At 59.3% G+C, this 57,671-nt stretch carries 50 protein-coding genes and 1 tRNA gene (1 of these 51 running past the window's edge); 29 read left to right on the top strand and 22 right to left on the bottom strand.

Translation table 11 applies throughout. The features are described 5' to 3' along the window. The 4 genes from QKE19_RS02785 to QKE19_RS02770 form a co-directional block, all read right to left on the bottom strand. Positions 1 to 833: the 5' portion of an MFS transporter gene (locus QKE19_RS02785; RefSeq protein ID WP_224783735.1), read on the bottom strand. Its footprint begins 340 nt before the window's first position; the window shows 833 of its 1,173 coding nt (coding positions 1-833); the start codon lies at positions 831 to 833; its stop codon lies off the left edge, out of view. 120 nt (positions 834 to 953) lie between these two features. Continuing rightward, positions 954 to 1,478: a CBS domain-containing protein gene (locus QKE19_RS02780; protein WP_049189374.1), complete on the bottom strand. Its 525-nt coding sequence runs from the start codon at positions 1,476 to 1,478 to the stop codon at positions 954 to 956. 295 nt (positions 1,479 to 1,773) lie between these two features. Continuing rightward, positions 1,774 to 2,646: a patatin family protein gene (locus QKE19_RS02775; RefSeq protein WP_049192857.1), complete on the bottom strand. Its 873-nt coding sequence runs from the start codon at positions 2,644 to 2,646 to the stop codon at positions 1,774 to 1,776. A 98-nt stretch (positions 2,647 to 2,744) separates the two neighbouring features. Further along, entirely contained in the window at positions 2,745 to 3,995 is a 1,251-nt protein-coding gene (locus QKE19_RS02770; RefSeq protein ID WP_070602919.1) for a glutaminase, read from the bottom strand. Between the two features lie 152 nt (positions 3,996 to 4,147). On the opposite strand from QKE19_RS02770, the gene QKE19_RS02765 reads away from it, so the two are divergent. Then, positions 4,148 to 5,581, top strand: a complete 1,434-nt coding sequence (locus QKE19_RS02765) for a GuaB1 family IMP dehydrogenase-related protein (RefSeq protein ID WP_070859050.1) — start codon at positions 4,148 to 4,150, stop codon at positions 5,579 to 5,581. A gap of 167 nt (positions 5,582 to 5,748) precedes the next feature. Further along, on the top strand, positions 5,749 to 6,198 hold the full coding sequence (locus tag QKE19_RS02760) for a YchJ family metal-binding protein (RefSeq protein WP_088611608.1): 450 nt from the start codon (positions 5,749 to 5,751) through the stop codon (positions 6,196 to 6,198). Here the strand turns inward: QKE19_RS02760 and QKE19_RS02755 are convergent. Further along, positions 6,195 to 7,148 carry a DUF808 domain-containing protein gene (locus tag QKE19_RS02755; protein ID WP_069359251.1) on the bottom strand — a complete coding sequence of 318 codons (954 nt, stop codon included), beginning with the start codon at positions 7,146 to 7,148 and terminating at the stop codon, positions 6,195 to 6,197. The two genes, QKE19_RS02760 and QKE19_RS02755, sit on opposite strands and share 4 nt — an antisense overlap. A 171-nt stretch (positions 7,149 to 7,319) precedes the next feature. Here QKE19_RS02755 and QKE19_RS02750 point away from each other — a divergent pair, with 171 nt between their 5' ends. Next, the gene (locus QKE19_RS02750; protein ID WP_016423140.1) at positions 7,320 to 8,027 is read left to right on the top strand and encodes an isochorismatase family protein; all 708 of its coding nucleotides are present in this window, start codon (positions 7,320 to 7,322) and stop codon (positions 8,025 to 8,027) included. A 62-nt stretch (positions 8,028 to 8,089) separates the two neighbouring features. Here the strand turns inward: QKE19_RS02750 and QKE19_RS02745 are convergent, their stop codons facing one another. Beyond that, positions 8,090 to 8,644, bottom strand: coding sequence for a gamma carbonic anhydrase family protein (locus tag QKE19_RS02745; protein ID WP_069359250.1), 555 nt, complete (start codon positions 8,642 to 8,644; stop codon positions 8,090 to 8,092). Positions 8,645 to 8,750: 106 nt separating this feature from the next. On the opposite strand from QKE19_RS02745, the gene QKE19_RS02740 reads away from it, so the two are divergent. The 4 genes from QKE19_RS02740 (at position 8,751) to QKE19_RS02725 (ending at position 12,382) form a co-directional block, all read left to right on the top strand. Beyond that, entirely contained in the window at positions 8,751 to 9,074 is a 324-nt protein-coding gene (locus tag QKE19_RS02740) for a putative quinol monooxygenase (RefSeq protein WP_038629105.1), read from the top strand. Next, positions 9,074 to 9,691, top strand: coding sequence for a hypothetical protein (locus QKE19_RS02735; RefSeq protein ID WP_016423139.1), 618 nt, complete (start codon positions 9,074 to 9,076; stop codon positions 9,689 to 9,691). Before QKE19_RS02740 ends, QKE19_RS02735 begins: the two co-directional genes overlap by 1 nt. 185 nt (positions 9,692 to 9,876) lie before the next feature. Further along, entirely contained in the window at positions 9,877 to 10,743 is an 867-nt protein-coding gene (locus tag QKE19_RS02730) for a 3-hydroxybutyryl-CoA dehydrogenase (protein WP_016423138.1), read from the top strand. 280 nt (positions 10,744 to 11,023) lie between these two features. Then, a complete protein-coding gene (locus QKE19_RS02725) occupies positions 11,024 to 12,382 on the top strand; it encodes a phosphatase PAP2 family protein (RefSeq protein WP_048732746.1) in 1,359 nt (452 codons plus the stop codon). 8 nt (positions 12,383 to 12,390) lie between these two features. Here QKE19_RS02725 and QKE19_RS02720 read toward each other — a convergent pair whose 3' ends face one another. The 3 genes from QKE19_RS02720 to QKE19_RS02710 form a co-directional block, all read right to left on the bottom strand. After that, positions 12,391 to 13,542 carry an aminotransferase class I/II-fold pyridoxal phosphate-dependent enzyme gene (locus QKE19_RS02720; protein ID WP_049192860.1) on the bottom strand — a complete coding sequence of 384 codons (1,152 nt, stop codon included), beginning with the start codon at positions 13,540 to 13,542 and terminating at the stop codon, positions 12,391 to 12,393. A gap of 97 nt (positions 13,543 to 13,639) precedes the next feature. Continuing rightward, positions 13,640 to 15,223, bottom strand: coding sequence for a glycerol-3-phosphate dehydrogenase/oxidase (locus tag QKE19_RS02715; RefSeq protein ID WP_201844422.1), 1,584 nt, complete (start codon positions 15,221 to 15,223; stop codon positions 13,640 to 13,642). A 622-nt stretch (positions 15,224 to 15,845) separates the two neighbouring features. After that, positions 15,846 to 17,540 (bottom strand): FAD-binding oxidoreductase, encoded by a 1,695-nt coding sequence (locus QKE19_RS02710; protein WP_083229226.1) that lies wholly within the window; start codon positions 17,538 to 17,540, stop codon positions 15,846 to 15,848. A 224-nt stretch (positions 17,541 to 17,764) separates the two neighbouring features. Between QKE19_RS02710 and QKE19_RS02705 the strand changes: the two genes are divergently transcribed. Continuing rightward, on the top strand, positions 17,765 to 18,724 hold the full coding sequence (locus tag QKE19_RS02705; protein WP_049170694.1) for a diacylglycerol kinase: 960 nt from the start codon (positions 17,765 to 17,767) through the stop codon (positions 18,722 to 18,724). Positions 18,725 to 18,779: 55 nt separating this feature from the next. Here QKE19_RS02705 and QKE19_RS02700 read toward each other — a convergent pair whose 3' ends face one another. The 6 genes from QKE19_RS02700 to QKE19_RS02675 form a co-directional block, all read right to left on the bottom strand. Continuing rightward, a complete protein-coding gene (locus QKE19_RS02700) occupies positions 18,780 to 20,696 on the bottom strand; it encodes an ABC transporter ATP-binding protein (protein ID WP_069359247.1) in 1,917 nt (638 codons plus the stop codon). 59 nt (positions 20,697 to 20,755) lie between these two features. After that, complete coding sequence (locus QKE19_RS02695) at positions 20,756 to 22,108, bottom strand: phosphotransferase (RefSeq protein ID WP_049192865.1); 1,353 nt, start codon at positions 22,106 to 22,108, stop codon at positions 20,756 to 20,758. A gap of 32 nt (positions 22,109 to 22,140) precedes the next feature. Further along, a complete protein-coding gene (gene treS, locus QKE19_RS02690; protein WP_049170701.1) occupies positions 22,141 to 23,952 on the bottom strand; it encodes a maltose alpha-D-glucosyltransferase in 1,812 nt (603 codons plus the stop codon). A 108-nt stretch (positions 23,953 to 24,060) separates the two neighbouring features. Then, the gene (locus QKE19_RS02685) at positions 24,061 to 25,380 is read right to left on the bottom strand and encodes a PH domain-containing protein (RefSeq protein ID WP_347890321.1); all 1,320 of its coding nucleotides are present in this window, start codon (positions 25,378 to 25,380) and stop codon (positions 24,061 to 24,063) included. Positions 25,381 to 25,440: 60 nt separating this feature from the next. Beyond that, positions 25,441 to 25,929 carry a PH domain-containing protein gene (locus QKE19_RS02680; protein ID WP_049192868.1) on the bottom strand — a complete coding sequence of 163 codons (489 nt, stop codon included), beginning with the start codon at positions 25,927 to 25,929 and terminating at the stop codon, positions 25,441 to 25,443. Between the two features lie 231 nt (positions 25,930 to 26,160). Next, positions 26,161 to 27,435, bottom strand: coding sequence for a carboxylesterase family protein (locus QKE19_RS02675; RefSeq protein ID WP_049192869.1), 1,275 nt, complete (start codon positions 27,433 to 27,435; stop codon positions 26,161 to 26,163). Between the two features lie 108 nt (positions 27,436 to 27,543). On the opposite strand from QKE19_RS02675, the gene QKE19_RS02670 reads away from it, so the two are divergent. Continuing rightward, positions 27,544 to 29,598, top strand: coding sequence for a M3 family metallopeptidase (locus QKE19_RS02670; protein ID WP_070600903.1), 2,055 nt, complete (start codon positions 27,544 to 27,546; stop codon positions 29,596 to 29,598). A gap of 75 nt (positions 29,599 to 29,673) precedes the next feature. Then, positions 29,674 to 29,889: a hypothetical protein gene (locus QKE19_RS02665; RefSeq protein ID WP_042388817.1), complete on the top strand. Its 216-nt coding sequence runs from the start codon at positions 29,674 to 29,676 to the stop codon at positions 29,887 to 29,889. A 359-nt stretch (positions 29,890 to 30,248) separates the two neighbouring features. On the opposite strand, the gene malQ is transcribed toward QKE19_RS02665, so the two are convergent. Beyond that, complete coding sequence (gene malQ / locus QKE19_RS02660) at positions 30,249 to 32,468, bottom strand: 4-alpha-glucanotransferase (RefSeq protein WP_049189616.1); 2,220 nt, start codon at positions 32,466 to 32,468, stop codon at positions 30,249 to 30,251. A 154-nt stretch (positions 32,469 to 32,622) separates the two neighbouring features. Here malQ and QKE19_RS02655 point away from each other — a divergent pair, with 154 nt between their 5' ends. The 12 genes from QKE19_RS02655 (at position 32,623) to QKE19_RS02600 (ending at position 44,878) form a co-directional block, all read left to right on the top strand. After that, positions 32,623 to 34,455: a long-chain fatty acid--CoA ligase gene (locus tag QKE19_RS02655; RefSeq protein ID WP_016423122.1), complete on the top strand. Its 1,833-nt coding sequence runs from the start codon at positions 32,623 to 32,625 to the stop codon at positions 34,453 to 34,455. 205 nt (positions 34,456 to 34,660) lie between these two features. Continuing rightward, a complete protein-coding gene (locus QKE19_RS02650) occupies positions 34,661 to 35,347 on the top strand; it encodes a hypothetical protein (protein ID WP_016423121.1) in 687 nt (228 codons plus the stop codon). Continuing rightward, positions 35,344 to 36,507 (top strand): radical SAM family heme chaperone HemW, encoded by a 1,164-nt coding sequence (hemW, locus tag QKE19_RS02645; RefSeq protein WP_070595540.1) that lies wholly within the window; start codon positions 35,344 to 35,346, stop codon positions 36,505 to 36,507. Before QKE19_RS02650 ends, hemW begins: the two co-directional genes overlap by 4 nt. Positions 36,508 to 36,516: 9 nt before the next feature. Then, positions 36,517 to 37,554: a heat-inducible transcriptional repressor HrcA gene (gene hrcA / locus QKE19_RS02640; protein ID WP_070549898.1), complete on the top strand. Its 1,038-nt coding sequence runs from the start codon at positions 36,517 to 36,519 to the stop codon at positions 37,552 to 37,554. Positions 37,555 to 37,556: 2 nt separating this feature from the next. Continuing rightward, positions 37,557 to 38,687, top strand: coding sequence for a molecular chaperone DnaJ (dnaJ, locus tag QKE19_RS02635; RefSeq protein WP_049170716.1), 1,131 nt, complete (start codon positions 37,557 to 37,559; stop codon positions 38,685 to 38,687). Positions 38,688 to 38,731: 44 nt separating this feature from the next. Then, positions 38,732 to 39,511 carry a 16S rRNA (uracil(1498)-N(3))-methyltransferase gene (locus tag QKE19_RS02630; protein ID WP_070549897.1) on the top strand — a complete coding sequence of 260 codons (780 nt, stop codon included), beginning with the start codon at positions 38,732 to 38,734 and terminating at the stop codon, positions 39,509 to 39,511. A 12-nt stretch (positions 39,512 to 39,523) separates the two neighbouring features. Next, positions 39,524 to 40,552, top strand: coding sequence for a PhoH family protein (locus QKE19_RS02625; protein WP_070549896.1), 1,029 nt, complete (start codon positions 39,524 to 39,526; stop codon positions 40,550 to 40,552). A gap of 16 nt (positions 40,553 to 40,568) precedes the next feature. Further along, positions 40,569 to 41,102: an rRNA maturation RNase YbeY gene (ybeY, locus tag QKE19_RS02620; protein ID WP_005511056.1), complete on the top strand. Its 534-nt coding sequence runs from the start codon at positions 40,569 to 40,571 to the stop codon at positions 41,100 to 41,102. Continuing rightward, positions 41,099 to 42,427 (top strand): hemolysin family protein, encoded by a 1,329-nt coding sequence (locus tag QKE19_RS02615; RefSeq protein WP_016423115.1) that lies wholly within the window; start codon positions 41,099 to 41,101, stop codon positions 42,425 to 42,427. Before ybeY ends, QKE19_RS02615 begins: the two co-directional genes overlap by 4 nt. A gap of 4 nt (positions 42,428 to 42,431) precedes the next feature. Further along, a complete protein-coding gene (gene era / locus QKE19_RS02610) occupies positions 42,432 to 43,373 on the top strand; it encodes a GTPase Era (protein WP_042389423.1) in 942 nt (313 codons plus the stop codon). A 4-nt stretch (positions 43,374 to 43,377) separates the two neighbouring features. Further along, positions 43,378 to 44,127: a DNA repair protein RecO gene (gene recO / locus QKE19_RS02605; protein WP_070549895.1), complete on the top strand. Its 750-nt coding sequence runs from the start codon at positions 43,378 to 43,380 to the stop codon at positions 44,125 to 44,127. A 31-nt stretch (positions 44,128 to 44,158) separates the two neighbouring features. After that, positions 44,159 to 44,878, top strand: a complete 720-nt coding sequence (locus QKE19_RS02600; protein ID WP_076772257.1) for an isoprenyl transferase — start codon at positions 44,159 to 44,161, stop codon at positions 44,876 to 44,878. A gap of 36 nt (positions 44,879 to 44,914) precedes the next feature. On the opposite strand, the gene QKE19_RS02595 is transcribed toward QKE19_RS02600, so the two are convergent. Next, positions 44,915 to 45,409 carry a Fur family transcriptional regulator gene (locus QKE19_RS02595; RefSeq protein WP_016423111.1) on the bottom strand — a complete coding sequence of 165 codons (495 nt, stop codon included), beginning with the start codon at positions 45,407 to 45,409 and terminating at the stop codon, positions 44,915 to 44,917. A gap of 190 nt (positions 45,410 to 45,599) precedes the next feature. Here QKE19_RS02595 and QKE19_RS02590 point away from each other — a divergent pair, with 190 nt between their 5' ends. The 3 genes from QKE19_RS02590 to QKE19_RS02580 are packed head-to-tail and all read left to right on the top strand — an operon-like array spanning position 45,600 to position 47,958. Continuing rightward, the gene (locus QKE19_RS02590; RefSeq protein WP_049170727.1) at positions 45,600 to 46,985 is read left to right on the top strand and encodes a glycine--tRNA ligase; all 1,386 of its coding nucleotides are present in this window, start codon (positions 45,600 to 45,602) and stop codon (positions 46,983 to 46,985) included. Then, complete coding sequence (locus QKE19_RS02585; protein ID WP_049170730.1) at positions 46,985 to 47,554, top strand: hypothetical protein; 570 nt, start codon at positions 46,985 to 46,987, stop codon at positions 47,552 to 47,554. The genes QKE19_RS02590 and QKE19_RS02585 overlap by 1 nt, the downstream gene beginning before the upstream one ends. Further along, positions 47,542 to 47,958: a hypothetical protein gene (locus QKE19_RS02580; protein ID WP_049170733.1), complete on the top strand. Its 417-nt coding sequence runs from the start codon at positions 47,542 to 47,544 to the stop codon at positions 47,956 to 47,958. The genes QKE19_RS02585 and QKE19_RS02580 overlap by 13 nt, the downstream gene beginning before the upstream one ends. 8 nt (positions 47,959 to 47,966) lie before the next feature. Here QKE19_RS02580 and QKE19_RS02575 read toward each other — a convergent pair whose 3' ends face one another. Next, positions 47,967 to 50,000 (bottom strand): TPM domain-containing protein, encoded by a 2,034-nt coding sequence (locus tag QKE19_RS02575; protein ID WP_222867517.1) that lies wholly within the window; start codon positions 49,998 to 50,000, stop codon positions 47,967 to 47,969. A gap of 28 nt (positions 50,001 to 50,028) precedes the next feature. Here QKE19_RS02575 and QKE19_RS02570 point away from each other — a divergent pair, with 28 nt between their 5' ends. Then, a complete protein-coding gene (locus tag QKE19_RS02570) occupies positions 50,029 to 51,321 on the top strand; it encodes a deoxyguanosinetriphosphate triphosphohydrolase (RefSeq protein WP_049170738.1) in 1,293 nt (430 codons plus the stop codon). A gap of 15 nt (positions 51,322 to 51,336) precedes the next feature. On the opposite strand, the gene QKE19_RS02565 is transcribed toward QKE19_RS02570, so the two are convergent. Further along, on the bottom strand, positions 51,337 to 51,912 hold the full coding sequence (locus tag QKE19_RS02565) for a TetR/AcrR family transcriptional regulator (protein ID WP_048732681.1): 576 nt from the start codon (positions 51,910 to 51,912) through the stop codon (positions 51,337 to 51,339). 69 nt (positions 51,913 to 51,981) lie between these two features. Here QKE19_RS02565 and QKE19_RS02560 point away from each other — a divergent pair, with 69 nt between their 5' ends. Next, positions 51,982 to 52,692, top strand: coding sequence for a GAP family protein (locus QKE19_RS02560; RefSeq protein WP_347890313.1), 711 nt, complete (start codon positions 51,982 to 51,984; stop codon positions 52,690 to 52,692). 26 nt (positions 52,693 to 52,718) lie between these two features. Here the strand turns inward: QKE19_RS02560 and QKE19_RS02555 are convergent, their stop codons facing one another. Then, complete coding sequence (locus QKE19_RS02555) at positions 52,719 to 53,222, bottom strand: ribonuclease domain-containing protein (protein WP_049192877.1); 504 nt, start codon at positions 53,220 to 53,222, stop codon at positions 52,719 to 52,721. Positions 53,223 to 53,342: 120 nt separating this feature from the next. Between QKE19_RS02555 and dnaG the strand changes: the two genes are divergently transcribed. Next, the gene (dnaG, locus tag QKE19_RS02550; RefSeq protein WP_080971472.1) at positions 53,343 to 55,274 is read left to right on the top strand and encodes a DNA primase; all 1,932 of its coding nucleotides are present in this window, start codon (positions 53,343 to 53,345) and stop codon (positions 55,272 to 55,274) included. Between the two features lie 14 nt (positions 55,275 to 55,288). Here the strand turns inward: dnaG and QKE19_RS02545 are convergent, their stop codons facing one another. Together QKE19_RS02545 and QKE19_RS02540 are read right to left on the bottom strand one after the other, a co-directional pair. Then, positions 55,289 to 55,921, bottom strand: a complete 633-nt coding sequence (locus QKE19_RS02545) for an MBL fold metallo-hydrolase (RefSeq protein WP_049170745.1) — start codon at positions 55,919 to 55,921, stop codon at positions 55,289 to 55,291. Next, complete coding sequence (locus tag QKE19_RS02540) at positions 55,918 to 57,075, bottom strand: S-(hydroxymethyl)mycothiol dehydrogenase (protein ID WP_049170748.1); 1,158 nt, start codon at positions 57,073 to 57,075, stop codon at positions 55,918 to 55,920. Before QKE19_RS02540 ends, QKE19_RS02545 begins: the two co-directional genes overlap by 4 nt. 276 nt (positions 57,076 to 57,351) lie before the next feature. Between QKE19_RS02540 and QKE19_RS02535 the strand changes: the two genes are divergently transcribed. Next, positions 57,352 to 57,423, top strand: a tRNA-Asn gene (locus tag QKE19_RS02535). Positions 57,424 to 57,671: the final 248 nt, after the last annotated feature.

The raw sequence follows: 57,671 nt of genomic DNA, 5'->3' as shown, positions 1-57,671 counted from the left end.
GTTAAGCCAAGACCGAAAATAGCTGGCGGGATAAAGCTGCTGGAACTGATGCGAGTGACCAGTGGTTGCACCAGAACACCGGTGCCCATCGTAAGGCAGGCGATGAGTCCTGCGAAGGCGATGGGGTAGCGGGATTCGGCGATTGTCGGCAGGACGACGAAGGATGTGCATGCAGCACCGAAGACCCACGGTGCCCAAGCGGCGACTGCCCACAGGAACCTCGGGCTTAGAGTGGCGGAGGAGAAGAACCGTTGCGGAGAGTCGCTGTGCCCTGCCGCCGGTAATCCGCCGGAGGCGTTCCATGTCGGTGGTGCGATAAAAAGCAGCAGTGCGAGATGAACAAGATAGGGGATGACGTCGGGGCGGGGAGCAAACTCCGCGACCAGCCCTGAAGCCAGTGGGCCGAGGGAGAATCCAGCGGAGAGTGCAACGGTTGCGCGCCGGGCAGAAATTTGAGGTGCGACGGGCGCAATTTCTTTGATCCACGAGGCACCGGCGGCCATTACCATGCCCATCGAAATGCCGATGATAAGACGTCCTACCAGAAGTGATGGGAAGTGGAACCAGATGCCGGTGAGTAGGACGGCTGAGCCAACGACAGAGGTTATGAGTGCAGGCCGGATGATGGCGCGACGGCCGAGCCGGTCGGAAAGTGGGCCGCAGATGAGTAGCGCGGGGATGAGTCCTGCGACGTAGATGGCGAAGAGAAAGGTGACCTGGGACTGGTTGAGAGCATCGGTTATTCGATACGCGGGCAAGAGTGGTGCGAAGAGGTTGGCTCCAAACGCAACCGCGAACATGCCCAGGGCTACCCGAATCCAGTCTCGTATCACGGTTGCCTCCTGAGGGCTCTCATCTGTGGGGATAGAACAGTGTGGTAACAACAATAGGCCAGCTAACAAACGCTAGCTGGCCTATTGAGTCACTCGGGTCGTCTACCCAAGTTAGTCGCCCTAGTTATTGGCGGCGCCGAAGAACGCGGTAATCGGCGAGAAGAATCCCTTGGACTTCTTTGACTTCTTAGCTGCCTTTGTCCTGCCAAGAATGCGCTCAGAGATGCGGTCGGTGAGGACACCTACCAGCTTGCCGCTGCGGACGACGGGCAGCTCGCTGAGGGGCCCGTCAATAAGCTGGCGAGCCCTGATTGCAGCTGGATCCTCGGGCTTGACAAAGACCTTCACCGGGGCGCCGACGGTGTTCATGTAGGCATCGCGGTCGGCGTACTCACGGAGTTCCTTCAGCGTAATATCGCTGGTCAGGTAGCCTTCATCGTCGACGAGGAAGACACAGGTATCGTCATCGAGACCAGCAAATTCGGCTGCGTAGGTGCTCAGTGCCTCACCGACAGTGATGTCCTCCGGCAGCGCAATGTAAGAATCCGTCATGTGCATGCTTACGGTGTCAGGCAGGAGGCTGTACGGGCTGATTGAAGATTTCGGCTTGAAGAAGTTGGCGATGGTGTTCTGTGTCTGTGTCATTGTGGATCCTTTTCCAGGTATCCCAGCTCCTTTGCTAGGAGGGAATTTCTGTTGATTGAAAAATTATGGCTCCCCGCCTAAGAGTGTTGGCAATGTAATGCCGTAACTAAAGGTGGCCACTTGAGATGGAACCTTGCTTCGAGAGGCTTTCGAAACTCTCGATGAAGTGCAGGGTAGCGGCCTATGTGGATATAGGAGCCTTACCTAACGAGGTTGTTCGCTACGCAAAGGTTAACACAAGGTTACGTACACAGTAAAGAGGAATGAACGAAAAGCTTCCTAAAGGTGGCGGAAGTTATAAGCCCATGAACTCTCGAATTGCTGGCCACTCGGCATCGGCTTGCGCCCGGCCGAGCTCGTAGTTGTGCAGCAGCTTCGACCGCCTCCGCTCCGCCTTTGTGATGCTCATGTTATTGGCGTAGAAAACATATGCTTGGCCTTTTCGTTCAAGCTCAGCAGCCCAATCGAGAGAAGCGTTGTAGCGCTCGTGTCTAGTGATAAGCAGCTCAGCCACCACCGGGTTACTGCGGAAAATCTGGCGCAGTAGCTGTGGGCGCTTAGGGGCGGTGCGGCGGAATCCCTTCGGGCGAGTCAGAACGATGAGGAACTTCTTGAAACCATCTGCTTCGGCGGCATTAATGGGAATGCCACCTGATGATCCCAGTGCACCGTCGACGAACGGAACGCCATCAATATAGGGCATACGCATGACACCCGGAATCGTCGAACTGGCGCGAGTGTACTTCATCAGCGTAGGTAGATCTGGGATATCGTCTGGCCCCCAGTTGATGGTCTCGCCCGTATCCGCTCGGACAGCAGAAATCCGGTAGGGAGTTGGATTGTTCTTAAAAGTCTCGTAATCCAGGGGCATGGCGCCGTCGGGAAGTCCCGCGTCTTCGTAGATGTACTCGGCATCGAAGTAGCCGCGTCCGCGCAACATTGGGCGCCAGCCACTGCTGTCCGGCTGCGCGATGAAGTCAGTGAAGCTATTTATAGAGCGCTGGATATCCCGGGAAAGGTAATTGACCACGTGAGAGGCGCCGGCGCTTACGCCACCGACCCAGCCGACATCGATGCCCTCGCGAAGTAACCGTTCGACGAAAGGTGCCGTGTAACTATTGCGAGTCCCTCCACCCTCGAAGACTAATGCTACATCGCTGACCTGCATTTACATCCCTCCGGTTGTTCTCGCGCTGCTGCTTTTCGGGCGTTACGATCGTTCAAGACTACCCGAACGTCACCATATTGGATTTCGGTTAGCGTAGTTTACGGCGCATCCTGGAGGATGACCGGCAGCAGCCCCTCGCCCATATCTGGGTTAGGCAGTACGCCCTCCGGGTCGTAGAACAAGATCTCCTTGCCCTCGTGGCTCAGACGTCGCATCGCTTCCAGAATCAACGTGCGTCCCACCGGGTTGACAACGCCAACGCGGCTGACGTCGAAGACAACTTCGCTTTCCGACGGTGTGGAAGTCGCCAACCTGTTGAGAATGATCTCGGCCGCAGTGAAGTTGACTGGGCCCTGAATCTCGATGATCGAGCGGCCATTGCTGACGCGTGTACCGCGCAGCGCACGCGAACCAATCGCATCGGCATCCATGAGATGAAGACCCAAATCTTCGGAGAGCTTCCGGAAGATGGCAATGCTGCGGACGCTGTTGCCGTGGTCGTTCAATCGCGGCGAAAAGGCTGCGAGACCCGCCTGTCCAGGCAGCGCTCCCAGCAAGCCGCCGGCGACACCGCTCTTGGCGGGAATCCCGACCTCGGTAAACCATTCACCGGCCTCGTCATACATGCCGGCAATAGCCATCACGGACAAGACTCTGCGAACAACCGAGCGGCCGAGCACAGTCTGATTGGTGACCGGGTTAACGCCACCGTTGGCCAACACTGCGGTCATCATGGCGACATCGCGAGTGTTGACCAGCACGGAGCACTGTGCGGTGTAGCCGCGGACAGCATCGTGGGGCGTGGTTTCGATGAAACCGTAAGCTGCCAGCATATGTGCGATGGACATGTTTCGATGGGCAGTGTCCATTTCGCTTTCATAGGCATCGTAGTCAACGCGGAGCTTACGGCCAGCCAAAGTCGAGAGAAGCTCCACCATGTGCTTGGTGCGAGTCTTCCAGTTGGCACCTGGCTGGCATATGAACTGGTTGATGGCCAGTGCGCCGACATTAATCATCGGATTCTTTGGTCGGTGCGTGCCCTGCTCCAGCGACAGCTCGTTGAATGCCTCACCGGAAGGTTCGGTGCCCACAATGCTGTCGATTTTGTCTGTGCCGTGCTCGGTGATGGCTGCGGCATAAGCGAAGGGCTTGGACATCGATTGAATGGTGAATTCAGCATCGGTGTCGCCAGCGGTATAGGTGCGCCCTGACACGGTGGTCATAGCAAGGGCCAGGCGGTCGGGATTAGCTTGGGCAAGGGTGGGAATATAGTCCGCTACCTCGCCAGACTCATCGGGGCGGACGGATTCGACGATTTCGGACAGATAATCTTTGATCGGCGTTTTCATCAGATTTTGCTAAGCATCTTTCCTGGGCTGAAAAATCCCGGTTGAGTCAATGGAGTCCCGTTCGAACCTACACCAGGCGAGGTCAGCCACTGATGCTCACCTCTGCGCACTCTCACCGTGCGTGCGGGAAGAATCGGCATATCCTTGGGTGTGTGAAATTCCTCAACAATCAGTCCGCGCCCTACGAGTTGACCTACAGCGATGTCTTCATGGTGCCGTCAAAGTCATCCGTCGGCTCTCGCATGGGTGTCGATTTGGCCACCAATGATGGCACCGGCACAACCATTCCGATTGTCGTCTCCAATATGACGGCCATCTCCGGTCGCCGGATGGCCGAAACCACCGCTCGCCGAGGCGGAATTGCCATCCTGCCGCAGGACGTCCCAGCTGACATTGCTGCTGAGACCATCCGCAAGGTCAAGTCCGCTGGGCTGGTTTTCGACACTCCAATCGTCGTCAAGCCTCACCACACCGCGGGGTATGCGCGCCATCTTCTGCCGAAGCGCGCGCACGGTGCGGCAGTGGTGGTGGAAGACAACAAACCGGTTGGTCTGATTACCGGCCGTGACCTGGCGGGCGTTGACAACTTTGCGCAGGTGGGGACGCTCATGTCCACTTCGCTATTTACGCTTCCGGCCGATATTGAGCCCCGTGACGCTTTCGACCAGCTCACTGCTTCCGGGCGCAAACTCGCTCCGGTGGTGGACGCCGATGGCGCGCTGGTGGGTATTCTCACGCGTAAGGGCGCGCTGCGTGCGACGCTTTACAAGCCGGCTGTCGACGCGGAGGGTAAGCTGCGCGTCGGTGCGGCGCTCGGCATCAACGGTGATGTTGAAGGGCGCGCGAAGACACTGCTCGACGCAGGTGCCGACGTGCTCGTTGTCGATACCGCCCACGGTCATCAGGAATCGATGCTCCATGCTTTACGACGAGTCCGCGCGCTCAACCCACCTGTGCCAATTGCCGCTGGCAATGTCGTGACCGCCGATGGTGTTCGCGACCTAGCGGAGGCGGGAGCCGACATTATTAAGGTCGGCGTCGGTCCGGGTGCGATGTGCACAACCCGAATGCAGACCGGAGTTGGGCGTCCACAGTTCTCCGCCGTGCTCGAATGCGCTGCAGCCGCCCGTGGATGCGGCGTGCATGTCTGGGCTGACGGTGGGGTGAAGGATCCTCGCGATGTTGCGCTTGCGTTGGCTGCGGGTGCGTCCAACGTGATGATTGGCTCGTGGTTTGCCGGTACTTTCGAGTCCCCAGGTGATGTCCAAAAGGACGTCGACGGGCGCATGTTCAAGGAGTCGTTTGGCATGGCTTCACACCGTGCAGTGGAGAGCCGAAATGCACAGGTAGAGGCCTTTGAGAAGGCCCGGCGTGAAATGTTCGAAGAGGGTATCTCGACTGCGAAAATCTACCTGGAGCCCGGCCGCGAAGGTGTGGAGGACCAGATCGATCGCATTATCTCGGGTGTACGTTCTTCGTTCACATACGCGGGTTCGGCCACCATCGAGCAGTTCGCTGAGCGGGCAGTGGTGGGAATTCAATCCGCTGCGGGCTTTGCGGAAGGAATGCCGAGGGCGACGCGGTAGCCGTCGTCAAGCCTCTCGGGGCTAAGCCGACTAGCGGTGCTGCGGGCCAATTGGTAGGTATGTAAAGACGTTGTTAGGACGTGTTTAGTACCACGTGCGAGATTGGGGAGGGGCTGGCGATTATGGGTCGGCAGGTAAGAGAAAATAGTGCTGTAACGGAGTCTGGATTGGTAGCAGGAAACGGTGCTAGAGCAGGAAGCGGGAACGCATTTTTCGCTCGCGCCCGCGTTACTGATTCCGATTTGTGCCCGTGTGGTGGGGGACTCTACGGGCAGTGCTGTGGCCCGCTGCACCGCGGTGAGCGGGAGGCGGTGACCGCAGCTGAGCTGATGGCAGCGAGGTACAGCGCTTACGCTGCCCACGAGGCGGATTACATCTGGCGGACGTGGCATCCGCGCTACCGCCCGGAAGTTATCAATGTCGATGACGGTGTGGAATGGGAAGGACTCACCATCATCAACGCTGTCGATGGCGGCGAGGATGACCGCGAAGGCATCGTGGAATTTGAAGCGGCTTTTCATGACCATGACGGTGTCGGTACGATGCACGAGCGTTCCCGTTTTGTTCGGCGTGCGCGACGTTGGGTCTACGTCGACGGCGAGGTCACGTACTCCTAAGCATCAGACTTGTTGTGCTTGCCGTGGCCGAATGGCAGCACGGCGACAATCGCCACAATGATTGCACCCCAGATGGTGCCGAAAATCAGTGAGCCGGTGGTATTGGCCAACCAGCCGAGGAAGCCGCCGGTAAACAGCTGCTCAAGGTTGTGGACCAGCTGGTAGGGGAGATGCCAGCCCAGCTCGTCGAGGCCGACCACCATGATGTGGCCACCGACCCACAACATGGCAAACGTGCCGATAATGCCGATCGTGTTCAGAACGATTGGCATGGCTTTGACCAGTGCCGTACCAAACTTGCTGATACCGGCTGACTTCTTGGACTGCAGGTGCAGGCCAATGTCATCAATCTTGACCAAGAGGCCCACCACGCCGTAGACCGCAAGCGTGATGATGAGTGCGACCACAATAAGAATCAGCGCGCGATTGAGCAGCGGCTGATCAGCGACCTCATTGAGAGAAATCACCATGATTTCCGCAGAGAGAATCAAGTCTGTGAAAATTGCAGACTTCACCAGCGAATCTTCATTCTGTGGTGTGCGGTTGGTCGCCGCCTCTATCCGCTCCTGCTCAGTCTGATCGGGAGAGATTCGGTGCTTAATCTTCTCCCAGACCTTTTCCATGCCCTCAAAGCACAGGTAGGAGCCACCGAGCATCAAAATCGGCGTCAGCGCCCAGGGCAGAAACTGACTTAGCAGCAATGCAATCGGCAGAATAATGACAATTTTATTGACCAAGGAGCCCTTGGCGATACGCCAAATAATCGGCAGCTCGCGTTTCGGCGAGACACCCTCGACGAATTTAGGTGTCACCGCAGCGTCGTCAACCACAACACCGGCGGCTTTAGCGCTAGCTTTGCCGGCCGCAGCCGCAATATCGTCTGTTGTTGCCGCTGCAGCACGTGCAATCGTGGCAACGTCGTCAAGCAGCGCGACAAGTCCGCCTGCCATAAAAACCTCCCGTATTGGAGGACGCGACCAGGAGCCGTCGTCGTACCAAAGAATTACCGGAGCAATTTTAACCGCTTTCCCGGATTGACTCTGTGTTGTCGGTAGGGCGTCGATGTCCGGTCGATAGTTCACGTGCTCCTCTGAACGTGGGCACGTGGCAAGATATAGGCCATGAACGCTTCCTTCTCCGAAATCTACCGACAGGTCAATGCGGACAACTCGGACAACGCTGGCACCGAGGCAGACACCAGCAATGACGCCCACTCCGAGGAACAGCAGCGCCCGGCGCGTCCCCGCATGGCACTGGTAGTCGTCGACGCTCAGAATGATTTTTCCGCGGGTGGCGCACTTGCCGTCGACGGTGCTGAGGCAGCGTACACCGCTACATATCTGCATGTTGCGGGCACAGCTAACAAGTACTCGGTTCTTGCGACCACCCGTGACAATCACATCGACCCAGGCACGCACTTCTCTGAAACCCCGGATTTCGTCGATACCTGGCCGAAACACTGTGTTGCAGGTACCCCGGGCGCAGAGATTCACCCCGGCATGCAGCGCGCCATCGCGTTTTTTGAGCAGCTCAACCCCGCTGCTGTGCGTATCGATGTCACAAAAGGGGAGTACGCCGCCGCCTACTCCGGTTTCGAGGGAACAACGGAGGCTGGCGTTTCGCTTGCCGACGCTCTCCGCGCCTCTGACATCGAAGAAATCGATGTGGTGGGAGTTGCGACTGACCACTGCGTCCGCGCCACAGTGCTCGATGGCCTCAAGGAGGGCTTTTCCGTTCGTGTTCTGAGTAATCAGGTCGCGGCGGTGGACCCGGAGCGCGGCAAGGCTGCACTAGCGGAATTGGCCGCGGCGGGTGCGACTGTGGTGTAGTGCGGCGACGTTAAGCGTCAAATAATCCGCCTAGCCGCTTAACTAGGCGCCTCGGCAGCCGCCTAGTTAAAAGTCACCATATCCAGGTCGACCTCGCGGAGGTGGCGGTGGTTGGACGCTGTTTCCACATAACGCCCTGCATGGGCGATGAAGCCCTCTGCTTCCTCGGCGGAGAGTTCACGACGCACCTTGGCGGGAACGCCTGCAGCCAGCGACCTGGGGGCGATAATCTGATCTTCCAACACCACGGCACCTGCAGCAATGAGGCTGCCAGCGCCGATACGGGAACGCGAAAGCAGGGTGGACTTCATGCCGATGAGGCAACCATTTTCAACCGTGGTGCCGTGGACCAAGGCCATGTGTCCGACGGTGACATCATCGCCGAGAATCGTGGGCACGCCTCGGTCGACATGGACTGTGGAGTTGTCCTGAATATTGGTGCGCTGGCCGATGCGGATTGGTGCGACGTCTCCTCGGAGAACAGAACCGTAGAACACGGAGCTATCCGCACCGATTTCGACATCACCGATAATGACCGCGCCGGGCGCAATCCAGGCGCTGGAATGAATGCGTGGGGTCTTATCTTGGTAGGTGAGAATGAGCGGAGTGTTCATCATACAAACCAATATAACTGTCACCTGAGGTCAGCGTAAGAAAAATTCTCAGCGAAACTCTATTCGTCGAAGGGTGCAATTCTGCTTGGACGCGCCTACAGTGGGCGACATGATTTTTATCGTTGTGAATTACCAAGTTAAGCCGGAGTTTGCCGACGAATGGATGGACCACGTCGCTGAGTTCACCGCTGCCACCCGCGCAGAGGCTGGCAACAAGTGGTTTGAATGGTCCCGCAGCGTAGAAGACCCCAACCAGTACATCCTCGTCGAGGCATTCGATGATGACGCTGGTGAAGCCCACGTCAATTCCGAGCACTTCGCCAAGGGGCTGGAGGCGATGAAGCCGCTGCTCGCTGAGACCCCGAAGATTGTCTCGCAGGTACTGCCAGATAAGCAGGACTGGGATCGCATGGGCGAGCTGCAGGTCGACTAATGTCCTCAGACACCTTTCGCGATAGCGCAGCCGCTTCCAGCAGGGAGACCTATTCTCTGATTGGGCGTGGCCTGCGTATTAGCTCCGCTGTGCTGGCCTCTGCTCTCGTCGTTGGTCTCAGTGCTTGTGGGGATAGCGATGAGGCAGCCCTGGAGAGCAACCAGAATCAGACAAGCCAGGAGCAGAGTGCTGTTGCCTCAACCGCCGCCATTCGGGATAACTTGGCTCAGCTGGCGGCAGATACTGCGGCGCTGAAGACAGCATCGCAGACGCTGATTGCAAAGGAATCGGTTTCGGAAGAGACTCGAAAGATTGCGCAGCAGGCGGAACCAATCTTTGCTGAAGAGGAAGCGCAGCTAGTCAAGACTCTCGGTGTCGATGTTGATCCGTCGGAGACCAAGCTCGACACCGCCACCATGACTCGCCTCGAGAACGAGGAGGGGCCACACGCAGATATGGCTTATCTGACGTTGATGGAAGGCAGCCTGGATAAGATGCTCGGACAGTGGGAAGAGCTGGAAAAGCATGGCGGAAACGACCTGAAAGAGTTGGCACGCTCTTCTCAGCAGCAGCTGGAAGATATTCAGCAGGCGCTGGAAAAACGTATGCAGTACTAGCCGCTGCCCAAAGCTCGTGGGGGGAAATTCAAGTAAAAAGTCCTGCAAAGCGTGCCCGGGGAACCGGGGAAGTGAGTAGCGTGTAAATAAAGCCAGTGCGCTGTGATCGTCGTCAAGCGAATGCGCACTCGGATGAAGCACAATGCTGGCTAATAACCCAGAGTAGAAGGTAGGAAAACACGCCAATGGCAAATAGTATCTCGCGAGTAGGTATCGTCGGCGCCGGTCAGATGGGCTCCGGAATTATTGAGGTCTGTGCGAAGGCCGGTAGCGATGTCAAGGTCTGGGAGGCCAAGGAGGAGTTCCTTGAGTCCGGCCGCGCCCGTATTGAAAAGTCGCTGGATAAGGCCGTTTCCCGTGGCAAGCTAGAGCAGTCTGCACGTGATGAGATTCTGGGGCGTATTAGCTTCACCACCAAGCTGGAAGACTTCGCTGACCGTGAGCTGGTCATCGAGGCCATCGTGGAGAACCCAGAAGTAAAGGCCAGCGTATTCTCGCAGCTCGATGAAATTGTTGAGTCGGAAGATGCCATCCTGGCTTCCAACACCTCCTCGCTGCCGATTCAGTCCATTGCTGCAGCCACCAAGCGCCCGGAGCGCGTCATGGGTCTGCACTTCTTCAACCCGGTTCCGGTTCTGCCTCTGGTAGAGCATGTCGTTACTCTGACGACCGGTGATGTTCAGTCGGAGCGTGCGTACGAGTACGCTTCCGAGGCGCTGGGCAAGACCGTCATTCGCGCTAAGGATCGCTCGGGCTTCATTGTTAACGCCCTGCTGGTTCCGTACATCCTCGGCGCTATTCGCATGCTGCAGGACGGCATTGCTACTGCAGAAGACATCGATGCCGGAATGGTCAATGGCTGTGCGCACCCGATGGGTCCGCTGACTCTGGCCGACATGGTTGGTCTGGACACCATCAAGTTCATTGCCGATGCCATGTTCGATGAGTACAAGGAGCCGACTTACGCGGCACCTCCACTGCTCAAGCGCATGGTTGAGGCGGGTCACTTCGGCCGCAAGTCCGGCCGTGGCTTCTACGACTACTCCAAGTAGTCCACGCTTTTAGCCCCGTTTGGGGCGAGTATTGAGTTCTTACCGGTTGACGGGCGTTTCTCCCGCCAACCGGTTTCTTTTATGCATTTATCAGTGAAAACCCGGAGTCTGAGGGGGAAAGCTCCCACGATCGGCGCTAGCATTTTGAAAACTTGTTTCTTTTCAACGCGCCGAAACCTCACAGTGCGCTTAACATAAGTGAAGATTTTGTCAGACCTTGGCTTATAGAGCACTTCACAACTGGTGCCTCCCACGCAGCAATCTGGAAAGGAATGCTTCAGTGTCTTCTTTGAAGCCGCACAAGCGCACTGCAACACGTACTCGCGTCGGCGCTGCTACCGCAGCAATGGCAGTTGTAATGGGGCTTACACCGGCAACGGCCGTGGCAGCTCCGGTCAACCCGTTGGCCGAGCACGGCAACCGCCTGGACTCTGTTTCTGATCTTCCAGCTAATGTGGCAGCTCCAGAGGGAATCAAGCTCCCCGGCGGTGGCTTCGAGGTCCCGGATTCCATCTCGCTGCCGTCATCTTCCGGTGAAAACACCGACCCGAATGCGCCGAAGCCAACCTCGTATCGCCCGGACCAGATTGCACGCGCGTACCCGTCGGATGCCGCCACCGATAACTGGTTCTACTTCTACGTTGTGCATCCTTTCGTGGAGCTGGAGAAGAACCACCCAGAGGTCATGGACCAGAACCTCGAAACGGTCGTCCGCATTAACAACGCTGCCAAGAATGACCCGCAGGCACAGGAACTCGCTCTTGATGACGACTACCTGGACCCACTGGCCAATATTTCCACTGCTTTCGGTGCAAACCTGGGCCAGCACTTCCGTGATGCCTACGACGAGGATCGCCTGCCGAAGGTAAAGGCCCTGCTGTCCGGCAACCTTGCTCGCGGCGGCGGTCTGGTCAGCTCGACCTTCTTCGAGAAGTACGTCTACGGCTACGATCGCCCGTTTGTGGTGGCGCCGGAGCGCATCGAGCGCTACTACCGCGAAGGTCAGGACGACCCGTACTCGACCACCCCGTCCTACCCGTCGGGCCACACCAACAAGGCTGCATGGACTTCAACCATGCTGGCCATGATGCTGCCGGAGGTTGCACCGCAGATTCAGGCGCGTGCGTCCGAGGCTGGTCATTCTCGCCTTGTCATGGGCGTCCACTACCCGCTGGACGTTATGGGCGGCCGCATGATGGGCAACCAGGCCGCAGCTGATCGTTGGGCAGACCCAGAGTTCCGCCCACTCATCGAAGAAGCCATGGATGAGCTGCGTACGGAGCTCGAGTACCGCTGTGGCGACACCATCGCCAACTGCGTTGCCAAGGACACTCCGTACATGAGCACCGCAGCTGCCGTTCAGCAGTACACCGAACGCATGACCTACGACTTCAAGCAGGTTGGCCCGGCTAACGAGCCAGTTGTTGTTCCGAAGCGGTACGCAGGTTTGCTGGAGACCCGCTTCCCGCAGCTGACTGAGGAACAGCGCAGCTCCGTCCTCGCTCAGACCGCAATCCCATCCGGCTACCCGCTCGATCGCACTGACGGTGAGGGCCAGCACGTTCGCATGAACCTGGCTCGCGCTCTGGCCGCCAACGTTGTTGTCAACGCCGACGGCAGCGTCACTGTCACCAACTAAAACGTCAACTACAAGCGCAGGGCCGCGTCAAGACGGTCCAGGGCCTCACCGAGGATTTCCGGGGAGGTCGCAAAGTTAAGCCGCACATGCCCAGCCCCGCCTTCGCCGAATGCGAAGCCGGGGTTGAGTGCTATTTTGGCGTTTTCAACCAGCCACGCAGCTGGGTCCTCACTGGCAACACCAGGCACGTCACCCAAGTCCAACCACGCCAAAAATGATGCTTGCGGTGGGGTAAAGCGAGCCTGCGGCGCAATAGTGGACAAACGTGTTCGCAGAGTCTCACGGTTGGTGCGCAGGACATCGACAAAATTGTCCAGCCAGGGCACGCCATCGCTGTAGGCGGCGGTGGCCGCGGCGACACCAAGAATAGAAGCGCCTTCGCGAACAATGAAGGGCAGCTCCAGCCAGGTTTTGGCATCTTCGTCGTTAAAGATGATCTGCGCACACTTGAGGCCGGCGGTATTCCAGCCCTTCGAGGTAGCAGTCACCGTGATAGTCACGGCCGCCGCGGTATCCGACACCGACGCGGTTGGAGTGTGAGTGCCATCTAGAACAACTGGGCCGTGAATCTCGTCTGAGATAACGCGCGCACCAAAGCGAGCGGCTAAATCAGTAATCTCACGAAGTTTTTCGGGGGAGTAGGTAAAGCCGAGAGGATTATTCGGGTTACACAAGATCAGGCAACCGGCACCGTCGGCGAAGGCGCGTTCGAGGGCGCCGAGATCCGGGCCGTCGGCAAGCGTGGGAATGCACACTGTCTCGCGTCCCAGCGCGGGACCTACCTGGAAAAACGGCATGTAGGCGGGAGTGGGGACGACAATTGCGGAATCGGGGCGGGTGAAGCGTTCAACCGCGAGTGTGACACCGCGGACGACGTCAGCGACGGCAAAGATATTGTCGGGGTTCGGGCGCCATCCGTAGCGTTGTGCAGAAAAGTCCGCGGTTGCGGTCGTAAGCGCGGTGATGTCCTGCGAGAGGTATCCGAATTGTTCGCGCTGACACGCCTCGTCGATTGCGGCACTGACGGCAGGACAGGTTGTGGCATCGGATTCGGCGACCCACAGTGGCAGCACGTCCGGTGAATATGCGGTCCATTTGACTGTCCTGCGGGAGCGGAGTTCATCGAGGGAGGGGAAGGTGACAGCGTTATTTACACTCATAGTTTCCGTGTATACAGAAAAAGCGGGAAGTCCGAAGACTCCCCGCTTTATCCAGTAGCTACGGCCACATCAGAAGCAGCCGCGGCAATGGCCAGCGCTAGGCTAGCCTCAGTGCCTCCTCAGCAGCTGGCAGGGCAGCTTCGCGATCAGCTTTGACCAGCCCCAACCGTGTGCGGCGATCGAGAATATCGTCGACGCTGAGAGCTCCCTCGTGCGTCACATGCCAGGCGAACTCGGCGCGGGTGACATCGAGACCCTCCGCTACCGGGTCAAGCGCTCGGTCGAGCGGGCAGGATTCGATGACCTCGAAGGATTCGGCACCGTAGCGATTAAACAGCGGCATCGGGATACGGCCAGCAGCGGCGGCAGTGCGAGCGCGGTCGAGCTCCTCTGGCTCGGAGCCCAGCACAGGGATGGTGCGGGTGGAGCACGGAGCAAGCGAAACACCAAGCTTTTCCGCAACCTTGTCCACGGTTTGCTCAGCCATAAGACGGTACTCGGTGAGCTTGCCACCAGTAATGGAAATCAGGCCGTTCGGGGCCTCCAACAAGGCGTGCTCGCGGGAGAGGTCAGCGGTGTGTGCTTCGCCGGCGTCGATGAGCGGACGCAGGCCGGCGAAAGCACCGATGACATCGTCACGAGTGAGCGGAACCTCGAGTGCCTGGTTGATGACATCGAGCAGAAAAACGATGTCATCCTCCGGCACTTCCGGCTCGTCCGGAATCGGGCCCGGTGCATCCTCATCGGTCAGGCCAATGTAGACGCGGTTGTGCTCTGCGGGAAGGACAAAACAGAAACGGTTGGTGTGACCAGGAACCGGTACCGTGAGAGAGCCGGTAGGGTTGCCTAGCTTCGCGGCGTCAAGAACCAGGTGCGTGCCGCGAGATGGGCGAATCTTGATGTTCGTCGCTAGGTCTGCGGCCCACACACCAGTGGCATTGACCACAGCGTGAGCCGGCAGCTCGAAGGAATCGCCAGTGAGCTCGTCGATTAGTGTGGCGCTCGTTCCAGAGGCGTTCTCGCAGCGCACCCGGGTCAGAATAGTTGCACCGTAGCTAGCGGCGGTTCGAGCGATAGTGGTGACCAAGCGTGCGTCGTCACGCAGCTGACCGTCGTAGTTGACGTAGCCGAATTTCACGTCGCGCTTACGGACGGTCGGCGAAAGCTGGCTGACTCGGCGGGAACTGACAGTCCGGGACAACGGCAGGGTAGTGGCGGAGGTACCAGCGATAATGCGCAGAAAGTCACCGGCCAAAAAGCCTAAACGCGGCAAAACCCGGGTCAACGGTGCAAAGTTATCCATCACCGGTACAACCTGTGGCAGGTTATGCACCAGGTGCGGAGCGGTGACGTCGAGCAGCGCACCACGTTCAATAGCTGAGCGGCGAGCGATACCGACATTGCCACTGGCAAGGTAGCGCAGTCCGCCGTGGGCGAGCTTCGATGACCAACGAGAGGTGCCGAAAGCTAGGTCCTTCGATTCGACGAGAACGGTTTTCAAACCCCTCGACGCTGCATCTAAAGCGATGCCGACACCAGTGATACCGGCACCGATGACCAGCAGATCTGGGATGTCGCCCTTAGCGGTTTCTTCGCGTAGACGATTCAAGTCCGCTTGCCGACGAGCCTTGTTCAAAACCGCAGCTGAGCGATCGCGCTGAGGAGCGTGCGTGGCAGTCATAGTCTTTCTTCCTCGACTTTCCCGAAGACGGTGATAGTGATGAAACTATCTGGCGTAAGTGATGAAGTTGTGGAGTGCGTAGTGAGTGTGAACTATTTCGGGCGTACCCCATTGCAAGGCGCTTAGAAATAGACTAAGTTGTTCATTATCAACGACCGGCACGGATATTGATTCAAGAGATCTTTCTTAGTTGCGAATCATTTCCCGGGATTACAAGGAAGGAGACACCTCGATGGCTATGCACCCAGCGTCCAACCGCTCTGAGTCCATGAACCGAGCTTTCGCTGCTATTGCACCATCGCTGCAAATGTGTTGCTGCTGTCTCCAGTCCGTGCCACCCCAGACAGGTCGTAACTAGAAAAGCACGCTTAGGTATTTAAAACGCCACGCTGTTTGCGGTCGCACGGACGAAATCGCACCGATTGAGCCGACCATCCCACTATCCGGGCATCTTCGCTTGGAATCCCAGGAAGAAGCGACAGCGACAATGACCGCAGCACTTGAATCTTTTACCCTTGACGATTACGTTTCACTGTTTATTTATGACGGCCCAACGTCACCGGCAATCTACGCCAGCGAACTGGTCAGTCTAGCTCGCTAGCGGAGGCTGGCGGCAACAGGGTTAAATCATGTTGCCGTCGTAACGCTCTTCCAAGGAGTGCGGACCGGTAGCCAACTTGCCCGGGTTGAGGATGCCAGCAGGGTCGAGTTCGTCCTTAATTGCACGCATGACCTTGGCGAACAACTCGGTGTTCTCCTCGTAGTACTGCGGGCTGTGATCCTGGCCAATGCCATGGTGGTGCGTGATGGTGCCGCCAAAGTTCATCATGGCCTCCGACGCCGCGGTCTTGATGTCCATCCACTGCTGGAGGATCTCGCCCTCGGTCTCGCGGAAGAAGTACGTGAAGTACAGCGAGCAGCCGGATTCGTACATGTGCGAGATGTGGCAGAAGACGTACACCGGGGTGCCGTGCTTCTCGCCAGCGGCTTCCATTGCGGAGGCGATTTCGCGGCGCAGTGTAGCGGCGTTATCCCAGGTGGTGGCGGTTTCCAGGGTGTCGACGCCGACGCGGCGAGTCATCATGACATCGCGCAGGTACGGCGAGGAGAAGCGGTGGTTAACCCAAGCCATGCCCGGGATGGAGCCCATGCGGACGCACTTCTTGGCCAGCAGGCGAGCGGCCAGGCGCTCACGGGTGACGCGGGCGCCGACCGGATCCGTCTGCGCAAAGCCAAAAATCACCATGCACGGGGTGTCGATGCCACGCAGCTTCAGGTACTTTGTGACCTTCTCGGACATGCTGGCGGAGCCCAGCTGAGTGAGGCCGAACAGCGTCTCCTTCTCGTCGGAGATGCGTGCTAGGTGCGGGATATTGCCGCTCTGCTCCAGTTTGCGCAGCTCCTCGGCGGCTTCCTCAAAGGAGTTGAAGAAGTAGGTGTCGAAGAGCATCTCCTTTTGTGGACGCTGATTCAGGGCAATCGTCACATGCGTGATGATGCCCAGGGTGCCCTCCGAACCCAGGAAAAGCTCACGCGGGTTCGGGCCGGATGCCGACGACGGCATGTCGCGGAATTCCATGGTGCCGGCTGGCGTGACGACGCGCATGCCAATCACGTTGCGGTCGATACGACCGTAACCAGAGGATTCTTGGCCTGCCGAGCGGCAGGAAACCCAACCGCCGACAGTGGAGTACTCGAAGGACTGCGGGAAGTGACCAGCGGTGAAGCCGGCCTTGGACAGCTCCTTTTCCAGGTCGGGGCCGAAAACGCCGGTCTGGGCGGTGACAGTGCCAGCGACTTTGTCGATGTCGATGATCTTGTTAAAGGCGGTCATGGACACTGCGATGGCCTTACCCATGCCTCCGTCAACAGCCTCCACGCCGCCGACGACCGAGGTGCCACCACCGAAGGGGACGACTGCAATCTTGCGCTCAGCGCATACCTTGAACAGGTCTTCGATGTGCTTTTCAGTTTTCGGTAGCACTACAGCATCTGGGGCGACATCGAGCTTGGCTGCGCGAAGGCGAACCAGGTCGGGGTAGGACCGGCCGACCGCGTGCTTGACTCGGGTGTCGTGGTCGGTGGCGACGGCATCCGCGCCGACAACAGCGCCCAGGGCTTCGATATCCTCGGCGCTGAGGCGACTATCGGGAATGGTGACGTCGGCGATGTTTCGCGGCGGGTTGTTTGCGTCCAACGACATACCGATTTCGCGCTGCAGCAGCTTCTCGCTGGCCGTGGTGATTGGCTTGTCGTTGCCGTCAACACCCCAGCCCCACCAGCGCATGCGGTACGGAATCGTGAGCTTGTTAGACATCCTGAGCTTCTCCTTGGGCATCGGTGCTGCGAGTCTGAACTGCGGAATTATATGTAACTTGCGCGGAAGCACATCTTTACATCTTTTATTATAGCGGTATTACGTTACGTTTTCTCAAAAAATGTCAATCAATCTTGGTAAGCTTTAGTTAGATGCATTAACGCACTCCCATAAAGGCCAGTATTGACCGGTCAAAAGCCCACGTAAAAGTAGGTGTTTCTTCGATGAACGCTAACGACAAGGACCTCAACTACCCGCTGGGAACAACTGAGATTCGTACCCTTGCTCTGGTCACTAACCCCCACGCGGGTCATGGCGCCTCGCAGATTGCGTCTGCCCGGGCGAGCCGGGTGTTCGCGGATCGCGGCATCGATGTCATCGCTCTCCAAGGTGCTAACCCCGACGACGCCCGCAAGCTCATTCGTGAGGTCATCGCTGACGGCCGAATTGATGCCCTGGCAGTCTGTGGTGGCGACGGCATGATTAACCTCGCACTGCAGGAGCAGGCACAGACCGGCATCCCCCTCGGTATTATCCCGGCCGGCACCGGAAACGACCACGGTCGCGAATACAATCTGCCGCGTGGCAATGCTCGCGATGCCGCTCACGTTATCGCCGATGGCTTCTGGACGACCACTGACCTCGGCCGCATCACCAATGAGGCAGGGGAGCAGCGCTGGTTCGGCACTATCATGTGTGCCGGCTTCGACTCGATTGTCTCCGACCGCGTCAATCAGATGACCTGGCCGCATGGCCGTAACCGCTACAACCTGGCCATCGTCCGCGAGTTCTTGGCTTTCCACTCGCTGCCATTCCGCATCACGCTCGATGACAATCGGGTTCTCGAAGATCCAATCACGCTGGCCGCCTTCGGTAACACCCGTTCTTATGGCGGTGGGATGAAGATTTGCCCGTCCGCAGACCACTCCGACGGACTGATGGATATCACTGTCATCGGCAAGGCCGGGCGCATCAAGGCCGCCCTGGCCTTCAAGTCCGTGTTCGACGGCACCGTTGAAAAAATCGGGGAGGTCAGCACCTACCGCGCCAAGAAGGCTTACGTGGAATACATCGGCCCGCCACGCCAGATGAATGCCTACGCTGACGGCGACCTCATGTTCCCGATGCCGGTTACCGTCGAAATTGTTCCGGGCGCTGGCCGCTACATCGTTCCCCGTCCGTAAAAGGGCGCAGGGGTGCCCGTCGTCAAGCGTTTCCTGCATGCTTGACGACGGCGCGTTACCCCTTGATGCCGTATTTCTTCAGGCGCAGACGATCCGCCGCCGAGGCCGAAGCCGTCAGGCGTAGCAACTCGGCGTAGATACCGTCAGTCTGCGCCAATTCTGCGGGTGCGCCGACCTCGTCGACGTGACCGTCACGCAGCGTAACGATGGTGTCCACATCGGAAATTGTGGACAGGCGGTGGGCGATGATAACCGTTGTGCGTCCCTCCATCAGCTTGTCCAAGCCTCGCTGAACTTCGCGTTCTGCCTTGGTGTCTAGCGCCGAAGTGGCTTCGTCCAGGATGAGCAGGGGAGCGTCCTTCAAAATTGCGCGCGCGATGGCGATGCGCTGCTTCTGGCCACCCGAGAGCTTCAGACCTCGCTCGCCGATAGTGGTGTCGTAGCCGTCGGCGAAGCTGCGGATGAAGTCGTCGGCGTTGGCCTTCTTCGCGGCGGCAATGATTTCTTCGTCGGTGGCGTTGGGTTTGCCGTAGGCGATGTTCTCCCGAATCGTGCCGGAGAACAGTGACGAGTCCTGGAACACGACGGCAGAGCCAGCACGCAGAGTGGAACCGGAAACCTCGGAGACATCCGAACCCAGCACGCTCAAGCGGCCTGCGGTCGGGGCGTAGAAGCCGAGCAGCAAGTTGACGATGGTGGACTTGCCGCCACCCGACTCGCCGACCAGGGCGATTTTCTGGCCCGAGTACGCCCGGAAGCTGACATTGGAGAGCACCGTCTTGTCCTCTTCGTAGGCAAAATCCACTGCGTCGAAGTCGACAATGGGAGCGCCAATTGCCTCCTGTTCGGCTGCGCGTTCCAGGGAGGAACGGTGGGCGCTGTCGACGGACTCTGCGTCTGCGGTGGAACCAACGGACGCGGAGTCGAAGTCGCCGTTATTCGCGGTCGCTGCACTGAGCAGCTCCGGCTGCGTGCGGGTCTCTGGAGTAAGCTCCATGACCTTGAAGTAATCGCGCGAACCAGCGACTGCGCGCTGGGCAGCGTCGACCAGGAAGCTCATCATGGTCACTGGTTGGCGCGCCATGTTAATCAGCTGAATGAGCATGACCATGGTGCCGATGGAGAATTCTCCCGACAGCGTACGCAGGAAAAGCAGCAGGTAGATGCCTGCGAAGATGATGTTCAAAATGCCCCCGCGAAGGGCATCCATGCGGTGCCACCACGTTGACTGATCGCGGGTCAGGGAGATGGTGCGGCGGAAGCGGGAACCAAAGAAAGCGATTTCGCGCAGCTCCGCAGTGAAGGAGCGGACAACCTTGACTTGGCCGATGACCTCGGCAAAACGGCCACCGGCGATATCGATTTGTTCGTTCTTTTTCGCTTCAATCTTCTGCCAGCGCTTCGAGGTCAGCGCGGTCAGCAGGGTGTAGACCGGGAAAACGATAATCAATAGCACCGCCAGGGGCCAGTAGTGCCAGGCAGTGATGCCCAGTACCGCGCCGACGGTCAACAGCATCGGGAAGAAGTTGTTGGAAAACGCCTGGAGGAACTGCGTGATATTGCTAATCGAGCGTTCCAGGCGGGCGATAATTGTGCCGGTGACCTGACTGTCGAAATAGCGTTGCGGCAGCGACAGCAGCTTTGCATAGTAGCGGGTCGACAGAATCTCGCGCATGCGCGCAGTCATCACATCGCCCAGGTAACCACCGATGTTATGCACGATGGTTTGCGTCAGATCTGCGATTAGCAGCCCGATGACCAGCCAGATTACCGTGCGAGTGGTATCGGACATCGCCGCCTGGCTCAAGCCTTCATCGCTGGACACCGCGCCGACGATGGCGTCGGTGGCATCGCGGATGAGGAAGGGGCTAATCAACGACGCGGCGGCGGTGGCCAGCGAACAGATGATGACCCCGATATAGAAAGGCCAGAGCACTCGTGTAGTGGACAGGATTCTGCTGAGCAGACGCACGAAAGACCTCTATCTTGCGGGAGGATCACTCCCGCGATGAAATTACTGCGACAAAAGCCCTATCCTAACAGCGAGCGCACAGCACCAAGCGGCAGCGGCAGCCAGTTGGGGCGGTTCTGCGCTTCGTAAAGGCACTCGTAGATGGCCTTATCCAGTACAAAGGCCTCCAGTAGCGCCGGGTCACTGGCATCGCCATAGCCCTCCAAGAACGCATCGATATTGCGGCGAGCCCACTGCTCAACACGCTCGGTAGCTGCCTCGGTGTCTTCACGTCCGGTCAGCAGCGGGTAATGAGCGGCGTAATCGAAGGAGCGAATCATGCCGGCGATATCGCGTAGGCGGTGATCCGGCAGACGGCGCTCCTCCCACGGGCGCGACGGCTCGCCCTCGAAGTCAATCAAGCGCCAAGAGCTCGGCGTGCGCAATACCTGCCCCAAGTGCAGATCACCGTGGATTCGCTGGACGACGGCACCACCTTCGGGAACCGCAGCCTCCGCGCGATCGAAGATAGCCTGCGCTTTATCCTTGACCTCAGCAATTTGTGGCACCACACCAGCGACGAAGTCCAGTCGAGCTCGCAGTGGGGCTACCAGCTCCGCACCGGCCAGACGCTTCTTTACCGCGACAGCGGCAGCGAGGCTGCTGTGTACCGAGGCCACTGCTTCGCCGAGCGCACGCGCTTCGGATGTAAAGTCGGTGCCCAAATCTTCCAGCGGGGTCTGACTGTCGCGGATGGCATCGCGCACTGCGCCAAGAGCCAACTCCCAGCCATCGACTGAGTTCGGTGCGAATTCCTGCAGCATGGCGGTGGTGTAGGTGTCTTCGCCAATGGTGGTCTCCACCCAGGAGTAGAGCTCAGGGACGAACTTGCAATCCGCCTGGGCCAGTGCGGCCAGCAGCTCCACATCGGCATTAGTACCGGGGTAGAGGCGACGGAAGAACTTGCACATCACGCGGTCGTCGAAAATGACCGAGGTGTTCGACTGCTCGACTCCCATGGGGCGGCCGGATTTCGGTCGGAGCTGCTCAGAGCCCGGCACACGTCGCAGTTCCATGCGGCCGAGCTTGCCTTCGTCGGAAAGCTTCTGGCCGAGTGCTGTGATGGCATCCGAATCAATCAGAGCGTCGTAGCCGACGATGCCCTCCGCGCGAACCAGCAGGGACTGCTCGTGGCCATCGGGGACGTCCTCCGCCCAAGCGATGGGCAGCTGATAGGTCGGTGCGGAATGCGCGGTGTGCACCCTCACCAATGCGATATCGACATCGGGACTGTCGGGATTGTCGCGCAGTACGGGGTCAAGCGCGAGGATCTCGACGTGGTCGATGTCAGAGACCTTGTCAGCGAAAAAGCGCATCTTGACCAGTGTGTCTGCCAGCTCTTCGGCAATGAAATCGGCGGTGGGAATAGTCATTTCAGTTCGTTCGCCTTTCGGGACTTAAAAGATCACTCTTTATTATCGGCGTTTGTGACGGCATCGGCTGCGGCATCGGCGGCGGTGCCTGAGTGCTCGCGTGATGACGTCACCGGCGCGTCCGATATCGCCTGCGCAACCGGGATTGTCGGCGCCGACATGGAGGCGCTCGATTCGAGGTTTGTCTCTGGCGGCAACTGGATTTCGAACCAGTAGAAACCGTGACCAGGAAGCGTGATCTGGTAGGGATCAGTGCCAATTGTGGGGAAGGGAACCGAACCCGTGAGCTCTACCGGGGTGGCGCCGGCGAACTCGGACAGATCCAGCGAGACGGCCGCGGGGTAAGAGGACAGGTTGTTGACGCACAGCAGCACTTCGTCGCCGTATGTGCGCAGATAGGTCAGAACAGAGGCGGTATCGCTATTCAGCTCGCGGAAATCACCGAGGCCAAAAGCCTCATAGCGCTTGCGGACCTGAATCAGTCGACGCACCCAATTCAACAGCGAATTGGAGTAGCTCGCTTGGTTCTCGACATTGACCGCCTGGTAACCGTAGGTCGCATCCTGAATGGTCGGCAGATAGAGCCGACCAGGGTCGGCCTTGGAGAACCCGGCGTTGCGGTCGGGTGACCACTGCATCGGTGTGCGCACGCCATCGCGGTCACCGAGCCAAATGTTGTCGCCCATACCAATTTCGTCCCCGTAGTAGAGCACCGGCGAACCCGGCAGGGAGAGTAGCAGGGCATTGAAAAGCTCGAGCTGTGTGCGGTCATTTTGCAGCAGTGGCGCTAGACGACGGCGAATGCCGATGTTGGCCTTCATCCGCGGATCGTGCGCATACTCGGCGTACATGTAGTCGCGCTCGGCATCGGTGACCATTTCCAGCGTCAGCTCATCGTGGTTGCGCAGGAAAATGCCCCACTGAGCCGAAGACGGAATCTCTGGCGTGGACTCCAGGATCTCCGAGATGGGGAAGCGGGACTGCTTGCGCACCGCCATGAAAATGCGTGGCATGAGTGGGAAGTGGAAAGCCATGTGGCATTCGTCGCCACCGACCTCCGGGTCGCCGAAGTATTCCACCACATCGGAGGGCCACTGGTTGGCCTCCGCCAGCAGGACGCGACCCGGGTATTCCTCATCCATGACCTTGCGGCAGCGCTTCAGAAAAGCGTGGGTCTCGGGCAGATTCTCGCAGTTAGTACCTTCGCGTTCGAAGAGGTAGGGAACAGCGTCGAGGCGGAAGCCATCGATGCCGAGATCGGACCAGAAGCGCAGCACATCGAGCATCGCTTCCTGCACCGCCGGATTGTCATAGTTCAAATCCGGCTGGTGGGAGAAGAAACGGTGCCAGTAGTACTGGCCACGCACCGGGTCATAGGTCCAGTTGGAATCCTCGGTATCGACAAAGATAATGCGTGCGCCCGAGTAAGTGTCCGGGTCATCAGTCCAGACATAAAAGTCGCCGTAGGGGCCATCCGGATCAGTGCGCGACTGCTGAAACCACTCATGGGTATCGGAGGTGTGGTTCATCACCAGGTCAGTAATAACGCGGATACCGCGCGCATGGGCCTCGTCGAGAAGCACCTTAAAATCCTCGACCGTGCCAAACTCGTCGAGCACGGCGCGGAAGTCGCGGATATCGTAACCGCCGTCGCGCAGCGGGGAGTCGTAGAAAGGCGGCAGCCAGAGGCAGTCAACGCCCAGCCATTGCAGATAATCGAGCTTCTCCGTCAGCCCTTTGAGGTCGCCGGAGCCGTTGTTGTCGGAGTCGAAGAAGGCCCGGACGAGCACCTCATAGAACACCGCGCTGCGGTACCACTCGTAATCTTCCTTGGCGATAGTCATGCATCCCAGCGTAATGACTATGCCACTAGCCTGCAGAGAGAGTTTTCCTGCGAGATCCCACAAGACCGCGCGAGACGGCCGTCCTGGGAGACCTCATTAAACAGCATTCTAAACAGCCTTGTGTTCCTGAATCAGCGCGGTGAGCTGGTACGCATCATCCAACTTCAACTCCGTTGCCACCGGAGTGACCGCTCCCGGCACCATGTCGATTCGCACGTTTGCCACTCCCGCCGCTTTCTTCAGCGGAGAAATGGTTAGTGTATGCCCCTGGATGCGCTGCCAAGGGACTATGAACCGCGTATGCCAGAACCGCCCCTTGGTCACTAACAGCCCCCGCCGCGTGGCCTGCACCTTTTGGAATTTCCAGTCAATTGGGCTGAGCCACCACGCCGTGCGTGGAGTCTGCCAGGAGCCCAACAGGTCATCCGCGGAGGACGGTCCCGCAATCTCAGTCATCAGGTAATCGACAATCGCGTCCGTCTCCGGTGCCGGTGCCACTGGCACCAGTGTGTTGTTCGACTGTGTGCTGTCCAGGCCATAGCCCGCCACCGAGACATCCGCACGGGACCATCTCCACGGACGCCACCAGAGCGGTTGCACCACTTTAAACCCATGAATGCGATCAATGGGAATGGTCTGAGCGCGCGTCGACAACAGTCCGGCGGTAATCGCCAGACGCCTGCTTTCCGACGATACCTTCAGCGTGAAATCCCACGACTGATTTAGTACCCCGAAAAGGCCGACAGCGAAACTGCCAATCACAATCAGAGTAGTGATGGTTACTCCGCTGAGGATTTCTACGATGAGGTCGGTAAACAGCGCAGAGACAACGGCGAGGAGGATGAGAGCTATGCCGACGAAAAGACCGGGTCCAATGGCCACGGATGCAATCAGCCGTCCGACATCGACCGGGCCAAAGATGGTCTTCGCTTCGGGCATGCGAGAGGACATGTGAGCGCCGGAGTCGAGGGGCGCGGTGGAGCTGTCACCGTCGTAAAGCGAATGCGCCAGTTCGGTGTCCAGCTTTTCTACCTCACCCAGCACGTCGGCGCGGAACTGTTCGCACTGCGGGGGAGTGAGGTATTTGATTGTGAAGTGTGAATCGGAGCCGCCGGCTGTTTCAATGACAATTTCGGCGAGCCCGAAAATGCGCGCCAACAATGGTTGGTTGATATCCACCGCCTGCACGCGGTCGAGCCGTGCCGCGCGTCGAGAACGCAGTAGCCATCCGGAGCCGTAGCGAACCTCATCGTCGGTGAGTTCGTAGAACGTATACCGCCAGGATAGCCACGAGAAAAATGCAATCAGACCAATAATTATGGCGACCGCACCGGTACCGACAAGGAGACCGAGCCATGCCCAGTCGTAGAGCTGAGTCACGACAGCAACGGCCAACTGCCACTGATTCGCGACTGCGAATGCAATCACCGCAGCGATTGTGGCGAAGCTTTTGAGCAGCGGAGATAGGGGATGAACTCTATGCCTCATTTAAAGACCCGCCATCCGGTCGTGGGCGCGCTGAGATAGACGAGCGCGCAGGGCGAGCGCTTCTTCGCGTGGCAAACCGTGGACGGCTGCATCCGAGCTCGCCGATGCTGTGTTGAGCTTCAGCGTTGCCAGTCCGAATAGTCGAAGGAGAGGTCCTTCATCGATGTCAATGAACTGGATTCGTCCGTAAGGGACAACAGTGACCGAGCGCCACCAACGTCCGGACGCAACGATGAAGTCGTTGTCCTCTTCGAGGTATCGGTGGGCACGAACTCGTCGACCGATGAGCCAGTAGATATATGCGAAGTAGAGCACGCAGGCGAGGACGCCCAACCACATCCACGGAGTCCACATCACAGCGGCGACGACGGCTGCAATCGTGATAACTAGCAGGGGAGCGGCGTGCGCGATTCGCTTCACCTTAGCCAGCGCGGGGTCGACCGGTTGTAGCGCGGAATTCTCGGGGACTAATAAATCAAGCGGCTCCATAGTTGATAGTTAAACACAGACGGTAAAGCTTGCGTCTGGCCTGGTGCTTCGGTAAGAACGGTGGCTATGGATCGCAGGAAACTCATAGCAGTACTTATCACGCTGATCACCATTTTGGTCTGCGTCGAGATTTATCGGTACATGCAGACTTTGCCAGCTTAAGTTGCTGGGCTCAGTTGTTGAGCGCAACAGCACAGCGCTAACCAGCGCAAGCTTCACCCGCCTTATTCCCTATGCACCAAAGAGCTGGCGCGGAGCCGCCCACGCATCGATGGCAATGCCCTCGACTGCCTGGGCGTCAGCGCCGGTAAAGGTAGTCACCTTGCGGTCGTCGTTGTAGCGGGGCATGTGTGAGGTGCCTTCGCGGATGAACTCGACCGCCACTTGGTGGAATGGATGGTTGGGTTCTTTCATACCGAAGAAGCGTGCAATGTCGATGCAGTGCGGAGCACCACTGGTGCGGCCAGCAGGTGCATAGCCCAACCCTTCTCCCGGTTCGAACTGTGCCGCCCACACATCCAGCTCAGCCGCCACGGACCGTTCGGCGACTTTAACAGCGTATGAGCGAATCGCTGAGTCAGAAATGACATTCCCCATCGGACGCTCGGCATAGGCGGTGGCCGGAAATTCGCCGTGGCCGCGATGCCCCTTGGCGTAGCGCCGAGCCATCCACTCTCGCATGGGCAACTTGTCCATCGCCACAACCGGCGGTTCTGAGAAGAACTCTTCGCTGGTGGCGGTCACCATCGTCGGCAGTGTGGGAGCAAAGCTGTCGAAGCGAGGCCCAATTGCCGGATCCGAAGGCGAGGATGCCGACACCAATTTCTGGGCCCGAGCGACCCTGCGTTCGTCGGCACGCGAAAAGACGTCGGTGGACGGCACACGTCCCACGCCGATGCCGGCCAACGTGCGGCGGAGGCGCGAGCCCGACAGCAGCGAGAAGGCCGGCGACATGGCAATGGTGCGTTGGATCTGGCCGCGCGTGCGATCGTCGGCAGCCAGAGTGAGCGCCAGCGCCGCACCCGCCGATTGCCCCGAGATAGTGATGTTGTCGATATCGCCGCCGAAGGCAGGCGCGTTACGACGAGCCCACTGCAGCCCCAGATACAGGTCATCAATGGCCCGGTAGGTCTCTGTTTCACTGTCACGCCAGAAGCCCTCGAGGCCCTTGCGGTATCCAAGCGAAACGGTGACGATGCCCGCCTGTGCGAAGGCCGTCGCGTCCGTCCAGGGTTCGGAGGGATGCCCAAACTCGTAGCTACCACCGTGAATCCACAGCAATACCGGATAGGAGGCGTCCGCGGGCTCAGCCGGTGCGGTGACGGTGAGAACTAATTCGCGCTCGGGTTCACAGCGCCGAGTGCCCGACTGTGGGCCGTCTGCCACCGGTGCCGACGCGGCGAACGGAGCAGCATCTGCGTAATCGATATTGAAAACTTGTATTGCGCCATCGTGAATACGGCCGGTTAGCCTCCCGCAGGGAGCGGAAATAGTCGTCTCTGTCATGGCGGAAAACGCCTCCTCGTCACGGTTGGTCCTGCCAGAAGGGCGGGGAGTCTGTTTCAGACGGTAGGCGCACTCTGGTTTTTCGAGCACGCTACAGTTGAATTCACTATGACCAATGATGCACGAAATCCACTGTTGACACCGTCGGAATTGTTCTGCGAATTGCCAGATTTTGCGGCAATCGATGACAGCCACGTCCGCGAGGCTTTTAGCGAAGCAATGCGCAGCCATGCGCGCGAGATTGACGCCATCGCCACGTCGTCGGAGGCTCCGACCTTCGTTAACACCATCGAGGCAATGGAGAAGGCGGGCCAAGATCTGGACCGCGTCGCTGCTTATTTCTTCAACGTTGCCGGGACGGACGCCACCGACGTCCGCATGGAAATTGAAGCCGAGATCGCCCCGCAGCTCACAGCACACCTGGATCAGATTCGCATGCGCAGTGACCTGTGGCAGCGCATCAATGCCATTGACAGCGTTGACGATGCCGCCACCCCGGAAGAGGCGAAGCTGCTGCTGAAGAAAGTCCGCGAAGACTTCCAGCGCGCCGGTGCGGACCTCAGCGACGAGGACAAAGCCGAGCTCAGCCGCATCAATTCCCGCCTCTCTGAGCTTTCCACGGCTTTCGGCGAAAATCTGCTGAAGGACACCGTTGCGCGCGCCGTGGAAATCTACGACCGCGAGGAGCTCGCCGGGCTTTCCGACGACGCCATTGCGTCCTTCGCCGCCTACGCGAAAAAGGCCGACACCGATGCGCCGTGGCTGATTCCGCTGGACCTACCGTCAACTCCGGCACAGCTGGCTGACCTGGATAATCCGGCTACTCGCGCCAAGCTCTACGAAGCCTCACTGGGGCGTGCGGGTGCTGCCTCCGGCAAGTTCGACAACTCCGACATTGTGCTGGAAATGGCACGCCTGCGTGCCCGCCGTGCCAAGCTGCTCGGCTACGACACGCATGCGGATTACGTCATTGCCAAGGAGACGGCAACCACCGCAGAAGCTGCTCGGAAGCTCATTGCAGACCTGGCGCCAGCTGCCATTGCGAATGCTGAAGGCGAGTACAAGCGGGTCGCTGATCTGGCTGGCGATGAGACGGTCACGGGCGCTGACTGGCCGTATTGGGAGCGCCGTCGTAAAGCGGAAGAATTCGCAGTCGACACGGAGGAACTCAAGAACTACTTCGAGCTCCACCGTGTTATCGAAGACGGCGTGTTCTACGCTGCCCGCAAGCTCTATGGCATCGAGGTAGTCAAGCGCGAGGACCTGCAGGGATACGCGCCGGGCACGACCGTGTGGGAGGTACGCCAGGGCGGAGGCGAGACCATCGGCCTGATTATTACGGACTACTTCTCGCGTCCGACCAAGCGCGGTGGTGCGTGGATGAGCTCGTTTAGGGACCAGTCCCGTCTGCTGGGGCGCCTGCCAGTCGTGGTCAACGTGATGAACATCGCCGAAACCGAACCGGGCACCCCGGTGCTACTGACGCTCGACGAGGTCACCACTGCTTTCCACGAGTTCGGGCACGCCCTCCACGGTCTGCTTTCCGACGTCACATACCCGACCTTCTCGGGCACTAACGTCCCGCGCGACTTCGTGGAATTCCCCTCCCAGATCAACGAGAACTGGGCGCTTGAACCGTCCATTCTGGCCAATTACGCCGTCCACGTTCGTACCGGTGAGCCGATCCCGGCCGAGCTAGTCGAGTCGGTGAAGAAGGCCCGCACCGCTGGTGAGGGATTCGCCACGGTTGAGTACCTCGCCGCGTGCGCCATCGATCTGGCCTGGCACAGCCTCACCGAGGAGGAAGCAGCTCAGGTCACTGATGTTGATGCCTTCGAAGCGGAAGCACTTGCCGAACTCGGCCTCGACGTTCCCCACCTGGCTCCGCGTTACCGCTCCCGCTACTTCAACCACATCTTCGCCGGTGGTTACTCGGCGGGCTATTACTCCTACCTGTGGGCAGAGGTTCTCGACGCGGACGGTTTCGGTTGGTTCACCGACAACGGCGGTGCCACAATCAGCGGCGGCAGCCACTTCCGCGAGGAGATTCTCTCCCGTGGTGGCGCCATCGATTTTATGGCCGCCTACCGCGCTTTCCGAGGCCGCGACAAGGACATCCAGCCGCTCCTCGAACGCCGCGGGCTGTCGGGCACTGATGCCTAGCTTCACGCTTTACGACGAGCCCCGCGACCGCCGCCCACTGGTTATTCCGGTCACCGGCAGGGTAGGTTGACACTCATGGCAGAAGCATTCGACAGAGTAGGGCAGTGGCTTATCCAATTGCCACTGCTTGCGCAGGTCAGCGTGCTATGCGTGGTTCTCCTGGTAGTCGGAGGGTTTCTTGCTTTCGTTCTCGTTGGCGCAATCGATGTTGTCAGCGGACGTCTGTGGCAGAGGTCGGTGCATCGGCGGGAGCGTTCGCAGGAGCGTCGAGGAGCGGGCAGCGAGAGCTAGCCGAAGAGGTAGTGGCCTTGCGGATAGCTCACCGAGAGACCCGATGAATTGAGCTGGGAGAAGCCCCCTTTAAGTGTTGGGTCGCTATCGCTGCCCTAAGGTATGTCTTAAAGCATTAGGAAATTTGCCCAACAGGCTAGAGTTGGGTAGTTCGCAAATATTTCGCAGTAGGGAGCTGAGTTAGCATGCATCGGTCGAGGCACTCGAAGGTCCTACTTGCCCTAATCGTTTTGCTTCTTCTCATCCTCATCGCTGGTGCAGTCACCGATTTCCAGTTTTAGCCTCGGTTTTAGTGCCGGGCATATAACCTGAAAGATCGGTGAACAGCAAAAATGAGGGATTAGTCGCTCACGAACCAATTAACGCTTGAATCCGGGGAAGCGAGGCAGGTCCTCGACAAGCACGGCCTTGCCCTCGGCATCGGTTAGCGGAATGCACCAGTTCGGGTACTGGTCGTGGCTCGTGCCCGGCTGGTTCTGAGTACGACGATCGCCGACCATGTCCACCAAGGCCTCACACTTCAGCGCGGATGGCGTCTGGTCGAGGAAGCGGTGCAGCCCCGTGACCAGTGCGTCAATTGGTGGCAGATTATCGCGGGTAAGGGAATGAACATCCATGTCCGCCGCAGCCGTGTCACCAAAGCAGCCGGCTTCCTTGGCCGCACCCAAAACCTTTCGAATCCACTCGAAGTCCCGGCGGTCTTCCTCCGCGACGTCGGAAAGCAATAGTCTCAGGCGTTCCCGTAGCTTGATGTGCTCGCCTGCGAGGTAGCCTGCCGTCGGCGGCAGATCGTGCGTGGTGACGGAGGACAGGCACAGGCTGCGGTAAGCGCTTGGTGGTTTCGGCTGGTCGCCCTCGGATTCAAACCACACGATCGAGGTGCCCATGATGCCCCGCGAGGCCAGGTAGTCCTGCACCCACGGCTCGAAAGTGCCCAGGTCTTCGCCTACGACGACGGCCCCAGCGAGCTCGGCCTCAAGTGCGAGAATGCCGACCATTGCCTCGTGGTCGAAGTACAGGTAGGTGCCATTGACGGGGGACTCCATCCGCGGCATGACCCAGAGGCGGAACATACCCAGCACGTGGTCAACACGAATGCCACCTGCGTGGCGAAGGATTGTGCGCAGCATGTCGCGCCAGGGGCGGTAGCCGGCCTCGGCTAGCTTGTGCGGGTTCCACGGCGGCTGCGACCAGTCTTGGCCGCGCTGGTTAAAACCGTCTGGCGGTGCGCCAACAGAGATAGCAGGAGCGAGCCAATCCGCAAGGTTCTCGGCATCCGCGCCGCCAGGGTGCACGCCGACGGCAAGGTCGGCCATGATGCCGATGCGCATACCCGCATCCAGGGCTGCCTCTTGTGCCTGGCCGAGCTGCTGATCGAGAATCCACTGCACCCAGAGGTGGAACTGGAAGATTTCCTCCCGCAGAGATTCGACACTGGCGTGGTTACCCAACGGTGGAACCAACTCGATATCGTTCTCGGTTACGGCACCAGAATCGGAAGTGGCAGCGCGTGCAGCATCGCGGGCAGCAGCGCGATCCGCGAGCTCGCGCTCGGTGCACCACGACGCGTAGTCGTATATGCCACGGCCCTCGGCCTCCAGCCAACGGTCAAATTCCGCCTGGCGTGCGCTGGACAGGGGGATCTTGTGAATTGCCCGCAATACCTTGAGCTTTGCAGCGTAGATGGGGTTGCGGTCAATCTCATCAGGGCTGTGATTGAGCTGGTGGAAAGAGTTCGCTAGCGCACGGGCTTCATCGGCCTCGTCCTTGTCCAGGTACCCGAACTCGTCGATAAGCTCTGGGCGCGCGTACAGCGGATTGACATAGCGGCGCGTGGTGGGCAGGTACGGCGAGTCTTCTACCGGAGGCAGTGGCTCTGCGGCGTGCAACGGATTGATGAGGACGAAATCAGAGCCCGCGTGCTCTGCACTGACCTGTGCCAAGTCGCCGAGGGTAGCGAAATCGCCAATACCCCAGCTGCGGCTGGAGCGTACCGAGTACAGCTGTGCCATGACACCATGCGCAGGATTCTGCACGTACTTGTCGGCAGTGGCGAGACGGTTGGGGGTTACGGCCACATCGCACTCAGCGACGTTGTCATCGTTGACTGCGCGCAAGCGATGCCAACCAAGTGGCAGATCCTCTGGAATTGCGAAGGCGGCTTCACCCATCAACACATCGCCGACCTGGCGTGGCGGTACCAAGTGGTGCACCTGAGCGCAGGGCCATTCTGCGCCGTCCTCCAGTTTCACAGTCACGCTGACATTGCTGCCGTGCGGTACGTGAACCAGAACTCGGTGGAAGATGCCCTGGCGGGTAACTACCACGGGCGGGAGAAGGCGAGACCACTGCGTGTCTGCCCACTCACGACGGGCGTCGTTGATGTCGGCATCGCTGGGATCTGGGCCCAGATCGATGTCGAGAGCAGCGAGAGTTTTTAGCACTGTCTCACGAGAGACGTGCACGAGTTGGCCCTCGGTGGAGTAGTAGGAAACCCCAACTCCGACATCTTTAGCGAGGTCGGCGAGTGGAGAGGAAAGGGGAGGATTGGAAGCTGCCTGTGTCACCCTTTCCATCATGCCAGTTTAGAAAAACTTTGCCAGTAGTAAGGTAAATCACTTCGTTATCGAAATATTTACTGAAATCACAACGGCGCAGGGTTTGATGTTCTAAGTTGATTCCTAACGAAACCAACGACGGACAGAACTACCGAAAGTAGGGGTTTGTAACTCGATGCGTGAATATACTACCGAGGCGAAATACGTCATCGGCGAGGACGAAACGATTATTACCTCGCTGCAGGAGCTGGTGCAGAAGCGCCCGAAGCTGGTGCTTTTCACTCGCCCCAAGAACTTTGAGTGGGTAAATGTCACTGCTCAGGAGTTCTATGACGAGGCAAAGGGCGTCGCTAAGGGGCTAATTGCCAACGGTGTTCAGCCGGGCGACCGCGTAGCGCTGCTCAGTGAGACTCGCTACGAGTGGAACCTGATCAATACCGCTATCTGGATGGCAGGCGCTGCTGTTGTCCCGATTTACGGCTCTTCTTCGTCTGGCCAGATTCGTTGGATTATTGAAAACTCCGGTGCTGTTTTCGCATTTACCGAGTCGCGTGAGCACACCGACCGCATGAAGCCTCTGCTGGTCGAAAAGGGCACCGAGAACCCGGAGGGCGAGTCTCAGCTGCGTCGTGTACTGGAGATTAACGCTTCCGCTACTGACACCATTAGCTACGAAGGCCGTGACATTGACGGCGACGAGGTCGAGCGCCGCATCAAGGACACCAAGGCCGACGACCTGGCAACCGTGATTTACACCTCCGGTACCACTGGTCGTCCGAAGGGCTGCGTGCTCCTGCACAGCAACTGGCTGGCGGAGGCCCGCGCCATCCTCACCAACGAGATTGGCCTGATTGCCCGTCCGGGGAACCGCATTCTGACCTTCCTGCCGTTGGCGCACGTGTTGGCTCACGCAGTGTCCCTGGCTTCGATGATTTCCGGTGCTACCCAGTCTCACTGGGCTGATACCAAGACCGTCACCCTGGAGTTCCAGCGTTCCCGTCCGCACATGATTCTCGGTGTGCCGCGCGTGTTCGAGAAGGTTCGTGACTCCGCCTACGCCTCCGCTAAGGAGAAGGGCGCATTCGGCCTGGCCATGTTCGAGCGTGCTGAGGCCACCGCCATCGAGTACTCCAAGGCACTGGATACTCCGGCAGGTCCGTCGCGTGTCTTGAAGCTGCGTCGCCAGCTCTACGATCGCCTGCTGTTCTCGAAAATTCGCGCAGCTATGGGTGAGGCCGTGCAGTACACCATTTCCGGTGGTTCGGCTCTGTCCTCTGACCTCGGGCACTTCTTCCGTGGTCTCGGTGTGCCTGTCTACGAAGGCTACGGTCTGACTGAGTCCACGGCTGCCGTCACCGTGAACAACCCGAGCGAGCAGATTATTGGTACCGTTGGTCGTCCGGTCGGTGGTTGCTCCGCCGCTATCGCTGATGACGGCGAAGTTCTGCTCCGTGGTCCGGTTGTGTTCGACCGCTACTGGAAGAACGAAGAGGCAACCAAGGAAGCCTTCATCGACGGCGAATGGTTTAAGACTGGTGACCTCGGTGAGCTGACCGAAGAAGGCCACCTGAAGATCACCGGCCGCAAGAAGGACCTCATTGTCACCGCTGGTGGTAAGAATGTCGCGCCGGGCCCGATGGAAGACCGCATGCGTGCGCACCCGCTGGTGTCCCAGGCAGTCGTCATCGGCGATGGTCGTCCGTTCGTCTCCGTGTTGGTCACTCTCGATGAGGAGGCACTGGAGAAGTGGAAGATTGAGCACTCCGTCCCCGAGCACACCTCGATCCGTGAACTCGCTGCCTCCAGCGCAGTTTTGCGCGCCGAGATTCAGGACGCCGTCAACTCCGCTAACGAGCTGGTTTCTCACGCAGAGGCCATTAAGAAGTTCCATATTCTGGACAGTGACTTCACCGAGGAAAGCGGCGAGCTGACCCCGACCATGAAGGTCAAGCGCAACATTGTCATGGACAACTACTCGCGTGACATTGAGGCTCTCTACCAGCGTTAATTCACGGTCTACCCGCTGCCGATAGAAAACGGCAGCGTGTTGTTACCGCGCTAGCGCCCCTCACCCCATTAAGGTGAGGGGCGCTAGAAATTTTTAAGGAGTTTTCAGTTTTCGAAAGTCGGCATTCGTCAATGTTCGTCGATATTCGAAAGCGGAAGACTGCAATGATGTCACCGGCGCCGAAGATGTCGTGGGAGGGCGGGCAATGATTAACCACTTCGATGCTCGGCTACGCCTGCGCGAAGTGACCCAAGAGCTCTACGACATTGGTGACGAAGTTGCCGAACACATCGAGCACCTTGCTCAGGCGGTTGCTGATGTAGATCGTGAGCTGGTGGACGAATGTGTCCTCGAGCTCGCTGACATCGTCGACGAGGCCGTTGAGGACTGCCGCCCTCTGATTGGTGAGCTTGATGGTCTACGCCAAGCGTTTACCTCCGGCATTCGCTCGGGGCGCATCGGTACTCTTTCCTCCGCTTCGACACCGCGTCGACACCCGCATCCGGCACCGAAGTCGCCGGATGTGCAGTCACTGTCGCTCATTCCGGCTCCTTTGAAGCATCCGGTTGCAGTCCCTACGGTCACGCAGGCAATGATTGCTCGCTCCGATGCCGTGGCTTCTTACCTGGAGGAACTCGCCGACTGGGTTTCCGCCGAAAACATCCGAGGCGTGGAAAAGCTCGGTAGTGTGGTGCTTCCGCAGCTTTACGCACAGTCTGGCCGCCGTGCACTGTCCGCTGCCGCCGCTTGGTGTGTTGCTGTTCCCGAGACTCATCCGGCAGTTGCCAATGCGCTGCGCGGCCGTAGGCCTCCGGAGTTCCTGATGGAACGTGCCCGCATCGATGAAATTGTCCGCCGCGTCAAGCAACGTCGAGCCAAGGAGCATGCGTGAGCGAAGCCTCCGCACACACCGATTCCTTCGGTGTCTACTTACACGTCCCATTCTGTGCCACCCGTTGTGGCTACTGTGATTTCAACACGTACACGCCAGGTCAGCTGGGCAGTGGCGCAACGCAGGGAGACTACCTCGATGCCATCGTGGCTGAGCTCGAGATGGCCGTCGTAAAGCACCCCGAACTAGCGCGTGGCGCCGATACCGTATTCGTCGGCGGTGGTACGCCGTCGATGTTGGGGGCGAGTGGTCTTCGTCGCCTGCTCGACGGTGTGCGCAACAGCTTTGGGCTTGCCGACGACGCCGAGGTCACCACCGAGTCGAATCCCGAGTCGACCTCCCCGGAGTTTTTCGAAGGCTTGGCCGAGGCAGGGTTTACCCGGGTGAGTCTGGGCATGCAGTCGGCTGTGCCGCATGTGCTGGCCACTCTGGATCGTACGCACACGCCGGGGCGTCCTGCGGCGGCAGTGGCGGAGGCACGCGCGGCCGGCTTTGAGCACATCAACCTCGACGTTATCTATGGCACGCCAGGGGAGTCGATGGCGAACCTCGATACGACGTTGGAGGCAGTCCTGGCCACGGACGTCGATCATGTTTCGGCGTACTCGCTGATTGTCGAGCCAGGTACCGCGATGGCGCGTAAGGTTCGTCGCGGTGAGCTGCCGATGCCTGACGACGACGATCTCGCCGATCGCTACGAGCGCATCGATGCTGCACTGAGTCAAGTCGGTTTCTCCTGGTATGAGGTGTCCAACTGGGCGAAGCCGGGTGGCCAGTGTCGCCACAACATGCTCTACTGGCGCGATGGAAATTGGTGGGGTGCGGGCCCCGGTGCACATTCGCACCTGGATGGCACGAGGTTTTACAACGTCAAGCATCCGGCTCGCTACGCGGTGACCATTTCCGGCGGCGAGTTGCCAGTCAAGGATTCAGAAGGGCTAACGGCCGAGGATCGACACACCGAGAAGATTATGCTGGGCCTCCGCCTGGCCGAGGGTATTGATGCCAATCTGCTCGGTGAGGATGAACTGGACAAGGCACGTCGGCAAGCGGAAGCGGGCATGGTGGAGTTTGTTTCCGTCGATGGTGGTCAGCGGATTCAGCTGACAAATCGCGGCCGTTTGCTGGCCGACGCAATAATTGTTGACATCCTTAGTTAAACTATCCGCATGTCATCTCAGACGGATAAGCGCAGGCAGGAAGTTCTTCGGGCAATTGTCTCGGATTACGTAGCTTCCCAGGAGCCGGTCGGCTCGAAGGCTCTGGTGGAGCGCCACAATCTGGGTGTGTCCTCGGCGACCATTAGAAATGACATGGCTGTGCTGGAGGCCGAGGGCTATATCCAGCAGGAACATGCATCGTCCGGGCGTATCCCGACTGAGAAGGGCTACCGCCTTTTTGTGGACAACCTTTCGCAGATTAAGCCGCTGTCCCGGGCTGAGCGCCGAGCTATCCTCGAGTTCCTCGAAGGTGGCGTCGATTTGGAGGACGTGCTGCGCCGAAGTGTGCAGCTGCTGGCCCAGCTAACCCGCCAGGTCGCAGTAGTGCAGGTGCCGACGCTGGAGGTCTCCCGCGTCCGACACTGCGAGGTCGTCCAGCTCGCCGACGCGCGATTGTTGCTGGTAGTCATCACCGACACCGGGCGCGTGGAGCAGCGCAATGTCGAGCTGCCAGCACCGATGGATCCCGATCTCGTGCCGCTGTTGCGTGAGCATTTCAACCGTGCAATGTCGGGGCACACACTTGCCGACGCGTCGATTGCGATTTCCGATCTTGCGGCTAACGCCCCGCGCGATTTGCGGGATGTAATCATCCGCTGCTCGACGGTGCTGGTGGAGTCGTTAATTGAGAGGCCGAATGACAGGCTCATCCTGGCCGGGGCGTCGAATTTGACCCGTGGTAATATGGCCGGTCGCTTACCTTCTACGTTGCCCATGGTTCTTGAGGCTCTCGAAGAACAGGTGATCGTGTTGAAACTGCTGTCGGCCGCGCAGGATTTACACCATGTCCGCGTTTCTATCGGTGAGGAAAACGAGGACGAGGAGCTGCGCGCTACTTCAGTTGTTTCAACTGGCTATGGCACCGGCACCGAGATTTTAGGTGGCATGGGAGTAGTTGGCCCCACATTTATGGATTATCCGGGAACAATTTCCTCGGTTGCTGCTGTTGCACAGTACGTTGGCCGGGTATTGAAAGGAAGTAGCTAAAGTTGGCACGCGACTATTACGGCATCCTCGGAGTGGAGAAGGACGCTACGGACGCTGAGATTAAGAAGGCGTACCGAAAGCTGGCGCTCAAGTACCACCCAGACCGTAATCCGGGTGATGAAGAAGCTGCGGAGAAGTTCCGTGAGGCCTCTGAAGCGAACGAGGTCCTGCTGGATCCTGAAAAGCGCCGGATTGTGGATATGGGAGGAGATCCTCTCAATCCGCAGGGCGGTATGCCAGGCGGTGGCTTCGGCGGTTTCGGCGGCGGCGGAGTCGGCGATATCTTCGAGGCATTCTTCGGCGGTGCCGGCGGTACCCGCCAGCGCCGCTCGCGTGTGCAGCCAGGTGCAGATGCGCTGCTGCGTATTTCTCTGGGCCTCGATGAGGCATTCACCGGTGTCCGCAAGCCCATCACGGTGGACACCGCGGTGCTGTGTGAGCAGTGCGAGGGAACCGGCTCGAAGTCCAAGTCCAAGCCGAAGATGTGTACCAGCTGTGATGGCACTGGCGAGATTCAACAGGTCCAGCGTTCTTTCCTGGGCAATGTGATGACCTCGCGGCCGTGCCCGACTTGTGAGGGCACCGGCGAGATCATCCCCGATCCGTGTAACAACTGCGGTGGCGATGGCCGCGTCCGTGCTCGCCGTGATCTGACGGTCAACGTTCCGGCAGGTATCTCTGATGGCATGCGTATTCGCATGGCAGGGCAGGGCGAGGTCGGTCCGGGCGGTGGCCCGGCGGGTGACCTCTACGTGGAAGTTGCCATGGACCCGCACCCTGTATTCGAGCGTGAGGGCGATGATCTGCACTTTAACGTGCAGGTGCCCATGGCTGATGCCGCACTTGGTACCGAGTTTGAGGTCGACGACCTGCTCGGCGAACCAATGACCATCAAGGTTGATTCGGGCACCCAGCCGGCAGAGCAGATTCGTCTGTCGGGTAAGGGCATGCCGCATCTGCGCGGCGAGGGCAACGGCGACGTGGTCGCACACGTCGATGTCACGGTGCCGACGAAGCTGGACCGCAAGTCCCGCGAGCTGCTGGAGAAGCTACGCGAGCACCGCGATGATGATGCCAAGGTGGCAGACTCGAGTGAGCGCAACGGTTTCTTCTCCCGATTCCGCCGCCGTTAGAACACGCCATCCCCAAAGCCCCCTCCAGTGAGTGTGAAGCACACATGAGTTTGCCCGTATTCCTCGGTGAGTTCACCGAGCTGCCGCGCCCGGAAGAAATCATTCGAATCCTCGGGTCGGAGGCAAAGCACATCAGCGTTCGCAGGCTGAAGGAGGGCGCGGAGATTCTTCTTGCCAATGGTGCGGACAAGGTGGTGCGGGCACAGCTCATGCACGTAGATCCGCGTGAGGTCCACGTTCGCGTAGTTGCCGCCGAGGAACGTCCACGTCCGCGCCCGCACGTCACTGTGGTGCAGGCACTGCCGAAGTCGGATCGTGCTGAGCTTGCGGTCGATTTGATGACCGAGGCTGGGGTCGATGAGATTATCCCCTGGGCGGCCGTGAATTGTGTGGCCCGATGGCAGGGTACCGCGAAGGTCACTAAGGCCCGCGCCAAGTGGCAGTCGGCTGCGCGCGAGGCAGCCAAGCAGGCTCGTCGTGCATGGATTCCGCCGGTCGCTGACCTGCATAGCTCCGCTGATATTGAGCAACTCATCCAGGAAACCACGTCAGCAGGTGGTGTGGCAGCAGTTTTGCACGAGGAGGAAACAGCTCCGTTCGTGGACTTCGCCGCGCAGGCAGCAAACGCTGACAAGGTTCTTTTCATCGTCGGCCCAGAAGGGGGAGTCAGCCCTGGGGAACTCGAGGCCTTCCGCGCCGCAGGTGCTAGCTCGGTAGTACTCGGCCCGACAGTTCTCCGCAGCGCCCTCGCGGGAGCTGCTGCTCTTTGCGCACTGGGCCCGTTGACAAAGCGCTGGGGCGGCGCACCCACGCCTGGTCAGTAGGATAGACGCATAATGACAAAGTATTCAGTAACTGCTCGTACCACTGCCGTCGTCGAGCTCGATGACAATCTCGCGCCGATTGTGGTCGGTCATGCGGATCAGAACCTACGTCTGCTGGAATCTCTGCTGGCAGCGGATATTCATGTCCGCGGCGGAGTTGTGACAATCAAGGGTGCTCCGGCGGATGTTTCGTTGGCTGTCCGCGCGTTCAAGGAGCTAGAGGCAATGGCCCGTCGTGGGCACGAGCTCTCCCCGGAGTCGGTGCGGCACGCGGTGGGCATTGTGGATCGCGGGGAGAAGTCCGCCAGCGAGGTGCTCGGTGGCGGCATCGTGACACATCGTGGCAAGACCGTGCGTCCCAAGACCGAGGGACAAAAGAACTACGTCGATGCCATCGACCGCTATAACGTTGTTTTCGGTATCGGCCCAGCCGGTACGGGCAAGACCTTCTTGGCCATGGCCAAGGCGGTTGCTGCACTGAAGAATAAGCAGGTAGAACGCATTATTCTGACTCGCCCCGCAGTGGAGGCGGGTGAGAACCTGGGCTTCCTGCCGGGTACTCTGCACGAGAAGATTGACCCCTACCTGCGCCCATTGCACGATGCGATGCGCGAAATGCTTGAGCCAGAGCTGATTCCAAAGCTGATGGAAACTGGGGTAGTGGAGGTCGCACCGCTGGCGTACATGCGCGGTCGTACCTTGAACAATGCGTTCATCATTCTCGACGAAGCACAGAACACTACTCCGGCGCAGATGAAAATGTTCCTCACCCGCCTGGGCTTCGGTTCGAAGATGGTCATCACCGGTGACGCCAGCCAGGTCGACCTGCCTCGAGGGCAGAAGTCCGGTCTAGCTGTCGCCCGTGAGGTGCTGCGCAGTGTGCCGGGAATCGCTTTTCCGGCGCTGGCGGCTGCGGATGTGGTGCGCAACCCGCTGGTAACCGCAATTGTCGAGGCCTACGATGACTACGATGCCTATAACGAAGGTATTGAACAGGGCGCCGAGTCCCCACAAAAGCGACAGTCCGCCACAAAGCGATAAAGGACGCTGAAATTACATGAGCATTGAAGTTTTCAACGAGTCCGGTCAGGGCGTCAATGAAGAGTCGCTTATCGACGTTGCCCGTTATGCGCTGGGCCGCCTGGACGTGCATCCGGCAGCTGAGCTGAGCATTCACATTGTCGACTTGAAGACGATCGAAGACCTCCATGTGCGCTGGCTGGATCTGCCGGGGCCGACTGATGTGATGAGCTTCCCGATGGATGAGCTCACTCCTGGCTCTGGCCGACCAGATGCAGCTAGCCCAGGGCCTGCGATGCTGGGCGACATTGTGTTGTGCCCGGAGTTTGCCGCGGGGCAGGCGGAGCGTGCAGGCCATCCGCTGAGCCACGAGTTGGTACTGCTCACCGTGCACGGCGTACTGCACCTGTTGGGTTATGACCATGTCACGGCGGAGGAAGAGCGCCAGATGTTCTCCCTGCAGAATGGCCTGTTGGCGGATTGGTACGACGACATCGATCGTCGTGGCGTGAGCTTTTCCGAAAAACCAATTAACCCCAATGCGTTCCCGGAGCGTTCTAACGAGCGATGATCACTTTGATAATTGTCGCCGTTGTGGCGATGATCTGCGCTGGCGGACTTAACACAGTCGAAACTGCGGTCGCAGGCATTTCCCGTGCGCGCGTGGCAGAGCTGCAGCGTGACGAGGTCGCAGGTGCTAATGCGCTTCTCAAGGTCGTAGAAAATCGCGCTCGGCACGTCAATGTGCTGGTGATTTTGCGTACGCTGTGCGAGTCAATCGGTGCAGTGACGCTTGCGGCAGTTTGTCTTAAGCTTTTCGAGCCGGAGCGCTGGGCCATTGTGGCTGCAGTGGTGTTGTTGGCTCTGTTCACCTTCCTGGTCCTCGGGGTGTTTTCCCGCACGATGGGTCGGAAGAATCCGTACTCGATTTCCCTCGCCACCGCGGTCGTTCTGAGTTTTATGGCCAAGGTGTTGGGGCCACTGGAAAAGTTGCTGATTTGGTTCGGCAACATCATCACCCCTGGTGGTGGCTTCCGCGATGGCCCGTTCGCCACTGAAGTCGAGTTGCGCGAGATGGTCGATATCGCCCAGGAGCGCGGCATTGTGGAGCACGATGAGCGCCGCATGATTCAGTCTGTGTTCGATCTCGCGGAAACGTCGGCACGCGTTGTTATGGTTCCGCGCCCAGAGATGGTGTGGATTGAGGCGGATAAGCACTGTGGTCAGGCAGTGGCCCTATGCGTGAAGTCGGGTCACTCGCGACTGCCGGTGATTGGCGAGAGCGTTGAGGACATCGTCGGCGTCATTTACTTGAAGGACATTGTCCAGCAGACGTACTCGCGTACTGATGGCGGTCGCGGTGTTCGCGTCTCCGAGGTCATGCGTGACTGCGTTTTTGTGCCCGATTCCAAGCCACTGGATGACCTGCTCGATGAAATGCAGCGCACCCGCAATCACATCGCCATTCTCATCGACGAATATGGATCGGTCGCCGGTCTTATCTCTATTGAGGACATCCTCGAGGAGATTGTCGGTGAGATTGCCGACGAATACGACGAGGCCGAGCAGGCCCCCATCGAACCACTGGGGGATGCCTCCTACCGCGTGCAGGCGCGCCTCAGCTTGGGCGAGCTCATAGAGCTTTACGACGAAGCCCACGGGCGCCAACTCGTCTTCGATGACGAGGTCACCGATGAGGTGGATACGGTCTCCGGTCTGTTGGCATATGAGCTTGGACGTGTGCCACTGCCCGGTTCGTACGTAGAATATGCAGGACTGAAGTTTACCGCCGAGGGCTCGCGTGACCGTCGTGGTCGTATGCGGGTACGCACTGTGGTGGTGGAGCCGACTGCGGAGTTTTACTCCGAGGAAGAAGATACTGATGGGCAATCTTGATGACATGCTGGCCAATGCTGGACTTGGCGGAGATGCTGATGATTACAGTGCGCCGGAGGGCTTTCGCTCTGGGTTCGTCTCTATCGTGGGGCGTCCGAATACCGGTAAGTCGACGCTGACCAATTCCCTGGTGGGCGAGAAGATCGCTATTACCGCTAACCAGCCGGAAACCACGCGTCATCCAGTCCGAGGTGTAGTCCACCGCGAGAACTGTCAGATTGTTGTCGTGGATACGCCAGGTCTGCACAAGCCACGCACGCTGCTCGGTGAGCGCCTGAATGACATGGTTCAGGAGACCTACTCCGATGTGGACTTGGTCGCGATGGTCGTGCCTGCCGACGAGAAAATTGGCCCCGGTGACCGCTGGATTTACGAGAACGTCTCCAAAGGTTGCAAGAACATCATGGGCATTGTGTCCAAGGTGGATAAGGTCTCGCGCGACACCATTATTGAGCGCCTGATCGAGCTGCAGGAGTTGCTCGGTCCGGATGCCGAGCTGGTGCCACTGTCGTCGAAGTCCGGCGAGAACATCAACACGCTGATTGATGTCATGGCTTCCCAGTTGCCGGAGGGACCGCGCCTGTACCCGAAGGGGCACATCACCGATGAGGATCTGCACACCCGGATGGCAGAGCTCATCCGCGAGGCGGCCCTCGGCGGTCTGCGCGATGAGTTGCCGCATTCCGTGGCAGTCCAGATTGATGAGGTGCTGCCAAACCAGGACCGCGAAGGCGTCCTGGATGTCCACGCCGTTATCTATGTCGAGCGTTCGGGGCAGAAGTCCATCCTCATGGGGCGCGACGGTCGACGCATGGGCACCACCATTCATAAGGCTCGTAAGGAACTCATTGCGCTGCTCGGTCAGAATGTTTACCTTGACCTGCGGGTGAAGGTATTGAAGGACTGGCAGTCGGACCCGAAGCAGCTGGGCAAGTTGGGATTCTAAAAAGTTGGTCGAGCCGTATCGCGACCGTGCGCTGGTCGTACGCCGCTACGACCTCGGCGAAGCCGACCGCATCATCGTCCTTTTCACCCGCGACCACGGCTTAGTCCGCGGTGTCGCCAAAGGCGTGCGGCGCGCGAAGAGCCGCTTCGGCTCGCGCCTCTCACCATTCGTCGACGTGGATGTCAACATCTACCCACGCCGAGGACTGTCCACTATCGCAGGCGCAGATACCGTGCGCACGTGGGCAGCACCGCTTGTCGACGACTATGCGCGCTACACCTGTGCGTGTGCAGTCCTGGACGTCGCCGAACGCATTGTCGGCGAGGAGCAAGTGCCGGCTCCCGAATTGTGGGATCTCACCACTCAATCGCTCGACGACGTTGCGGCCGGTCGCCATCGCCCCGATTTGTTGCTGACCTCCTACATTCTGCGAGCAATGGCGCAGGCCGGTTGGCAGCCAAGCCTCTTTGAATGCGCAGGCTGCGGCAAAGCCGGCCCTCACCACGCGTTTTCTCCCGCACTGGGCGGAGCAGTGTGCACCAACTGCAGGCCACCGGGTGCAGATACTCCGCCGACCGAGGTTCTGCATCTGATGTGGCAGCTTGCTCATGAGCAATGGGCGGGCATCGATACGTCGTCAAGCGATTTTGAGGGGCGGATTGCGACGGCGCGTACCCTAACGGCGAAGTACCTGCAGTACTACCTGGGCCGCCGGGTGCCGGCGCTGGAACATGTGGATGCTTTTTGGCAGTAAGCAGTAGCGGTGGGGCACAATAGGAAGCGTGTTGAATCCTCCTGTACCGCAGCAATTCGTGCCCAATCACATCGCGCTCGTGATGGACGGCAATGGTAGATGGGCCGAACAGCGTGGGCTCAAACGCACCGAGGGGCACAAGCGTGGTGAGGCCGTGCTGATGGAGTGCGTCGATGCTTGTTTGGAGATGGGCGTCAAGCACCTGTCGGCTTACGCATTTTCCACTGAGAATTGGCGCCGTTCGGTCGATGAGGTCCGATTCCTTATGGGCTTTAATCGCGATGTGCTGCGCCGACGTCGTGATGAGTTGGATTCGAAGAACGTTCGCGTGCGTTGGGCAGGGCGTCGCCCGCGACTGTGGCGCTCGGTTATTAAGGAACTTGAGATTGCCGAGGAGCAGACGAAGGACAATGACGCGCTAACTCTGTATATGTGCGTCAACTACGGTGGTCGCGCTGAAATTGTTGATGCTGCTAGAGAGATTGCTCGTCAGGCAGCAGCGGGGGAGCTCAGCGAATATGACTTGACCGAGAAGTCTTTCGCACAGTTCCTGGATGAGCCGACTATGCCGGATGTTGATCTGTTCCTGCGTCCATCGGGCGAGCAGCGCACGTCCAACTTCTTAATCTGGCAGTCCGCCTATGCGGAGATGGTCTATCAGGACAAGCTTTTCCCGGATTTCGGTCGGGATGACATGCGCGCCGCAGTGGTGGAGTACGCCAAGCGCGACCGTAGGTTCGGCAAGGCCTAGAGCCGATATTTTTTAGGGGGGGGGAGGGAGCCCGGGCTACTTCTTCTGGCAGTCCCTGCACAGGCCGAAGACCTCAGCAGTGTGCCCGGTCAGATTAAAACCGTGCTCCTCCGCAAGGCTGTGAGCCCACTGCTCGACAGGGCCGCCGGCGACTTCAACGGTGCTGCCGCAATCGGTGCAGACCAGGTGATGATGGTGGTGGTCACCGCACAGCCGGTAGAGAGCCTCTCCGGAGGCATTGTGCAGAACATCGACAATGTCCATTTCTGCAAGGGACTGGAGCGTCCGATAGACCGTCGTCAAGCCGACCTTGTCCCCACGTTCCGTCAGCGACTTATGAATGTCAGCAGCGGAGCGAAAATTAGGGGCCTCACTCATAATCGACACGACGGCGCGGCGTTGGCGAGTACTGCGCTGGCCGATGCGGGTTGCGGCCGGCCGCGCGGAGGCGTGTGCCCCGGTGCTAGCGGGGGAGCCCGTACCACGTGGGTTTTCGCCAGAACTAACTTCGTGCATATCTTCGCCAGCCATGTAACCGACACTACCCGGTATCGGTTGGACAAGATGCGCTAGAGTATAGGGGAACTTTTAACTGGCCTGTTGGGGTCAGTACATTTTGCTTTTCATTATGTCGTTCGCCGCACGGAACGGGCTGAATTGTGTGCCCGGAAAAGGCGTGTGGTGTGCGATGCGAAGCCATTTATAAGGAGTGGTCTAGACCGTGGCACCTAAGTCAGTTGTCGATACCGTCGCCAACCTGTGTAAGCGCAGGGGGTTCGTTTACCCGTGTGGTGAAATTTACGGCGGTACCCGCTCGGCATGGGATTACGGTCCCCTGGGTGTGGAGCTGAAGGAAAACATCAAGCGCCAGTGGTGGAAGACCTTCGTCACCGGCCGTAAGGATGTCGTCGGCCTGGATTCCTCCATTATCCTGCCGCGCCAGGTCTGGGAAGCTTCCGGCCACGTCGCTACCTTCACCGACCCGCTGGTGGAGTCCCTGCACACCCACAAGCGCTACCGCGCTGACCACCTGCTGGAGGCCTACGAGGCCAAGCACGGTCACCCGCCGGCCAATGGTTTGGCAGACGTTCCGGACCCGGAGACCGGTCAGCCGGGCAACTGGACCGAGCCGCAGATGTTCTCCGGTCTGATGAAGACCTTCCTCGGCCCGGTCGACAATGAGCAGGGCCTGCACTACATGCGCCCGGAGACCGCTCAGGGTATCTTCGTCAACTTCAAGAACGTTATGACCACGGCTCGCCTGAAGCCACCGTTCGGTATCGGCCAGACCGGTAAGGCATTCCGCAACGAGATCACCCCGGGTAACTTCATCTTCCGTACCCGCGAGTTCGAACAGATGGAGATCGAGTACTTCGTCGCACCGGACCAGGCGGAAGAGAAGTTCGATGAGTGGGTCGACGCCTGCTGGAACTGGTTCATTGACCTGGGCGTTAACCCGGAGAACATGCGTCAGTTCGACGTTCCGAAGGACGAGCGCGCTCACTACTCTGCACGCACGATTGACTTCGAGTACCGCTTCCACTTCCAGGGCAACGAGTGGGGCGAGCTGATGGGTGTCGCCAACCGTACGGACTACGACCTCGGCTGCCACATCGAGCACTCCAAGGAAGACCTGCGTTACCACGACCAGGTCACCGGCGAAAAGTACGTTCCGTACGTCATTGAGCCGTCCTTCGGTCTGACCCGCGCCCTGATGGCCTTCCTGTGTGATGCCTACACCGAGGAAGAGGTGCCGAACGCAAAGGGCGGCACCGACACCCGTACTGTGCTGAAGCTGGACCCGCGTCTGTCGCCGGTTAAGGTTGCTGTTTTGCCGCTGTCGAAGAAGGACACCCTGACTCCGACTGCTGAGGCTGTCGCCGACAAGCTGCGCCAGTACTGGGCCGTCGATTACGACACCTCCGGTGCTATCGGCCGTCGTTACCGTCGCCAGGATGAGATCGGTACTCCGTTCTGTGTCACCGTTGACTTCGATACTCTCGAGGACAACGCTGTGACCGTCCGTGACCGCGACACCATGGAGCAGGAGCGCGTCAAGATTGACGAGCTGGAAGGCTACCTCGCAGCTCGCCTGGTGGGCTGCTAATGGCCGAAGAAGTTTTTTGGGAATCCTATAGTCTCGGCGACGGTTCTCGGGAAAAATCCGAGCAAACCTGGCCGATTCTGAAGGAAAGCACCGAAGTCGGCACGTACATCCGTGATGAGCAGGGCGATCGCCTCAACACCCCGGAAGGGGAGTGGGTCATTGACGCCTCTGCTAATCACCGTGTTTCCGCCACGCTTCCCGACGGCCGCGTGTTCTCGACCGTTGCTGCTGACCGTGACAAGATTTCGCGAGCCAAGCAGCTTTCAGTGACCTTTGGGCCGGAGCGTCCTGAAGGCAAGCTGGTGTGCGAGGGATCGACGAACTACGTCATCGAGAATGCGAAGACCGGCGAGAAGTGGGGCCAGTTTACCGGTGCGTCCCGTGGCGTGCGCCACGCAGAGGTGCAGTTCGACACCGATGAGGGCCGTGCGCTGCCGGAAGAGGAGAAGATCTTCCTGGTCTACAGTGCTCGTCGAGTGCTGGAGTCCCGCATGGTTTCCTCTACCTGGATTCTCACTGTCTGCTTGCTCTTGCTGATTGCCTATATGATTTGGGTGTGGATCGTGTAGCAACTATTGCAGACGGCGTCGTTTACGACGAGTACAAAAAGACCCTGTCCGACGGCTGGAGCTGTCAGGTCGGGGTCTTTAGTGCTTTCTGGATCACCTCGCCACAAGGGCGTGGCTGGCAGGTGAAAGCCCGCTTTTTTAGCACGAACGCGCTAGTGATGACGAATCCGGATGAGGGGGATTCTTTCGTCCTAAACAGAGAAGGACGGGGAATTCGCACGGTCTTCGACATCGAACGGCCAGGCTATGAGCTCGCCCGAATCGTCAGAGAGGACAGCCTAGGCCGAGGGGTATTTGGTGTCTATGCCCAGAAAGGAGACTTCCGGGGGAGTTTCGAAGACTGGCTGATTGCCGCCGCTCTGGCGACGTGGTCTGTGGATGGACCACGCCAGATGCGAATTTAGGCGGGAATCTAGAAGCCCATTGTGCTGCCGGAGCCGCCTGGTCGGCTCGAACCTCCGCCGAAACCGCCGAATCCGCCGATACTGCCACCAAAGCCGCTGTTGTTGCTGAGCATGCTGCCTAGCACCATGCCGGCGACCATCGAACCGTTGCTGCCGCCACCGCGGCGCTGATCCTGGTAGCGGCGGATGTCACGGCGGGCCAAGTCAGCGGCCTCAGCCGCGAGCTTGCGCGCACGACGTGCGTAGGCCAAAGCCTTTCGCGGATCGTCGTTGGCGAAGCCCTGAGCAGAGCCGTAAGCACGCTGCGCCTCTGCGAGGCGAGTGCGAGCCTCAGCGCCAACCACACGGCGGCGGGTAGCAATTAAGTCAGCCGCGGCGCGAATGTGATTGTCGGCATCCTGCATGCTGTGCTGCAAAGTAGCGGTAGCGCGGGCGAACGACGCGGCCTTATCTCGAGCGGAGTCGAGGGCTTCGTCGAGCAGCTCATCGGCATCGGTCAGTGCGGTCCAGGAACTCAGTGGATCCACTTCGGACTTATTGGCTGCCACACCGAGTGCTTCGCGGCCTGCTTCGATGGCTGCATTGAGACGCTCGCGGTTGATGTTGGCGCCTTGCGGTGCCGACATCAGGTGCGAGGCCTCATCGATTTCACCCCGGACCTCGGCGATAAGGGAAGCCAGCCCCGCGACTGCAGCGTGAATATCGCTATCGGCGTGTTCAATGGCCTCCAGAAGACTCTCTGCCTGTGTGAGCGCAAAGTCGGTGGCCGACAGTGCATCAATCAGACCACCTTGCTCACCGGCGGGTAGGTCCGCGATGCGGCGGGCCTCAGTCATTGACTGGTCAGCCTGATTCAGGTGCTCCGTGGCCATGTCGATATTGTCGGTCACAGAGCTGAGCATCTGCTCTTCGTAACGTGCGCGCAGACCGTCGAGAATTTCGCCGGCACGCGGCATACGTGAGCGCAGCTCGACGCTTCGCTGAGTGAGCTTTGAAATGGTCGCTTCAGCATTCATTAACTCCTGGCGGAGTTTCTGGAAGTTTGCGGCCTCGCCGTCGAGCTGGTCATCCGCAACACCACAGGTGGAGATAATCTCCAGTAGGACACTGCGGCGCTCGATTTCGTCGGTCACGGAGCCGTCGTCAAGCTGTTGGCGAAGTGCAAACGCGCGCTCGAGCGTGGACTGAGAGTGCTTCAGTGCGTTGTCGAAGCTGCGGATGCGTTCGGTGCCGAACTCAGCGCGAGCGAGGTCGAGCTCGGTGTTGGCCTTGCGAATGGACTCATCGGTACTGACAATCTCATCGTGCGCAAGAACATCGAGCGAGCTGGTGCTCAGCGAGTCCAGCGAAGAGACATCCCTGGGGTCGATGTTGCGGCCACGAGCGATCTCCTCCTCATCGCGCTTCTTCTTATTGCGACGGCCCACGGCCCAGGTGGCGCCACCGACAACGGCGGCACCACCGAGGCCGGCACCGAGCGCCCACCCACCGGCGGAGCCGCTGCCACCGCCTGCCTCGGCGATGGCAGCTTCACCCGCAGCTGCCCAGTTGTCATCCTCTAACAACTGCCCTTGAGCTGCCCTGTTGATGGCCTCCGCGTTGCGGGGGAAGGAGTCTCCGACGAAAGCGCCGAGGTTTCGGTCTTCCACAGCGACGACGATGACACCGCGGTTGTCGGCAGCTCCGAGGTGTTCCCAGGCCTGCTGTGCCCACTGCTGGCCCTGAATGCCGTCGAAGCTCTTGATATAAAACACCGAGAACAGGAGTCGCTTGTCGGTCTTGAGTTGCTGAATCTGCTCCTTCAGACGAGCTTCATCGCCGCCGCTCAGCACACCTGCGAGATCAGCCACCTCGCCCGACACATCTGTCGGTGCCTCGGCGTGCGACAGTGGTGCTGACGGTGCGAGTGCCAGCAGCGAAGCAGGTGCGTGAACCGGTGGCTGTGCCGGTAGCGCGGCAGTAATTAGCGGCATGCTCAGGCCGAGGAAAGCACCCGATGCAGCAAGGTAAAGGGGGCGAAACACGCGATTCCTGTCAGACATATCTACAAGGATACGTAACAATAATCACGTGGCCGGTAAATTTTCGTATTCATCTTTTGAACTCGCCCGTATTGTCGAGGAGTCTCCGAAGCAGTCATTGCTGCCCGGGGTGCAGTCCTTGGAAACCCACCGGGCGGCGTTTGCACGAGATCGCGCCCGCGTCCTGCACTCCGCAGCGCTGCGCAGGCTGGCTGACAAAACCCAGGTTGTGGGGCCAGGGGAGGGCGATACTCCGCGCACACGCCTGACTCACTCGCTGGAGGTCGCGCAGATTTCCCGCGGAATCGCCAGCGAGTTGGGTGCAGATGAGGATCTCGCAGAGCTGGCCGGCCTGACCCATGACATCGGGCATCCGCCGTATGGCCACAACGGCGAGCGCGCCCTCAACGAGATTGCCGCTGGGTGCGGCGGGTTTGAGGGCAACGCGCAGACGCTGCGTATTCTCACTCGCCTCGAGCCGAAGGCGCTCGATGGTACAGGTGAGCCCTGCGGACTCAATCTCACTCGGGCGGCGCTCGATGCGGCTTGTAAGTACCCGTGGACACCGATCGGTCCCGATGGTCAGCTCCGCCACAAGTACGGGGCTTACCAGGAAGATGCTGCGATTCTGCAGTGGATTCGCCAGGGCGTTCCGCACGGCAAGCAGTGTCTTGAGGCGCAGATTATGGACTGGTCTGACGATGTCGCCTATTCCGTCCACGATGTCGAGGATGGCATCGTCTCTGGCCGCGTTGACCTGGGTGTTCTGTGGGACACGGTGGAACTGGCCGCGCTCGCTGACAAGGGCGCTGCCGCATTTGGTGGCGATCCAGCGGAGCTCGTCGAGGCTGCCGGGCGTCTTGCCAGCTTGCCGGTGGTATCAGCTGCGGCGTCCTATGATGGTTCGCTGCGCTCGCTGGTCGCGCTGAAACGGATGACCTCGGAGCTGGTCGGCCGTTTCGTCACGGCTTCCGTCGCGGGTACGCGTGCTGCCTCCGGGTCGACGCTTCCGCTCGGGCGTTACGACGCGGACCTCGCCGTGCCCAGCTCGATTCTGGCGGAGGTCACCATGCTGAAGACCATCGCCGTGCTGTATGTGATGGATCTTCCGCGTCATATTCGCCGTCAGGAGCGTGAACGCGATCGTCTTTTCCGGGTGGCCGAGTATCTGCAGGAAGGTGCTCCAGGGACGCTTGATCCGATGTTCCAGTGGCTCTATTCCCGGGCGGAGAGTGACCAAGCGCGGCTGCGGGTTATCGTTGATCAGCTAGCGTCGATGACGGAATCGCGTGTAGAGCGGCTTGATCGCCAGATTGCTGGTGTGGCTGCGGCGTGGGGGTAGTGCTGTCAGCGATTACTATTTTTGAAGTATCCGCTGAAGGCTACTACTGAGGTCATCGGAAAGCGCCTTCGTAGTCTCTGCGTCGGGCTTCGCATGCATGTAATCGAGGGCTAGTCCATTTACGATAGCTGTGATGAGCCGGGCCGTCTGAGCTATATCTCCAGGGACGTCTGCGGCGGACAGTGCTGAAATGAGATGGTCCTGGAATCTACTGAGTTCGTTCTGGTACTCCTGGGCCAGAACTTTGCGTGTTGATGCAGCGGCACCGAGGATAACCCACAGTGCTGCGTCTTCGCGCTGTATTGGGCCGATGGGGAGTAGTTCGAGCAGGGAGCGGTGGAGCTGTTCTAGCGGCGAGGTATTCGATTGAAAGCGTAGCGACGAGACTCTTTCATGCTGTCGTGCTGCCGAGCGCAGAAGTGCCCTGCTGAGTAGTTCGTCTTTCGTGCCCATAAAATACTGCACTGTTCCAGGGGCTACGCCCGCCTGTTGAGCCACTTTTCGAACGCTGACAACGTCGAACCCCTGGTTAACAATTACTTTGATTGCTGCATCGGAAATGGCTTTTTCTTGAGGTGACATCATGCTCATATCCTAAAACTCCTTTGGGGTTTCATTCGCGCCACTTCCCGTACGACTGTATGATAGTTTACTATACGAATGTACGAGGAAGTGATGGAGATGGACTATCTTGTTCTTGTGGGGCTTGCGCTTCTTGACAGTCTCAGTGCTGGAACCCTGCTGATTCCAGTAGTGCTGCTCATCGTCTGGCGGAGGATGAGGGGTGCCGAATACGTTACTTATTTAGGGACAATTGTCTTGTCCTACTTTGCGGTTGGCATCGCGCTCTTTTTCGGCCTGCGTCAGGCTTTAGACGCAGTCTCGGGCATTGCATCCAACACTTGGTTCAGTTGGGTGATGATGGTGTTGGGTATTTTGTTAGCTGCTTACGGAATCCTGGCACCGAATCCCAAGAAACGGACTGTCGAAGAGGTACTTGAATCTCGGTCGGAGGACACGAAGAAAGGTTCTGCCGGCCTCCCCGCGATGGTGGGTTTAGCCTTAGCAGCAGCAGTTGTCGAGGTCGGTACGATGTTGCCGTACTTGGCGGCAATCGGAATCATTGAATCGATGGCAGTGCCTTTCGCAGTGCAACTGCTTATCCTCGCGCTCTACTGTGTAGTGATGATTTCGCCCGCAGTCATCGTTGGAGTGCTCTTCGCGGCCTTCGGAGATAAGGTCTACAACCGGGTAGTGAACGTTATCCCCCGGTTGGAATATGAAACAAAGGTCACTGTTTTGTGGGTGGCAGCAATAATTGGCATCGTTCTTGTTGCCCGGAGCGCAAATCAACTCGGTTTTATCGGGTAGCGCTGATTCCGCAGTAATACTTTGGCTCAGTCCTCCGCGTCAGGAATTTCGCAGAAGCTCTCGTAGTGGTCGTCGGTGTAGTACCAGACATCCGGATCGTTTTCGGAACCGCCGCCGACAACGATGCGGCGTGCACCGCGGCTGGAATTGCCCGGGGTGGTCACGGTGTATTCGCGGTAGTAGTCACCGCGCTCCTTCGGCAGGCGTCCCTCGTAGTTGCCGAAGTGCTTGCCGTCGTGCTGCGAGTAGATGTGGTCCTGGTCGGTCAGGATGCGGTCGATAACATCGTCGGCCTCCTGCGGCAGGGTATCTACTGCGCAGGTGGCACCCTTTGTGCCAGCCTTGTTGCTGCCCGAGTTGGGGCCAGGTTTAGGGCCTGGTTTCGCGCTGGAGGCAGTGGAATCCTGCGACCCCTGTGAGTTCTCGGATGCCGTAGAGTTCTGGTCTCCGCCATCGAGCCCGAAATAACTACCAGCCAGCACCAGGGCGGCAGCGCCTACGCCGCTCGCAATCTTCTTCCACTCAGCCATGGCTAGTATCTTTCCATATCGGTCGCCGCCGGCACGTTTTTGGGTTGAGCGCGGGCGGCTCGTCGGCAAGCGAAACCTCTACGGCGGAGTCGATTGGACGGGTTGGGTAAGGTTATTTTCATGGCTAGGGGAAGAATTCCGGACTCCGATATCGCGGCAATCCGCGAACGGACTCCGATTGAGGAGATCGTTGCAGAATACGTGAACCTCAAACCGGCTGGCGCGGATTCTCTGAAAGGGCTATCGCCTTTTAAAGACGAGCGCACGCCGTCGTTCCACGTACGCCCCAATCATGGCTACTACCACTGCTTTTCCACCGGCAAGGGCGGTGATGTATTCAGCTTCCTCATGGAGATGGAACACCTGTCTTTCCCGGAGGCTGTCGAAGCCTGTGCGGAGAAAATTGGCTTCCACATTAACTATGAGGGCGGCGGCACGGGCCGTCGCGAGGAACCGGGAACCCGACAGCGTCTCATCGCCGCAAACCGCGAGGCACAGAAGTTCTACCGCGAACAGTTCTCCACGCCAGCGGCAGCGCCCGCGCGCGAGTTTCTGGAAAACCGCGGCTTCACCGCCGAGCACGCGGCCCAGTTCGGCTGTGGTTACTCGCCAGCCGGCTGGGACACTCTAACCAAGCACCTGCAGCGCCTGGGCTTTAGCTTCGAGGAGCTGGATAAGGCGGGTCTTTCCAAGATGGGGCGCATGGGGCCGATCGATCGTTTTCACCGTCGTCTCATGTGGCCGATCCGCAATATGTCCGGCGATGTCATCGGTTTTGGTGCCCGCAAGCTTTTCGACGATGACAATCTGGGCAAGTACATGAACACGCCCGAGACCATGCTGTACAAGAAGTCCAAGGTCCTTTTCGGCTTGGATCTGGCAAAGAAGGACATTGCCACTGGTCATCAGGCTGTAATCGTGGAGGGCTACACTGACGTCATGGCCATGCACGCCTCAGGCGTGACCACGGCCGTCGCGTCCTGCGGTACCGCTTTCGGCGAGGAACACCTCCAGCTGCTGCGCCGTCTCATGCTCGACGACAACTTCTTCCGCGGCGAACTCATCTACACCTTCGACGGCGACGAGGCAGGACAGAAGGCCGCCATGCGCGCCTTCGAGGGGGAGCAGAACTTCACCGGCCAGTCCTACGTCGCGGTCGCGCCGGACGGCATGGATCCGTGCGATCTGCGCCAGAAGAAGGGCGAGGCCGCAGTGCGCGATCTCGTTGCTTCACGACGGCCATTGATCGAATTTGTCCTCCGCACACTTCTGGCCGACTATGACCTGACCACCGCTAATGGCAGGGTCTCCGGGCTGCGCCGAGTGGTGCCTGTCCTGGCCCAGCTCAAGGACGCGGCGCTGCGCGATGAGTATGCCCGCGAAGTTGCCGGCTGGATTGGCTGGAATGATGAAGCCGAGCTTGTGCAGCGCGTCCGCGAGGAGGCCAGTCGGCCACAGAATGAAAAGCGCACTCCCTACCAGCGTCGCCAAGAAGAGGCCCGGGCCCGTGAAGAGGCGGAGGAAGCGCGGCGCCGGCGCAACCCGGCACTGCCGTATCCAAACCCGCGGGACCCTGTGCTTTATGCGCAGCGTGAGGCCCTCAAGCTGGCAATTCAAGAGCCCGCCACCACCGGCCCGGTATTCGATGCGCTCGCACCCGAGACCTTTGGGCATCCGACCTACCGGGCGGTATTCGATGCCATCATGGCTGCAGGTGGTGCCTGCGGGGAAGCGGCCACACAGCCACATAGTTGGGCGACCGCAATTATGGATCAGGCGCGGGAGGACGTCGTCAAGCATCTCGTGACTGAGCTGGGCGTGGAGCAAATCGCCGTCGATGCAGAGACGCTGCGCCCGTATGCGCAGGCGATTCTGGCGCGGTTGCAGGAGGTGTGGGTCGGTGACCAAATTGCACAGCTGAAGGCGATGCTCTCACGAATGCGCCCCTCAGACGACGAAACCGCCTACAACTCGCTGTTCGCGGACCTGCTCGCGATGGAGCAGTACCGCCGCGAACTGCAAGCAGAGGCGGTCAAGGTCGTGTTTGAGTAGCTAGTGGCTAGCGACTAGTAGCCGCGGCGAATCCACTCTTCCAAGTGCGGAGCCTCGCGGCCAATCGTCGTGTGGTCGCCATGACCCGTGCGGACAGTCGTTTCCGCAGGCAGAGTCAGCAGATTGTCGCGGATGGAGTTAATAATCGTGTCGAAATCCGAGTAGGACCGACCGGTCGCCCCCGGACCGCCGGAAAACAGCGTGTCACCAGAGAACAGCTCCGCGGCCTCCGGTACGTACAGACAGCACGAGCCAGGGGAGTGGCCCGGAGTGTTAATAATGACAACCTCCGTGCCTGCAATCTCCAGGCGCTGACCGTGCGCGAGGTCCTCGTGCGCCAGGTCCGGCCAGGACTGCTCCCACAGCATCTGGTCGCCCGGGTGGACGAGCAGGGGAGCGTCGAGCTTCTCCTGCAGTTCAGGGGCCACAGTGATGTGGTCGTTGTGCGCGTGGGTGCATACAATCGCCTTTACCTTGCGGCCATCCACCGCGTCAATAATCGGCTGCGCCTCATGCGCCGCATCGATGACAATGACCTCACGGTCATCGCCGAGCACCCATACGTTGTTGTCTACGTCCCACGTGCCACCATCGAGCGAGAACGTGCCCGACGTGAGAACGTGGTCGACCCTCAAACCCTTGTTCACAGCGTCACCACCGATCGCAGTACCTTACCGGCCTTCATGGTTTCGAAGGCCTCGTCAACATCCTCAATGCCAATGCGCTCCGTCACGAAGCCCTCTAATGGCAGGCGGTTCTGCAACGACAGATCCACCAGCATCGGGAAGTCGCGCTCTGGTAGGCAGTCGCCGTACCAGGACGACTTCAACGCACCACCGCGGCTAAACACATCCGCCAGCGGGATGTCCAGCTCCATTGTCGGCGCCGGAACACCGACCAGAACAACGCGTCCAGCCAGGTCACGGGCGTAGAACGCCTGCTTGTAGGTTTCCGGACGGCCGACCGCATCAATCACGACATCAGCACCGAAACCGTCGGTCAGCTCACGCACTCGCTTAACGACGGGATCCTCTTCCCCGGTGCCCTTATCGCTCTTAGCCAGCTCCGCAGAGTTAATGGTCTCGGTCGCGCCGAATTCGCGGGCGGTATCCAGCTTCTCGTCCGAGATGTCGATGGCAATAATCTTGCTAGCGCCGGCCAGCTTGGCACCGGCGATAGCGGCCGTACCAACGCCACCGCAGCCGATGACGGCTACCGATTCACCGCGCTTAACCTCGCCGGTGTTAATAGCCGCACCGATGCCGGCCATGACACCGCAGCCCAGCAGGCCCGCAACGGCCGGATCGGCTGCCGAATCGACCTTGGTGCACTGGCCCTCGTGGACGAGGGTGGCATCCGCAAAAGCGCCGATTCCAAGTGCCGGGGTGAGGACGGTGCCGTCGGCAAGCGTCATGGGCTTGGAGGCGTTGAAAGTGCTAAAGCAGTACTGTGGCTCACCGCGCTTGCAGGCGCGGCACTCGCCACAGACGGCGCGCCAATTGAGGACAACGAAATCGCCGACGGCAACATGCGTGACCTCTTCGCCAATCTCGGAGACCACGCCTGCGGCCTCGTGGCCGAGGAAGAACGGGTACTCGTCGGTGATATCGCCGTCGCGGTAAGCCAGGTCTGTATGGCAGACGCCGCAGGCCTGGATGTCGACAATGACATCGTTCGGGCCCGGGGACGGGATGTGGATATCAGTAAGTTCTACAGGTGCGCCTTTTTCGCGGGCGATAACGCCGCGCACAACGCGTGCGGTTTGCTCGGTGTTTTCGGTTCCGTTGGTTTGTTCAGACATAAGCCCCATCGTATGAGCGCGGTATGAAAAGTGCATGATGGAAAGCATTTTCAGTACTGGTAGGAGCTTTGTGGGCGCTGTGTGAGGTTGCGTGGATTGTGTGGATTGCGTGGCTCTGAGAACTCACAACGGTGTCATGACGTGTGGGAAAAGAAGGTATAAATTGACCTTTGACCTGGCGATTTGTGAGTTTCAAGGGGTCTGGGTAAAGTATCTATCCGTCGCAAGGAACGGCATGGCCGAAGTTCGGTTTAGCCGGTTCTGTGCGGTGGATATTCCTCCATAGCTCAATGGCAGAGCATTCGACTGTTAATCGAAGGGTTGCTGGTTCGAGTCCAGCTGGAGGAGCAATTAAGCCAGGTCAGAGAGTTTTTCTCTGGCCTGGTTTTCGTTTAAGAAGACGAAGAAGACAAAAACAGACAGAAAATAATCCAAGCCCTAGGAAAGTCGGAAAAGCGTGTCTGGGCGGTGCGTCGCCGGTGGGCACCTTTCGCCACTTACCCCAGTGCGAGTTACTGACTGCGTTTATGGCTGATGGCGTTGGGTGGATGCGAGTTACTGACTGCGTTTATGTCAAAAATGGCTCGAAAAATGGT

Source organism: Corynebacterium sp. c8Ua_99 (assembly GCF_039907185.1).
Classification (GTDB): Bacteria; Actinomycetota; Actinomycetes; order Mycobacteriales; family Mycobacteriaceae; genus Corynebacterium; species Corynebacterium jeikeium_D.
This window is presented reverse-complemented; position numbering and strand designations above follow the sequence as displayed.

Coding starts and splice junctions, on each gene's coding strand:
- dnaG (WP_080971472.1), top strand. CDS start 53,343: ATGGCTAGGGGAAGAATTCCGGACTCCGATATCGCGGCAATCCGCGAA.
- QKE19_RS02595 (WP_016423111.1), bottom strand. CDS start 45,409: ATGGCTGGCGAAGATATGCACGAAGTTAGTTCTGGCGAAAACCCACGT.
- malQ (WP_049189616.1), bottom strand. CDS start 32,468: ATGATGGAAAGGGTGACACAGGCAGCTTCCAATCCTCCCCTTTCCTCT.
- QKE19_RS02735 (WP_016423139.1), top strand. CDS start 9,074: ATGTCCTCAGACACCTTTCGCGATAGCGCAGCCGCTTCCAGCAGGGAG.
- QKE19_RS02770 (WP_070602919.1), bottom strand. CDS start 3,995: ATGAAAACGCCGATCAAAGATTATCTGTCCGAAATCGTCGAATCCGTC.
- QKE19_RS02675 (WP_049192869.1), bottom strand. CDS start 27,435: ATGACAGAGACGACTATTTCCGCTCCCTGCGGGAGGCTAACCGGCCGT.
- QKE19_RS02755 (WP_069359251.1), bottom strand. CDS start 7,148: ATGGCAGGCGGACTTGTCGCGCTGCTTGACGACGTTGCCACGATTGCA.
- QKE19_RS02670 (WP_070600903.1), top strand. CDS start 27,544: ATGACCAATGATGCACGAAATCCACTGTTGACACCGTCGGAATTGTTC.
- QKE19_RS02650 (WP_016423121.1), top strand. CDS start 34,661: ATGATTAACCACTTCGATGCTCGGCTACGCCTGCGCGAAGTGACCCAA.
- treS (WP_049170701.1), bottom strand. CDS start 23,952: ATGACTATCGCCAAGGAAGATTACGAGTGGTACCGCAGCGCGGTGTTC.
- ybeY (WP_005511056.1), top strand. CDS start 40,569: ATGAGCATTGAAGTTTTCAACGAGTCCGGTCAGGGCGTCAATGAAGAG.
- QKE19_RS02775 (WP_049192857.1), bottom strand. CDS start 2,646: ATGCAGGTCAGCGATGTAGCATTAGTCTTCGAGGGTGGAGGGACTCGC.
- QKE19_RS02695 (WP_049192865.1), bottom strand. CDS start 22,108: ATGACTATTCCCACCGCCGATTTCATTGCCGAAGAGCTGGCAGACACA.
- QKE19_RS02710 (WP_083229226.1), bottom strand. CDS start 17,540: ATGTCTAACAAGCTCACGATTCCGTACCGCATGCGCTGGTGGGGCTGG.
- QKE19_RS02730 (WP_016423138.1), top strand. CDS start 9,877: ATGGCAAATAGTATCTCGCGAGTAGGTATCGTCGGCGCCGGTCAGATG.
- QKE19_RS02705 (WP_049170694.1), top strand. CDS start 17,765: ATGAACGCTAACGACAAGGACCTCAACTACCCGCTGGGAACAACTGAG.
- QKE19_RS02630 (WP_070549897.1), top strand. CDS start 38,732: ATGAGTTTGCCCGTATTCCTCGGTGAGTTCACCGAGCTGCCGCGCCCG.
- QKE19_RS02565 (WP_048732681.1), bottom strand. CDS start 51,912: ATGAGCATGATGTCACCTCAAGAAAAAGCCATTTCCGATGCAGCAATC.
- QKE19_RS02680 (WP_049192868.1), bottom strand. CDS start 25,929: ATGGAGCCGCTTGATTTATTAGTCCCCGAGAATTCCGCGCTACAACCG.
- QKE19_RS02625 (WP_070549896.1), top strand. CDS start 39,524: ATGACAAAGTATTCAGTAACTGCTCGTACCACTGCCGTCGTCGAGCTC.
- QKE19_RS02555 (WP_049192877.1), bottom strand. CDS start 53,222: ATGGCTGAGTGGAAGAAGATTGCGAGCGGCGTAGGCGCTGCCGCCCTG.
- QKE19_RS02560 (WP_347890313.1), top strand. CDS start 51,982: ATGTACGAGGAAGTGATGGAGATGGACTATCTTGTTCTTGTGGGGCTT.
- QKE19_RS02740 (WP_038629105.1), top strand. CDS start 8,751: ATGATTTTTATCGTTGTGAATTACCAAGTTAAGCCGGAGTTTGCCGAC.
- QKE19_RS02665 (WP_042388817.1), top strand. CDS start 29,674: ATGGCAGAAGCATTCGACAGAGTAGGGCAGTGGCTTATCCAATTGCCA.
- QKE19_RS02655 (WP_016423122.1), top strand. CDS start 32,623: ATGCGTGAATATACTACCGAGGCGAAATACGTCATCGGCGAGGACGAA.
- QKE19_RS02615 (WP_016423115.1), top strand. CDS start 41,099: ATGATCACTTTGATAATTGTCGCCGTTGTGGCGATGATCTGCGCTGGC.
- QKE19_RS02750 (WP_016423140.1), top strand. CDS start 7,320: ATGAACGCTTCCTTCTCCGAAATCTACCGACAGGTCAATGCGGACAAC.
- QKE19_RS02575 (WP_222867517.1), bottom strand. CDS start 50,000: ATGTCTGACAGGAATCGCGTGTTTCGCCCCCTTTACCTTGCTGCATCG.
- QKE19_RS02540 (WP_049170748.1), bottom strand. CDS start 57,075: ATGTCTGAACAAACCAACGGAACCGAAAACACCGAGCAAACCGCACGC.
- QKE19_RS02585 (WP_049170730.1), top strand. CDS start 46,985: ATGGCCGAAGAAGTTTTTTGGGAATCCTATAGTCTCGGCGACGGTTCT.
- QKE19_RS02780 (WP_049189374.1), bottom strand. CDS start 1,478: ATGACACAGACACAGAACACCATCGCCAACTTCTTCAAGCCGAAATCT.
- QKE19_RS02745 (WP_069359250.1), bottom strand. CDS start 8,644: ATGATGAACACTCCGCTCATTCTCACCTACCAAGATAAGACCCCACGC.
- QKE19_RS02715 (WP_201844422.1), bottom strand. CDS start 15,223: ATGACTGCCACGCACGCTCCTCAGCGCGATCGCTCAGCTGCGGTTTTG.
- era (WP_042389423.1), top strand. CDS start 42,432: ATGCTGGCCAATGCTGGACTTGGCGGAGATGCTGATGATTACAGTGCG.
- hrcA (WP_070549898.1), top strand. CDS start 36,517: ATGTCATCTCAGACGGATAAGCGCAGGCAGGAAGTTCTTCGGGCAATT.
- QKE19_RS02720 (WP_049192860.1), bottom strand. CDS start 13,542: ATGAGTGTAAATAACGCTGTCACCTTCCCCTCCCTCGATGAACTCCGC.